The sequence below is a fragment of the Alteromonas sp. BMJM2 genome (assembly GCF_027257845.1).
In the GTDB taxonomy this organism is placed as follows: Bacteria; Pseudomonadota; Gammaproteobacteria; order Enterobacterales; family Alteromonadaceae; genus Alteromonas.
Map to the genome: position 1 here is coordinate 57,672 of NZ_JAPVOT010000014.1, position 57,671 is coordinate 115,342.

56 protein-coding genes and 2 tRNA genes are annotated in these 57,671 nt (G+C 43.4%); 29 read left to right on the top strand and 29 right to left on the bottom strand.

Features of this window, described 5'->3' with window-relative positions; translation table 11 throughout:
• Positions 1-26 precede the first annotated feature (26 nt).
• Positions 27-221 (bottom strand): hypothetical protein, encoded by a 195-nt coding sequence (locus O9X84_RS14310; protein WP_269520390.1) that lies wholly within the window; start codon positions 219-221, stop codon positions 27-29.
• Positions 222-1,230: 1,009 nt separating this feature from the next.
• A complete protein-coding gene (locus O9X84_RS14315; RefSeq protein ID WP_269520391.1) occupies positions 1,231-2,244 on the bottom strand; it encodes a helix-turn-helix transcriptional regulator in 1,014 nt (337 codons plus the stop codon).
• 284 nt (positions 2,245-2,528) lie between these two features.
• On the opposite strand from O9X84_RS14315, the gene O9X84_RS14320 reads away from it, so the two are divergent.
• The 7 genes from O9X84_RS14320 to O9X84_RS14350 all read left to right on the top strand — a co-directional run bounded on the left by O9X84_RS14320 (position 2,529) and on the right by O9X84_RS14350 (position 8,354).
• Positions 2,529-2,747 (top strand): hypothetical protein, encoded by a 219-nt coding sequence (locus tag O9X84_RS14320; RefSeq protein ID WP_269520392.1) that lies wholly within the window; start codon positions 2,529-2,531, stop codon positions 2,745-2,747.
• A gap of 69 nt (positions 2,748-2,816) precedes the next feature.
• Entirely contained in the window at positions 2,817-3,017 is a 201-nt protein-coding gene (locus O9X84_RS14325) for a hypothetical protein (RefSeq protein ID WP_269520393.1), read from the top strand.
• 71 nt (positions 3,018-3,088) lie between these two features.
• On the top strand, positions 3,089-3,985 hold the full coding sequence (locus O9X84_RS14330; protein ID WP_269520394.1) for a DNA-processing protein DprA: 897 nt from the start codon (positions 3,089-3,091) through the stop codon (positions 3,983-3,985).
• 136 nt (positions 3,986-4,121) lie between these two features.
• Positions 4,122-4,376, top strand: coding sequence for a cytoplasmic protein (locus O9X84_RS14335; protein ID WP_269520395.1), 255 nt, complete (start codon positions 4,122-4,124; stop codon positions 4,374-4,376).
• A 171-nt stretch (positions 4,377-4,547) separates the two neighbouring features.
• Positions 4,548-5,255 carry a hypothetical protein gene (locus tag O9X84_RS14340; RefSeq protein ID WP_269520396.1) on the top strand — a complete coding sequence of 236 codons (708 nt, stop codon included), beginning with the start codon at positions 4,548-4,550 and terminating at the stop codon, positions 5,253-5,255.
• Positions 5,256-5,439: 184 nt separating this feature from the next.
• The gene (locus O9X84_RS14345; RefSeq protein WP_269520397.1) at positions 5,440-7,413 is read left to right on the top strand and encodes a DUF2779 domain-containing protein; all 1,974 of its coding nucleotides are present in this window, start codon (positions 5,440-5,442) and stop codon (positions 7,411-7,413) included.
• A 506-nt stretch (positions 7,414-7,919) separates the two neighbouring features.
• On the top strand, positions 7,920-8,354 hold the full coding sequence (locus tag O9X84_RS14350) for a hypothetical protein (protein WP_269520398.1): 435 nt from the start codon (positions 7,920-7,922) through the stop codon (positions 8,352-8,354).
• 251 nt (positions 8,355-8,605) lie between these two features.
• Here O9X84_RS14350 and O9X84_RS14355 read toward each other — a convergent pair.
• The 3 genes from O9X84_RS14355 to O9X84_RS14365 form a co-directional block, all read right to left on the bottom strand.
• A tRNA-Val gene (locus O9X84_RS14355) sits at positions 8,606-8,682 on the bottom strand.
• A 137-nt stretch (positions 8,683-8,819) separates the two neighbouring features.
• A complete protein-coding gene (locus O9X84_RS14360; RefSeq protein WP_269520399.1) occupies positions 8,820-9,896 on the bottom strand; it encodes a patatin-like phospholipase family protein in 1,077 nt (358 codons plus the stop codon).
• Positions 9,897-10,138: 242 nt separating this feature from the next.
• On the bottom strand, positions 10,139-10,555 hold the full coding sequence (locus O9X84_RS14365; RefSeq protein WP_269520400.1) for a MarR family winged helix-turn-helix transcriptional regulator: 417 nt from the start codon (positions 10,553-10,555) through the stop codon (positions 10,139-10,141).
• 283 nt (positions 10,556-10,838) lie between these two features.
• On the opposite strand from O9X84_RS14365, the gene hmgA reads away from it, so the two are divergent.
• On the top strand, positions 10,839-12,149 hold the full coding sequence (gene hmgA, locus O9X84_RS14370; protein WP_269520401.1) for a homogentisate 1,2-dioxygenase: 1,311 nt from the start codon (positions 10,839-10,841) through the stop codon (positions 12,147-12,149).
• Between the two features lie 329 nt (positions 12,150-12,478).
• Entirely contained in the window at positions 12,479-13,552 is a 1,074-nt protein-coding gene (hppD, locus tag O9X84_RS14375) for a 4-hydroxyphenylpyruvate dioxygenase (protein WP_032095033.1), read from the top strand.
• Between the two features lie 151 nt (positions 13,553-13,703).
• Here the strand turns inward: hppD and O9X84_RS14380 are convergent, their stop codons facing one another.
• Entirely contained in the window at positions 13,704-14,063 is a 360-nt protein-coding gene (locus O9X84_RS14380; protein WP_269520402.1) for a VOC family protein, read from the bottom strand.
• Positions 14,064-14,505: 442 nt separating this feature from the next.
• Here O9X84_RS14380 and O9X84_RS14385 point away from each other — a divergent pair, with 442 nt between their 5' ends.
• The 6 genes from O9X84_RS14385 (at position 14,506) to O9X84_RS14410 (ending at position 18,080) form a co-directional block, all read left to right on the top strand.
• Positions 14,506-14,895 (top strand): ACT domain-containing protein, encoded by a 390-nt coding sequence (locus tag O9X84_RS14385; protein ID WP_269520403.1) that lies wholly within the window; start codon positions 14,506-14,508, stop codon positions 14,893-14,895.
• Positions 14,896-14,897: 2 nt separating this feature from the next.
• Entirely contained in the window at positions 14,898-15,401 is a 504-nt protein-coding gene (locus O9X84_RS14390; RefSeq protein ID WP_269520404.1) for a PTS sugar transporter subunit IIA, read from the top strand.
• A gap of 104 nt (positions 15,402-15,505) precedes the next feature.
• Positions 15,506-15,853, top strand: a complete 348-nt coding sequence (locus O9X84_RS14395) for an ArsC family reductase (RefSeq protein ID WP_269520405.1) — start codon at positions 15,506-15,508, stop codon at positions 15,851-15,853.
• Positions 15,847-16,983: a succinyl-diaminopimelate desuccinylase gene (dapE, locus tag O9X84_RS14400; protein ID WP_269520406.1), complete on the top strand. Its 1,137-nt coding sequence runs from the start codon at positions 15,847-15,849 to the stop codon at positions 16,981-16,983. The genes O9X84_RS14395 and dapE overlap by 7 nt, the downstream gene beginning before the upstream one ends.
• A complete protein-coding gene (locus O9X84_RS14405) occupies positions 16,983-17,666 on the top strand; it encodes a M15 family metallopeptidase (RefSeq protein ID WP_269520407.1) in 684 nt (227 codons plus the stop codon). Before dapE ends, O9X84_RS14405 begins: the two co-directional genes overlap by 1 nt.
• A gap of 204 nt (positions 17,667-17,870) precedes the next feature.
• The gene (locus tag O9X84_RS14410) at positions 17,871-18,080 is read left to right on the top strand and encodes a DUF2897 family protein (protein ID WP_269520408.1); all 210 of its coding nucleotides are present in this window, start codon (positions 17,871-17,873) and stop codon (positions 18,078-18,080) included.
• A gap of 56 nt (positions 18,081-18,136) precedes the next feature.
• On the opposite strand, the gene O9X84_RS14415 is transcribed toward O9X84_RS14410, so the two are convergent.
• The 9 genes from O9X84_RS14415 to O9X84_RS14455 all read right to left on the bottom strand — a co-directional run bounded on the left by O9X84_RS14415 (position 18,137) and on the right by O9X84_RS14455 (position 28,631).
• Entirely contained in the window at positions 18,137-18,463 is a 327-nt protein-coding gene (locus O9X84_RS14415; protein WP_269520409.1) for a heavy metal-binding domain-containing protein, read from the bottom strand.
• A gap of 51 nt (positions 18,464-18,514) precedes the next feature.
• Positions 18,515-18,919, bottom strand: coding sequence for an HIT domain-containing protein (locus O9X84_RS14420; protein WP_269520410.1), 405 nt, complete (start codon positions 18,917-18,919; stop codon positions 18,515-18,517).
• Positions 18,912-19,970, bottom strand: coding sequence for a succinylglutamate desuccinylase (gene astE / locus O9X84_RS14425; protein WP_269520411.1), 1,059 nt, complete (start codon positions 19,968-19,970; stop codon positions 18,912-18,914). The genes O9X84_RS14420 and astE overlap by 8 nt, the downstream gene beginning before the upstream one ends.
• Before the next feature lie 201 nt (positions 19,971-20,171).
• Positions 20,172-20,636 carry an NfeD family protein gene (locus tag O9X84_RS14430; protein ID WP_269520412.1) on the bottom strand — a complete coding sequence of 155 codons (465 nt, stop codon included), beginning with the start codon at positions 20,634-20,636 and terminating at the stop codon, positions 20,172-20,174.
• Positions 20,637-20,640: 4 nt separating this feature from the next.
• Positions 20,641-21,582 (bottom strand): slipin family protein, encoded by a 942-nt coding sequence (locus O9X84_RS14435; protein ID WP_269520413.1) that lies wholly within the window; start codon positions 21,580-21,582, stop codon positions 20,641-20,643.
• Positions 21,583-21,783: 201 nt separating this feature from the next.
• Positions 21,784-23,121, bottom strand: coding sequence for a putative bifunctional diguanylate cyclase/phosphodiesterase (locus O9X84_RS14440; protein WP_269520414.1), 1,338 nt, complete (start codon positions 23,119-23,121; stop codon positions 21,784-21,786).
• 301 nt (positions 23,122-23,422) lie between these two features.
• Positions 23,423-25,900: a glycogen/starch/alpha-glucan phosphorylase gene (locus O9X84_RS14445; RefSeq protein ID WP_269520415.1), complete on the bottom strand. Its 2,478-nt coding sequence runs from the start codon at positions 25,898-25,900 to the stop codon at positions 23,423-23,425.
• 222 nt (positions 25,901-26,122) lie between these two features.
• A complete protein-coding gene (pgm, locus tag O9X84_RS14450) occupies positions 26,123-27,775 on the bottom strand; it encodes a phosphoglucomutase (alpha-D-glucose-1,6-bisphosphate-dependent) (protein ID WP_269520416.1) in 1,653 nt (550 codons plus the stop codon).
• A gap of 28 nt (positions 27,776-27,803) precedes the next feature.
• Positions 27,804-28,631: a SeqA protein gene (locus O9X84_RS14455; RefSeq protein WP_269520417.1), complete on the bottom strand. Its 828-nt coding sequence runs from the start codon at positions 28,629-28,631 to the stop codon at positions 27,804-27,806.
• 307 nt (positions 28,632-28,938) lie between these two features.
• On the opposite strand from O9X84_RS14455, the gene O9X84_RS14460 reads away from it, so the two are divergent.
• Genes O9X84_RS14460 through O9X84_RS14470 form a run of 3 tightly spaced genes read left to right on the top strand, consistent with a single transcriptional unit; the run spans position 28,939 to position 33,182 of the window.
• Positions 28,939-29,883, top strand: a complete 945-nt coding sequence (locus O9X84_RS14460; protein WP_269520418.1) for an AAA family ATPase — start codon at positions 28,939-28,941, stop codon at positions 29,881-29,883.
• A 15-nt stretch (positions 29,884-29,898) separates the two neighbouring features.
• Positions 29,899-31,092: a DUF58 domain-containing protein gene (locus O9X84_RS14465; RefSeq protein ID WP_269520419.1), complete on the top strand. Its 1,194-nt coding sequence runs from the start codon at positions 29,899-29,901 to the stop codon at positions 31,090-31,092.
• Entirely contained in the window at positions 31,089-33,182 is a 2,094-nt protein-coding gene (locus O9X84_RS14470; protein ID WP_269520420.1) for a transglutaminase family protein, read from the top strand. Before O9X84_RS14465 ends, O9X84_RS14470 begins: the two co-directional genes overlap by 4 nt.
• Before the next feature lie 165 nt (positions 33,183-33,347).
• Here O9X84_RS14470 and fusA read toward each other — a convergent pair whose 3' ends face one another.
• The 5 genes from fusA to O9X84_RS14495 form a co-directional block, all read right to left on the bottom strand.
• Positions 33,348-35,432 carry an elongation factor G gene (gene fusA, locus O9X84_RS14475; RefSeq protein WP_269520421.1) on the bottom strand — a complete coding sequence of 695 codons (2,085 nt, stop codon included), beginning with the start codon at positions 35,430-35,432 and terminating at the stop codon, positions 33,348-33,350.
• Positions 35,433-35,614: 182 nt separating this feature from the next.
• The gene (gene rlmM, locus O9X84_RS14480) at positions 35,615-36,712 is read right to left on the bottom strand and encodes a 23S rRNA (cytidine(2498)-2'-O)-methyltransferase RlmM (RefSeq protein ID WP_269520422.1); all 1,098 of its coding nucleotides are present in this window, start codon (positions 36,710-36,712) and stop codon (positions 35,615-35,617) included.
• Positions 36,713-36,727: 15 nt separating this feature from the next.
• Positions 36,728-37,144: a DUF423 domain-containing protein gene (locus O9X84_RS14485; RefSeq protein ID WP_269520447.1), complete on the bottom strand. Its 417-nt coding sequence runs from the start codon at positions 37,142-37,144 to the stop codon at positions 36,728-36,730.
• 109 nt (positions 37,145-37,253) lie between these two features.
• A complete protein-coding gene (locus O9X84_RS14490; protein ID WP_269520423.1) occupies positions 37,254-37,958 on the bottom strand; it encodes an alpha/beta family hydrolase in 705 nt (234 codons plus the stop codon).
• Positions 37,951-38,850 (bottom strand): transcriptional regulator GcvA, encoded by a 900-nt coding sequence (locus O9X84_RS14495; RefSeq protein ID WP_269520424.1) that lies wholly within the window; start codon positions 38,848-38,850, stop codon positions 37,951-37,953. Before O9X84_RS14495 ends, O9X84_RS14490 begins: the two co-directional genes overlap by 8 nt.
• A 217-nt stretch (positions 38,851-39,067) precedes the next feature.
• On the opposite strand from O9X84_RS14495, the gene O9X84_RS14500 reads away from it, so the two are divergent.
• Positions 39,068-39,361, top strand: a complete 294-nt coding sequence (locus tag O9X84_RS14500) for a hypothetical protein (RefSeq protein WP_269520425.1) — start codon at positions 39,068-39,070, stop codon at positions 39,359-39,361.
• Positions 39,362-39,463: 102 nt separating this feature from the next.
• Here the strand turns inward: O9X84_RS14500 and kdsA are convergent, their stop codons facing one another.
• From kdsA to hemA, 6 genes are all read right to left on the bottom strand, one after another.
• Positions 39,464-40,318, bottom strand: coding sequence for a 3-deoxy-8-phosphooctulonate synthase (gene kdsA / locus O9X84_RS14505; RefSeq protein ID WP_269520426.1), 855 nt, complete (start codon positions 40,316-40,318; stop codon positions 39,464-39,466).
• Positions 40,319-40,339: 21 nt separating this feature from the next.
• Positions 40,340-40,711 (bottom strand): SirB2 family protein, encoded by a 372-nt coding sequence (locus tag O9X84_RS14510; RefSeq protein ID WP_269520427.1) that lies wholly within the window; start codon positions 40,709-40,711, stop codon positions 40,340-40,342.
• Between the two features lie 14 nt (positions 40,712-40,725).
• Positions 40,726-42,309 (bottom strand): response regulator, encoded by a 1,584-nt coding sequence (locus tag O9X84_RS14515; RefSeq protein ID WP_269520428.1) that lies wholly within the window; start codon positions 42,307-42,309, stop codon positions 40,726-40,728.
• An 88-nt stretch (positions 42,310-42,397) separates the two neighbouring features.
• On the bottom strand, positions 42,398-43,249 hold the full coding sequence (gene prmC, locus O9X84_RS14520) for a peptide chain release factor N(5)-glutamine methyltransferase (RefSeq protein ID WP_269520429.1): 852 nt from the start codon (positions 43,247-43,249) through the stop codon (positions 42,398-42,400).
• 1 nt (position 43,250) lies between these two features.
• A complete protein-coding gene (gene prfA / locus O9X84_RS14525; protein ID WP_269520430.1) occupies positions 43,251-44,336 on the bottom strand; it encodes a peptide chain release factor 1 in 1,086 nt (361 codons plus the stop codon).
• A 15-nt stretch (positions 44,337-44,351) separates the two neighbouring features.
• Complete coding sequence (gene hemA, locus O9X84_RS14530; RefSeq protein WP_269520431.1) at positions 44,352-45,626, bottom strand: glutamyl-tRNA reductase; 1,275 nt, start codon at positions 45,624-45,626, stop codon at positions 44,352-44,354.
• A gap of 130 nt (positions 45,627-45,756) precedes the next feature.
• Between hemA and lolB the strand changes: the two genes are divergently transcribed.
• The 4 genes from lolB (at position 45,757) to O9X84_RS14550 (ending at position 48,495) form a co-directional block, all read left to right on the top strand.
• Positions 45,757-46,401, top strand: a complete 645-nt coding sequence (gene lolB, locus O9X84_RS14535; RefSeq protein WP_269520432.1) for a lipoprotein insertase outer membrane protein LolB — start codon at positions 45,757-45,759, stop codon at positions 46,399-46,401.
• Positions 46,398-47,405 carry a 4-(cytidine 5'-diphospho)-2-C-methyl-D-erythritol kinase gene (ispE, locus tag O9X84_RS14540; RefSeq protein WP_269520433.1) on the top strand — a complete coding sequence of 336 codons (1,008 nt, stop codon included), beginning with the start codon at positions 46,398-46,400 and terminating at the stop codon, positions 47,403-47,405. Before lolB ends, ispE begins: the two co-directional genes overlap by 4 nt.
• Before the next feature lie 32 nt (positions 47,406-47,437).
• Positions 47,438-47,513, top strand: a tRNA-Gln gene (locus O9X84_RS14545).
• A gap of 43 nt (positions 47,514-47,556) precedes the next feature.
• The gene (locus tag O9X84_RS14550) at positions 47,557-48,495 is read left to right on the top strand and encodes a ribose-phosphate pyrophosphokinase (RefSeq protein WP_269520448.1); all 939 of its coding nucleotides are present in this window, start codon (positions 47,557-47,559) and stop codon (positions 48,493-48,495) included.
• 102 nt (positions 48,496-48,597) lie between these two features.
• Here O9X84_RS14550 and O9X84_RS14555 read toward each other — a convergent pair whose 3' ends face one another.
• The 3 genes from O9X84_RS14555 to O9X84_RS14565 all read right to left on the bottom strand — a co-directional run bounded on the left by O9X84_RS14555 (position 48,598) and on the right by O9X84_RS14565 (position 51,863).
• The gene (locus O9X84_RS14555; RefSeq protein WP_269520434.1) at positions 48,598-49,290 is read right to left on the bottom strand and encodes an alpha/beta fold hydrolase; all 693 of its coding nucleotides are present in this window, start codon (positions 49,288-49,290) and stop codon (positions 48,598-48,600) included.
• Between the two features lie 224 nt (positions 49,291-49,514).
• Positions 49,515-50,669 (bottom strand): Na/Pi symporter, encoded by a 1,155-nt coding sequence (locus O9X84_RS14560; protein ID WP_269520435.1) that lies wholly within the window; start codon positions 50,667-50,669, stop codon positions 49,515-49,517.
• Positions 50,670-50,816: 147 nt separating this feature from the next.
• Positions 50,817-51,863, bottom strand: coding sequence for an NAD(P)-dependent alcohol dehydrogenase (locus tag O9X84_RS14565; protein ID WP_269520436.1), 1,047 nt, complete (start codon positions 51,861-51,863; stop codon positions 50,817-50,819).
• A 218-nt stretch (positions 51,864-52,081) separates the two neighbouring features.
• On the opposite strand from O9X84_RS14565, the gene O9X84_RS14570 reads away from it, so the two are divergent.
• The 6 genes from O9X84_RS14570 (at position 52,082) to O9X84_RS14595 (ending at position 57,589) form a co-directional block, all read left to right on the top strand.
• Entirely contained in the window at positions 52,082-52,561 is a 480-nt protein-coding gene (locus O9X84_RS14570) for a ribose-phosphate pyrophosphokinase (RefSeq protein ID WP_269520437.1), read from the top strand.
• Positions 52,562-52,677: 116 nt separating this feature from the next.
• Positions 52,678-53,679, top strand: a complete 1,002-nt coding sequence (ahr, locus tag O9X84_RS14575; RefSeq protein WP_269520438.1) for an NADPH-dependent aldehyde reductase Ahr — start codon at positions 52,678-52,680, stop codon at positions 53,677-53,679.
• 352 nt (positions 53,680-54,031) lie between these two features.
• The gene (locus O9X84_RS14580; protein WP_269520439.1) at positions 54,032-54,664 is read left to right on the top strand and encodes a 50S ribosomal protein L25/general stress protein Ctc; all 633 of its coding nucleotides are present in this window, start codon (positions 54,032-54,034) and stop codon (positions 54,662-54,664) included.
• Positions 54,665-54,669: 5 nt separating this feature from the next.
• Positions 54,670-55,251, top strand: coding sequence for an aminoacyl-tRNA hydrolase (pth, locus tag O9X84_RS14585; protein ID WP_032097038.1), 582 nt, complete (start codon positions 54,670-54,672; stop codon positions 55,249-55,251).
• Positions 55,252-55,292: 41 nt separating this feature from the next.
• The gene (ychF, locus tag O9X84_RS14590; protein ID WP_269520440.1) at positions 55,293-56,384 is read left to right on the top strand and encodes a redox-regulated ATPase YchF; all 1,092 of its coding nucleotides are present in this window, start codon (positions 55,293-55,295) and stop codon (positions 56,382-56,384) included.
• A gap of 335 nt (positions 56,385-56,719) precedes the next feature.
• Positions 56,720-57,589: a peptidylprolyl isomerase gene (locus tag O9X84_RS14595; protein ID WP_269520441.1), complete on the top strand. Its 870-nt coding sequence runs from the start codon at positions 56,720-56,722 to the stop codon at positions 57,587-57,589.
• Positions 57,590-57,671 lie beyond the last annotated feature (82 nt).

Here is a 57,671-nt window from a genome sequence, read left to right on the forward strand (position 1 = left end):
AGTTCGATAACCAAGGCTCCCCTTACCTACTCAACATCCACAATGTCAAAAGTAATGTCGCCTAAATCATTGCCCTCTACTGAAGCAAAAGACCCCAAGGGGCCAGTCACATCAATACACATTGAGATTCCAGAGGGCTCACAATCGGCATTAATTTCTGCTTCTGTTTTGCTTTGTGTAATCTTAAAATACAGCTCAGTTTGCTCAGAAGATAATTCCATAATTATCTTCTGCTTTTTACTTTTTTCTTTTTTCTTTTTGCATAAATATACTCCCGATAACCAGAACGAATTTTTTGAAGTAATTACCAATGTTCGTTCAGATAAGTCGTTTTAGTTTTTTCTACTTATATATTTTTAGACATACGTAAATTGTTTTTCATTGCTTTTTCACACTCTTTTACTGCATTTGCAAACAGCGCCATTTCCAAATCATGCAAATGGTAGTGTGAAAGAGAATTTAGGCACGTGTGTAATAGAGTCAGATAACATTGATAAGTATCGGCGCGCTTTACTCTTTGCCAACCACTGGCCACTAAACTTTTTACTTTGAACAGCTATTGTTGAGTAAAGCCTATTTTCTTAGTAGCGTCGCCAGTAACTTTGTTTCGCCCGCTGATGTAATTAAACGCAACTCTCTTGGTTACCCCTGCGTTCCATTGCACGGCATTAAGACATGCGGCGACTCTCGCATCGTATATTGCATATTTATTCCTATCCGCAATCGAATAGATTTTTGAATAGCTAGCAACGCCTTTTAATGGCGTTGACGGTGTCTCGCGCACTAATTCTTCAACATATTTTTTAAGCGTTGCTGGCCTATTGGCTCTTACCCCTCCCCAGTCCGCTACGATTATTTTTGATAGCGTTAGTCGCTCTTCTTTTTCAGAGTTTAGCCATCGCTTATTAAAATGATTTTTGAGCTCAACATTGGCGGCGTAGCCTTTCTCACCAGACAGCTCAAACCCGCCAATTTTCGGTATTTTCCATTCTTAGCTTGTTTTGAGTTTCGGTATTTCTGCTCTGAAGTACTCGGTTAGAGTAGTGATGCACTCGTCCATAAAAAAATCTCCATATATACTTATAAAACTGGCTAGTTGGCTCCCTTATACTTCTCACTTGAAGTTGAGGTAGGCTAAATTTAAACGAACCCAATGTCCAGGCGTTGTAATAATTAATGTTAGGTTACATTACTATTGCGTCATTTAGTGACGCATACTTTTACTTATTTTTATGCAATGCCATATCGCTGATTAGCTTTACGCAACAGTTCCATTAACTCATCCTTCACCACTGCAGGAGATGTCACCGTTATCAAATCACTTCGCCCAGCTAACCACCAAATCAATTCACTATTTGGAGTGACGTGTGCAGTAACAAGGCAAGTCTTTTCATCAATATTAGTGATTGCCTGATGCTCCCCTATTGTCGTATTTTCGAAAAAGAATACAAATGATTCATCAACCTCGAGCATAAGCTCTACGGCCTTTTGCTGAATGGGGTACGAGAAAGCGGCATCTTTTTCGACATATTCATCAAGGTCAAAGTTTTTGAGACGAACAACATCGGAAGCCAGTATTTCTACTTTTTGAAAACGCGATAAGTGAAATTGTTTTACGTCCTGACCCTCGCCCGACCTAGCTACTAGGTAAAGAACGTTGCCTTTACAAACTATACCTAATGGTGAAAGCACATAATGTTTTGGCTCTGAGTTGCGTGGCTGATACAACACAGATATTTGTTTGTCAGCAAGCACTGCCTCATAGATTAATGCTTCAATGTCGTTGCACAGAACAGGAGCGTGAAATAAATATCCGGCATCAATCTTTTTGAATTTCTTCTTCCATTTTGCAGTGTTTGACGATTTTTTATTAAGAAGCTCTTCTGCGGTATGAAAGTACGGCTCCAATTCATGGATAACTTGCTTCGGGAGTGCCGACAAGAGATTGTCTTTTATCATATACAGTGCAATCGCCATGCTTGTCGACATTAGCGGAAGTGACAATGCCTTTTGCGAAGCTGGCCAAAACCACGACTGACGTCTTCCCTCTACTTCACACGAGATAGGAAATAGCGTAACGCTTGATAAGTAATTTAAATCCCGCTGAACCATCCTAATGTTTACGGAAAACCCTTCGAGTTCCAGATGATGGACAATTTGCCTGACGGTAATGGAGCGTGGATAAACCGGTATTTGGCTCAGAATGTGCCAATAGCGCGTCATGGTTTCTAACGATGAAGACATAAACCGTAATTCCTTTTGGTTTAATCGAAGATGTTATTGAGTTTGCGTATTTGAATACTACGTTGAGAAGTAATTGTTTTGCAAATCCTTCGACTGCGTCATGAGGTGACGCATTGGCTCTCTATAATAAATTCATCGAGACACAAGTTTAGGCCTAAGGCGCCTCTGTCATGACGCTTCAGTAAAAAAAAGAGCTCTTAATACAGCTTTATTGCGATGGTACGCACACATAGCTATTACGATTGTCGATTTTGATGATTCTGCTATCAACAATAGGAAACCCAATGAAATCAATTGTCCTCATTGCTCTGGCAGTCTTATGCATAATAGCAGCCTGTTACTGTCGCATTACATCGGGGATAGCCCCAGCCTTTTTGATAATTGGCTTTATCATTTCTTCATTGTATCTCAGTATGAATATTGTGGGTTTAACTAAAAAACAAAGCATTCAGCGAGATAGTTATCAGCTATTTCAAAGCGTGGTCGAGGATTTTAAGGGATAGTCTTGATGCGTCACAAGATATCGCATTGAAAGGGTAAACTGTATTCAAAATTAAGTTATAGGAGTAACGATGCCAAAGCAACTTACTATCACACTATCAGAGGAAGCTACCTCCCGTTATTTAGCACTTTGTGAGTCATTAAATGAAGAAAGTAATGATATAAAATTGAGTATTGATGTTACTACACCAAACTACATTCCGAATAGAGTGAGTATTGACGGTGAGGCAATTGGCAGCGCATTAGTAGACTTTATTGAGATAGATGTTTGAAAATTTCAATACAGCGAATGAATGCAAGATACAGTGTTCTACTTAGAAAGGCGTTTTAAAGGAGACGGTAAATGCAAATTGAAGAAATAGTTGCGTTGTCTGGGATAAAGGGATTAGGCAATGCGAGTTTGCTAAACATTTTACGCCTTGCTCAATCAGTCGATAGTTTTTCGATAACATGTCAACAGTGCCAAGTGATGATTATCAACGCTGTTCCTGTAAGGTTGACGGGCCCGCTTATTACTTTTTTTGAAAAACCTGAGCTACGCCTTGATTCTGCAAGACAATGCATTGATTCCTACCGAGCAGCCGGTATTACACTTATTTCGCTGTTAGATGCCCATTATCCCGATGCATTACGACGCCTTGCTAAGCCTCCATCATTGCTCTATTGTCGCGGCAATATAGCCTTGCTCGCGCCGGAGCGACAGCGTGTTGCTGTCATCGGCACCCGAACTCCAACCCAACTAGGCAAGGGTGTTACAAAAACAATCACCAAAGCACTGTCTGCGCAAAAAAAGATTATTGTAAGCGGACTCGCCATAGGTATAGATTCGGTTGCGCATGAGGAAACGTTACGGCAACGAGAAAACACCATTGCTGTAGTTGTCGACGTACTTAAAATCTATCCAGCGACTAACAAAAATCTGGCTAAAAACATCATCAATACCGGTGGACTCATTATTAGCGAAAATCCTCCCGGCACTCGTATATCGCAAGGACTCTTAGTTCAACGCGACAGAATACAAGCTGCGCTTTCAGAACGCGTTTACGCCATTGAGTGTCGCGAAAAAGGCGGCACCTTGCATGCAATCAATGTTGCACTTACTCTGAATATCCCTGTTTGTGCTCCACAGTATACAGACTGGGACTACGCAGACCTTAAGGTCGAAGAAATTCAGGGGCTTTTACCGCTACTTGCATCTAATGAGGTCGAAGCGTTTTCGCCAAATGATGAGCTTCATTAGATTGATACCTGTTTTACGCACGGTTAGTCAACTGATTAGCAACCCAATACTCGTAGCACCATAAATTTTGGACTTGAAACGCAGTATGACACTGCCTTGATGAACGTATAAATTTATTAAAATAGGGAATGTTGAAATGAATGATTTAGACCTCGGTCAAGCACAATCCAGTGGACACCGAAAGGTAGTCAATAATAGTGAAAAGTGCGGATGCTTCTGTTGCCTCTCAATTTTTAAACCCAATGAAATAGAAGAATGGGTAGAGGATGAAACAGCGTTATGCCCACATTGCAGTGTTGATGCAGTTATGGGTCAAAGTGAAAATTATGATATTACGCTAGAGTTTCTTACCCGAATGAAGGATCGTTGGTTTGGAGCTAGAACTCTGTAGCCGGCTCTTCGACATAGTAAAAAAAGAGCGAACGGGATGCTTCCAATAAAGTGACTTTTGAGTTCAAGTGCATTAGCGCAAACAATCGAAAGAAATTAAAAATGACGTGTCCCTCTTAATATATTGCATGGCCATTAACAGGCAATAAAAATCTATAAGGAGTTATACATAATGGAAGAGTGTACGGACGCGCTTATTGCCTACTTTGAGGTAGAGTTACCGAAACTTGATATAAGCTATCAATGGACAATCCCTAACATTAAAGGGTTCGCGCATTCAGGTGAAAAAGGTTATGAGCCAAATGTGAAGCTCAAGAAGTACTTTAATCAGCAATGGAAAAAAGCTGCTACAGACGAGGGTGAGCAACTCAGGTTAGCAAAAGTTATTGTTGCAGACTGGGGAGGGGTAAAAGGCAATAAAACCGATACGCTAAAAAGGTATGTCGAAGAATTAAATAATGGAATACCAGCAACCCCATTAAAAGGCGTAGCAAGTTATTCAAAGATATTCTCCATTGTTGACCCCAATGAGTATGCTATCTATGACGCAAGAGTGGCTGCGTGCCTCAATGCGGTGCAATGGAATGCTGGAGTTAAGAGGGGGCTGGCTTTTAATTATATCAGTGGTAGAAACAAAGTGACTGGGGATGCAACCCAAAAAAGAGGATTTGCTCACCAAACTCCTTTCAAAGTAAAAAGCTTAGTGGCCAATGATTGGCAAAGAATAAAAAGAGACGATACTTATCAAGTTTACCTAGACCTCTTAAAACGATGCCTCGTACATTTTACAGAATACGATATGCGCGACCTAGAGATGATACTTTTTGCAAACGCAGAGAAAGAATGTGAAAAAGCATTGAGCATCCATCAACTCCGTTGAATAGTATCCCGCAATGAGAATTATTTGATGGCCCACCACTTATTATCTGAATTCGGGGTCTACATCTTTTACAAAAAAATTAATAAAAGACCTGCATTCAACAGGTATCACGGAACCGAATTCTGCGGGCACGAGTTAGTCGCTGAAAAGCTGAGGGAAAGACTTGATATTAGGATGGATTGAAATGACTAAACCTAGATATTTAACAAAATCACGATTTAAGTTGGCAACTGAGTGCCCAACTAAACTTTTTTATACCGGAAAAAAACAGTATCCAGATAATAAGCTAGGTGACCCATTTTTAGCTTCATTGGCGGATGGCGGCTTTCAGGTTGGTGAATTAGCTAAAAGTTATTATCCTGATGGTCATGATATTACGTCTCTCGATTATGAAGAATCCATTCAGCAAACCAATGAACTATTGAAACAAGAGAATGTAGTAATATTTGAGCCTGCTATTCGCTTTGGTAACTTGTTTGTTCGAGTCGATATCTTGGTTAAGCAAGGTAATGAATACAAACTTATTGAGGTTAAAGCAAAGTCATACTCCTCTAGTAAAGACAAAGATTTTCTCAATCGGACAGGAAAACTGGACTCGAAATGGAAGCCATATATTTATGATGTGGCGTTTCAAAAGTACGTATTAAAACAAGCTATACCCGGTGTGGCAGTAAGTAGCTATTTGATGGTAGTCGATAAAGATACTCTATGTCCTGTTGATGGATTAAATCAGAAGTTCAAATTAACTCGTGACGAGAGAAATAGACGTGGAGTCTCTGTTTCTAATTCCTTAACTGCCTCAGATTTATCAGTCAAAATTCTTAAAACAGTAAATACAGACAAAGCGGTTCAAATTGCCTACGAGACTGAGTTACAAAGTGGAATGCCCGTGGAAGGTTTTATCTCTAATATCGAAGTGCTAGCGGAACAATACGCTAAAGGCGAAAAAATTAGGCCTGTTATTGGTTCTAGATGTAAAAGGTGTGAATTTAAATGCACTGAAGCTGAAGAGGCTAAAGGCTTTAAGAGCGGATTTAAAGAGTGTTGGACGGAGCAACTTCGTTGGAACTCTTCTGACTTTGATGAGCCTACGGTACTAGAGATCTCCAATTTCAGAGGTTCAGATAGATGTATTGAAAATGGCAAATTTAAGCTAAAAGAATTAACGCCTGAAGACATCAAGTATGAAGACTCAAATACGCCAGCATTAACTTTAAAAAAGAGACAGTGGCTCCAAATTAAAAAAGTACAAGAAAATGATTCGAGTGTTTATTTTGATATAGATAGCATGAGAAATGAGATGGAATCATGGACCTACCCATTGCACTTTGTCGATTTTGAAACGTGTGCAGTGGCTATTCCTTTCTATAAGGGAATGTCGCCTTATGAAGGTATTGCTTTCCAGTTTTCTCATCATATCTTACACCACAATGGTCGTGTGGAGCACGCAGGGCAATTCCTAAGCTCACAGGTTGGCGAATTTCCTAACTTTTATTTTATAAGGGAGTTAAAAGCCCAATTACAAAAAGATAAAGGCACCATATTCAGGTACTCAAATCATGAGAATGCTTATCTCAATACGCTTTATCAACAATTGAAACTATCTGGAGAACTAGATAAAGACGAGCTTTGTGACTTCATCAAATCGATAACTAAATCTTCTAATAACAGCAAGAATAATTGGTTAGGCAATAGAAATATGGTTGATCAATGGGAGCTTGTTAAAAAATATTATTATGACCCCGCCACACGTGGCTCAAACTCTATTAAGGCGGTATTACCTGCCATTTTAAATAGCTCTCAATTTCTACAGGAAAAATACGTTAAACCAATTTATGGCGCTAAGGACTTGCCAAGCTTAAATTTTGAAAACAAGGCTTGGATTAAATTTGATGAGAACGGAAAAGTAATAGACCCCTATAAGTCATTGCCAAAGATGTTTTCAGAAGCTTCAGAGCATGACATCGAGCTTTTATCTGAATCCGATGAGCTTAATAATGGCGGTTTAGCACTAACTGCCTATGCCCGCCTACAGTTCACCGAAATGTCAGACTATGAAAGAAAAGAACTTGAACGCGGACTTTTAATGTATTGTGAGCTAGATACATTGGCCATGGTTATGATCCAAGAAGCTTGGCGAGAAATGATAAATGAGTAGCATTAATCTATTAGAATGGATGCTGCCCTATTGGTTGTGTATCATGCAGGTAAGTAAATTAGTTAGCCAACCTAAGTTAGCAGGAATCAAACAGGGACCCTCTGCCAAGTCAAGGCATATATCGCTATGAACACCGCTCTCTCTGCCACCTCTTTTAAAATTCATATCTTATTTATATACAGAGGGTTTGTAAAAAGAACAAACTGAATCGCCACTAAATTCCCATCGAACGTGTTCGCTGTGGATGGAACATCTATGAAGCGCTTGAAATTGTTGAACGAAAATTACCGTCTTTAAACTATCAAGGCCGTATTGAGGAATTCGCTGCCCAAGAAAAAATTAAACCAGGTAGTGTAGGAAAACGCCTTTCTTTAAGACGAAAACGGATTAGATAGTGGCTTAACCTGCCGGGCCACTCCCCTACTCGCCATAGCAATGCCTTAATTGTTACAGATTCAGAAGGGCGCACTTTCAGCAGCTTAAAAGAAGCTACCGCCAAAAAAGGCATGCATCGCTCATCATTAAAAAACGGCGGCTTAAAGCTTGTTAAAGTGAAGAAATACGCCTTTGAATCGGAAATGACTATTTCCGCCGAATCTATCTTACTTTTATGCGCTCATCCAAATTTACGGTTAAAAGATGACTTATTTTCTTCTGATGGCCACTACATACTTTTAGATAATCAAGTTCGCCTGCATTTGTTCTTCCGAAACACTGGGAGTAATGAGTTTATAGGATGTGCATCGATTGATAGTGTCACGTTATTCAGTGTTAACTGCTCGGCAAATGGCTATGGCATACTTTCAAACAGTATTTTATTTCGTAATGCCACTACCTTAAAAGCTAATGAAAAAACAGCATTGCACAATTTAATGCGCGGTTGTGCGAAGCAGAATTGGGAAATGTTCTTGAGTGACTTTGTTAAATACAAAATGCCGTAAGAGGAAATCTTTATGGCTTTTTAACGGCAAATAATGAGGGAGTGAAGTCTAGATTTGGTCACGGATGGTCACGAATTGTGACCACGCGTGACCATCATGACAGTATTCATCTGTTCTCAAAGGAAAAAACGAAAAGAAACAGAAATTCTAAAAAAACTGCTTAAAACCGAATAATTTAATGCTGTCAGTGAGTTAGGAAACTAAAATAATTTTACAATGACACTGAAAAAAAATTTTGGAAGAAAAATAGATGGTGCGTCTACCCTGATTCGAACAGGGGACCTCTACCATGTCAAGGTAGCGCTCTAACCAACTGAGCTATAGACGCATTGTGTATCTGGCCGTTGATAAATAACAAATGGGCATTTGTTTACTCAACGGCGCGTATAATACTGAGGCAAAATGAAAGCTGCAAGAAAAACTTAACAAATCGCGCTTAAGTGTTTATTTTACCAGCAACTTCATCTAACGTTGATTGAAAGGAAGGGGTTTAATACTGTCTACCAATCTTCCATCGTTCACCGCTTCCATAAAGTACTCCCCCAACCTATCGGTTTCGCTTAGTACAGTTTGCCAGTATTTTATGCGCGTGGGCGCATCAAGTACCTCAAAATCTTTTCTATCAGGTATCTTGCCGTAAGGCAGTTTTGCAACAAACGATGGCGAGGGCACTAGCATCACGACATTCTCGTAGCTCGAACGATGAGGTACGCGGCGTTTTAAGCCTTTATCGAACCAGCCAGGAATGGGTTTGTTGTAAAAGTGAGGGTATAACACTAACCCTTCATGGGGGCCAAAAGACACGTCAAAATGATAGTCGATAATACCGCCGTCTCTGTACATGCCTACTGGCGCCCCCTCAATTTCTTTCACCCCTTCAATGACAATGGGGATAGACCCTGAAGCTAAGAGTGCACTGTGAATATTGCCCTCAGTAAGAGAATGGAAATGAGATGGCATACCGTATGGGTCGGTAATGGTTAATTGGCTGTTGGGCGAAGAAAACACATACCGCTCATAAAGCTTTGACAAGTTCTTGCGGCTTACGGTGTTTGCCGCTGCGCTCATGGCAAGGCCCGAAAGCTGCTGAAATTTACTCTCAAACCGAGTGGCCCCCAAGCATTTAGCCACAATTAAGTGCGCTTTGAATCGCTCATTGGCCAGCACTTCTTGCTTGCCCTTGTCGCTGACCATTTCTTTTAAAAGATCTTCTGCTTTCGCCGTAATCTCTCGCGCCGTTGGCTTATTGCTGCTGTAGGTAGTGGTAGAGTACGACTGTGCCAGCCTGTTTATGGCGGCAAGTGGATCGTTTTGTACTGCGCAGATTGCGCGAAACGCACCTGCCGACGAACCTATAACATGAATTTGATGCTGAACATTGGCAAACCATTCAGGAAATAAAACTCTGTCTAAACCCGCTAGCGAAAACCATTTTGGGCCGCCTGAAGCGCCTAAAAAGTAACTAAACAATTCGGGGCGGAAACCATTTTTTAAAATTGTTTCGTGTGCTTTTTTACCTGCATATACTTCTAATGGTGCCACTGGTTTTCCTGTTCTGATTTTACAGCTACCGCGTTGTGTTTTTGTTTTGTGTTTTGTGCTGCGCTTTTTAATGTGTTCCGTGCTGCACTTTTTACTGTGTTTTTGTTGTCTTTAGTGAACGCTGTGCTGTATTTTGTGCTTTATTGTATTTTGAACACAAATTACCAGTTAACCTGTTAAAAGTAACCGTTTTACCTCACAGAATATCACTTGTCCTACCACGCTATTTAGGCACCAAGCCTTTACTTTTGTTGGCTTAAGCTATTTATCACTTTTAAAAATATGTGGTACTCATCGTTAGTGATATTTTCTAATCTGTCTATTTGCCACTTCGCGACTAATGGCGTAAGCGCGTTGTAAGTACGCACTCCTTCTGCAGACAACGATATGTTGATAGCTCGCTTATCAATTTCATTCGTTTCGCGAACAATCAGCTGCTTACTCTCTAATTGCTGAAGCGCTCTACTGGTTTTGACTTTATCTAAACGAGTGGCAACTGCAATATGCTTTGATGTTAACGACGTCGCATTACCAAGCGTGGCGAGCACGCGCCATTCTGGCATGGTTAACCCATAGGGCTTATATACCGCGGCGAGTGAATCACTTAAATCACTGGATAACATAGCGACCTTATAGGCCAGCATATCGTTTAACTGCACGGGTAACTTCCTTACATTTATCGCTTCTTATAAAAGCTGTCTGGGTACATAAATAGCACATCTAACATGTAAACTAATCGGCACAATTTGCGGTTAAGTTCAGGCGCTAATCTGCATTCACATTTGATTTACATCGTTGTACGTTCTAGCCTAAACAAATTAGTTTCATTTGTAACTACTTTCGTAAACAGTTTCTTTAGCAAGTGTTAAGCGCAAAAAATTAACGGCAAAGCCTTTTTTGAGAGTGCTTTTAATAAGAGAGAAAGGGCAAGGAGTTTTATTGATGCAAGAGTTGATTCACAATCTAGAATACATGAGTGGGTTTAATAACGAGCACGAAACCGAAGCGCTCGCTGATGCGCTGCCAAAAGGTCAATTTAGCCCGCAAAAGGTTAATTATAATCTGTATACAGAGCAATTTAGCAGTACGGCGTTTACTGCGCCTCGTCATTCTAATAGACGCAGTTGGACCTATAGAATTCGCCCTTCTATTGCGATGGGCGACTTCCTGCCCTACTCTCAATCATTAATTAAAACGGGGCCCGAAACAGATATTCCCTGCCCCCCGAACGTATTGCGATGGGATCCACTTCCGCTGCCAGAAACACAGACGGACTTTATCGACGGACTTATTACCGTAGGCACTAATGGCGATGCAAAGGTGCAAACCGGCATGGGTATACACTGCTATTGTGCCAATGCATCTATGGGTAATCGCGTCTTCTACTCTTCAGACGGCGAAATGTTGTTTGTTCCTCAACAGGGCACTCTGTATGTAAAGACTGAGTTTGGTAGGCTAACCGCGGCTCCGGGTGAAATAATGGTCATTCCTCGTGGTGTGCGCTTTTCGGTTGAAGTAGCCGAAAACGACCCTATTCGAGGCTACATTTGCGAAAATTACGGGCACCCGTTTGTGTTGCCTGAGCGTGGACCGGTGGGCGCAAATGGGTACTCAAACCAAAGAGACTTCTTATATCCAACCGCATGGTTTGAAGACAAAGATACGCCACACACGGTAATTAATAAGTTTTGCGGTAACTTATTTGCTGCCGAGCTCGACCATTCTCCCTTTGATGTGGTTGCTTGGGTTGGCAACTCGGCCCCCTATAAGTACGACCTTGCTAATTTCAACGTAATGAACACGGTAAGTTTCGATCACCCAGACCCGTCTATTTTTACCGTGCTTACCTCACCTTCTGAATTAGAGGGCACGGCAAATGTGGACTTCGTTATCTTTCCTCCACGCTGGATGGTGGCAGAGCACACTTTTAGACCGCCTTATTACCACAGAAACGTGATGAGTGAATTTATGGGATTAATTGAGGGCACCTACGACGCCAAAGAGCACGGCTTTGTACCGGGAGGAATGAGTCTTCACAACAGTATGACGCCTCATGGGCCAGAAGCAGAAGTCTTCGAAAAAGCGTCTAATGCCGAGTTGTCACCCCAGCAGTATAAAGACACTTTGGCATTTATGTTCGAGTCTCGTTTCCCCATAGCGCCTTCCGCCTATGCGATGCAAACTCCCCTACGTCAAAAAGACTACATAGGGTGTTGGAAGGGGTTAAAGAAATACTTTGATGGCACACGCTAAAAACCATTTAGTTTGAAACATCGACGTAAAACCATTTGGTTGCAAAGAGTTCGGCAACAGTGTGGTGTGACTTTCTTGAACTTGATACGCTGTATCAAAAAGTGAACACCACCAGCCTATATTCTTAGTTTAACTTATCCAATAAAATCAGGCTATTAATTACTATTTTCTGCCGCTAAGCGTTTGTTTAGACACAACTGAAAACTTATCGTTACATCCATGCTTTCCAATTGGAATAGGCGTGTATCTCCTCACTATTGCTTGTCTTTTAACGTGGCGCTTACAATCGAGTCACAATTACAAAAACACTTTGCTTAAGGAAAATACCCATGGCAGATTTATTTGAAAACCCAATTGGTTTAGACGGGTTCGAATTTTTAGAATTTACCGCGCCAGAGAAAGGGATTCTGGAACCAATGTTTGAAGCAATGGGCTTCACCCTTGTCGCTCGCCACAAGTCAAAAGACGTTGAGTTGTGGCGCCAGGGCGACATTAACCTTTTAAGCAACTACGAAAAAGACTGCCACGCGGCTTATTATGCTGAAGAGCATGGCCCATCAGCATGCGGTATGGCCTTTAGAGTGAAAGACTCACAAGTAGCATATAACGAAGTGCTAGAGCGCGGTGCGCAGCCTATGAATACATACACAGGCCCCATGGAATTGAAGCTTCCAGCCATTAAAGGCATCGGCGGCGCGATGTTGTACCTCATAGACCGCTATAAAGGCGAGAACACAATCTACGACATCGACTTCAACTGGATTGAAGGCGTCGATCGCCACCCAGTAGGTTGCGGTTTTCATACGCTAGATCACCTTACTCACAATGTGTATCGCGGCCGTATGGACTTTTGGGCAAACTTCTACGAGAAGTTATTTAACTTCCGTGAAATTCGTTACTTCGACATTAAAGGTGAATATACAGGGCTGTTATCTAAGGCCATGACGGCTCCAGACGGTAAAATTCGTATTCCGTTAAACGAAGAAGCCGTTGGCGGCGGCGGTCAAATTGAAGAATTCTTGATGAAGTACAACGGCGAAGGCATTCAGCATATTGCTTTTGCGTGCGACGATCTTGAAGTGTGTCTTGATAGACTAAAAGCCCGAGGCATGAAATTTATGACGCCTCCGCCCAACACGTACTACGATATGCTAGAAGAGCGTCTACCCGGCCACGGTGAAAACGTAGAAGAACTGCAAAAGCGCGGGATCTTACTCGACGGTACCACAAAAGATGGCGAACCTCGCCTGCTGCTACAAATATTTTCAGAGACCGTTTTTGGGCCTGTGTTCTTTGAGTTTATTCAACGAAAAGAAGACGACGGCTTTGGCGAAGGTAACTTCAAAGCACTCTTTGAGTCTATTGAGCGCGACCAAGTTAGTCGCGGTGCGCTAAGTAAATAAGAGCGGTTAAACAGCAAGAAAGAAGTGTAAAAGAACAACAATAAATAAGTGGGCGAGCGACATATAATCAAATAAAGGCTCAATGCTCACATTAAAAAGCATGTGTTAAACACATGCCTTAGGTGACTTTAAAACGGCGACTGAAGAAATTTCATTCGCCGTTTTTTTCATAAAGTGCACAAGCTGCACCTGAAGGGTCTAGAATTGTGCAAAACCGATCCTCTCCGTGATGCTTTATCTCTCCTACTTGCTTGCCACCTTTTATTTTAACTTCTGCTAATGATTCGGTTAAATCGTTTACCGTGAAGTAGTTTATCCAGCCTCCTGGTAAGTCGCTATTCACCCCTTTCTTGTGGCAAATTCCGCCAATGGGCGTACCGTCAGCACTCATCATAACGTAGTCATTGTACCCGCCCATATCTATAGGCTCTTTTTTCCACCCCATTACTGCTTCGTAAAATGCCACTAAATTTTCAGCGTTTTCCGTTGTGATATCACACCAACTAGACATAACCTCTCCTTCACATCATCGCCGCCATTTATTAGGCTGTCTCAGCCTAGGCAAGGTCTTCATAGTTATAAAGTAGTGTAGCCTATTTATGCAAAATACTGAGGGCCTTTTCTCCCTTGATCGCGCTTAAGGCAATGAGCTAATGCAGAGCAAAACACATAATGAAGAGAGCCAATGTCAAGCTAAGAAATTGCAAAATATATAAACATTTTTGATTTTGGTTGTAGACACAGCCTGTGGAAAATGCTTGCAAAACCCATAATGTTATCCACTGCGCATTGTTTGTACAGTTTATTTTAAACTTTAAAATCAATAACTTAAACAAAGACCCCAAACTACTCAACAAACTTATCCACAGATTAAGTGGATAACACGTGACACTTAATCACAGTTAATGGTTTAATGTGGATATGTTTGAAGTATTCACGTTTATTGATTATTCATGCCTAAACAAACACTTTTAGTTCACGATTCGTTATTCACTATTCACAGCTTAGATCCCGACACGAGCATTCCGTCTTCCGTGCTAAATAGCCCCCTATTCTTTCTTGGAAAGACCGAAGATGAACTGTCTATTGTTGTTCCTGAATCGGTGGAAGTCGACTCTGTTGACAGCGATGAAAATTGGCGAGCATTAGAACTACTCGGCCCACTTCACCTTTCAATGGTAGGTATTATGGCTGAGTTGGGACAGGTGTTGGCGGCGGTAAAAGTCGCTATATTTGTTGTTTCCACTTTCGACACCGACTTCTTTTTAGTGAAAGACAACAAACTTGATGATGCTGTGAAAGCATTGAAGAAGGCAGGCTATACCGTTAACGGAATTCAATAGCCGTGAAGAAAGGCCAGCTACTTTCTGCTCCCCCAGACCAATTTAAAAAGTCTTTCGACATCGCCTCTCCTGTAAGCGGGCAAGTACGGCACCTTAATTCAATTGATGGCACGTTTTACACTCAGGGTTACTTTGGCCCTGGCGCCGTAATAAGCGCTTCTTCCTCTAGCATTAAAGCGCCTTTTAATGGTATCTGCACCCGCGTTACGCCCCTAGATTACGCCATTGAAATTAAATCAAGCGTAGGGTTGAAGTGCTTGATAAAGTTCGGAGAAAGCACCCAGCATCTTCACGGTGCTCAATTTAATTGCCATGTAAAGCGCGGTTCAACATTTAAAGCAGGTGCGGTATTATTTACCGTAAATACGGGCTGGCTTAAGCAGCAGGGAGTAGAGAATGTGTGCATCATGACATTACTTAACGCTCATGCTTTGCTGGGTGTTATGCCTACCAACAGAAAATACGTAGAAGCTGTTGAAGACCCATTGCTCACCTTATTTGTGTAATGAATTAACGATTTTCATCAATATTACGCAACAGCGTTAAGATTTCTCGAGCTTATTTACGGTCTTAGTCTATCCATTATATTCAGAAGTACGGAATTAATATTATGAGCACAGTTATGTATGGTATCCCTAATTGCGACACCATTAAAAAAGCAAAAAAGTGGTTAGCGGAGAAGGAGATTAACTTTACCTTTCACGATTATCGAAAAGACGGCGTTAGTGCTGAATTTTTAGCACGTGCTGAAACTCATCTAGGTTGGGAAGCCATGCTGAATAAGCGAGGCACTACTTACAGACAGTTAGATGAGGCAGAAAAAGCGACTATCGACAAAGATAAAGCGCTGGCGCTTCTAGAGCTTCATCCCGCAATGATAAAGCGCCCTATTTTAATTACTAACGATACTTTTCATATTGGTTTTAAACCTGCTCAGTACGAGGAAATATTTTGCTAAACGACTCTGTTATTGATATTGCTAAAAACCTGATTAATCGGCGCTCGGTTACACCAGACGATGCTGACTGTCAGGACGCAATGAAAGCATTTCTTGGTGAACTTGGTTTTGATAATGAAACTATGGTGTTCGACGATACCACTAATTTATGGTCGAGACGCAACACAGAGGAGCCACTTTTTTGCTTTGCAGGACATACCGATGTAGTGCCAAGTGGCCCTGAAAGCGCATGGAAAACATCGCCCTTCGTCGCCACTGAAATAGATGGTTATTTACACGGGCGCGGCGCAGCAGACATGAAGGGAAGCCTTGCGGCTATGCTCGTAGCCACTAGGGAGTTTGTTAACAAATACCCTGAGCACAAGGGAAGTATCGCGTTTTTAATTACCAGTGATGAAGAAGGCCCTTTTATAAACGGTACAACCCGCGTCATTGATACCCTTGAAGCCCGTAATGAAAAAATTGACTGGTGTTTAGTCGGCGAGCCATCATCTACCGATAATGTGGGTGATATTGTCAAAAACGGACGCCGAGGCTCTCTCACTGGCGATCTTATCGTAAAAGGTATTCAAGGCCACGTAGCCTACCCACATCTTGCGAAAAACCCCGTGCACCTAGCGGCTGCTGCACTTGATGAGCTGGCCAAGTCTCATTGGGATAACGGCAATGCATTTTTTCCGCCTACTAGTTTTCAAATCTCAAACATTCACGGCGGTACAGGTGCCGGTAATGTGATCCCTGGCGAGCTTCACGTTTGTTTTAACTTCCGTTTTTCTACTGAAGTGACAAACGACATACTTATTGAGCGCACAAGAGCGATTTTAGACAAACACGAGCTCGACTACGATATAAAGTGGACCTTTAACGGACAGCCATTTCTCACTGACTCTGGCGCCCTGCTTGAAGCAACTCAAGGTGCTATTGAGTCAGTGAAGGGGACGCCTACCGTGCTATCAACCGCAGGCGGTACATCAGACGGTCGATTTATTGCACCAACAGGCGCACAAGTGATTGAACTAGGCCCTGTCAACGCCACCATCCATAAAATAGATGAGTGCGTAAAAATGTCTGACCTAGAGCAACTCGCCGATATGTACTTCGGTATACTCGAACGCTTGCTTGCTAACTAATGACTCGCAAAGTACCTAATGAACAATGGCTAGGTCAGCACAACCAGCACCTAGTGGATGCTGGCCACGGCCATTTGCTTCACCCTACCGTGCAATTGGCTTTTACCGCTATGCAGCAAAAAGCCCATAGAGACGGTATCGACCTACAAATAGTCAGCAGCTTTCGCAGCTTTGAGCGCCAGCTTGCTATATTTAATAAAAAGTGGCGTGGTGAGGCAATACTGCGCGATGCAAACGGCAAAGTACTTGATAACACCGCGCTATTAGATACCGATAAACTGCACGCTATTTTAACATGGTCTGCATTACCCGGCGCCAGTCGTCATCATTGGGGCACCGATTTAGACGTTTTTGATAGAGCATCGGTGCATCAGTGGAGCGGTACTTTCGAGTTGATAGAACAAGAATACCAGCCGGATGGCCCGTGTTATTTACTTGCCTGCTGGCTTGAGGATAATATGGCTGAGTTTGGTTTTTTTAGACCTTTTAGCGAGCATAAAGGCGGTGTTGCTTGTGAGCCTTGGCATTTAAGTCACAACGCTACTGCTAACGACTTTGAGCAGTCTCGAAACTTGAAGGCGTTTACCAGTGCCCTAACGCATAGCGATATGCTGGGTAAAGACACGGTACTACCTGATTTGCCTTATTTATATAATCGCTACGTGCTTAATAACGGCTCATAACGATGTGAAACATTGCATTGCTGATACAAGCGCTCATGTAAGTGCTCGTGTAAGTGCTCATGATAGTAATCATGTAAGTGCTCATGTAAGTGCTTGTAAATGTGCCTATATAACTGCTTATCAAGTCGATTTTAAAACGACGCCTAGCCAGGTTAATTTAAAGCGCTTTTCATTTTCACATTCACTACGCAACTGAGAATTAGCATGGACACAATTTGGGTAATCGTAATCGTTGTATTGGTATTAGGGGTGGTTGTTGGCAACATAACCTTATTAAAATACAGCGCTAAATTTAAGTTTCCCACGCCGTCTAAGCCTGTTGATGATAGCAAAAGCAGTGATAGATCCGCTGGCAACTCAGAGGGAAAGAAGCGCTCAAATGGATTTGATGATGATGAAGACGACGATTGGTAAGAAAAACGCTGCGTAACCCGCAGCGTTTCAGTTCAAATAAAACATTTATTTGCAGTTTACCGTGGGGTTGTCTTTACCGCAGTACCACTGATACTCACCATCAGCATACTGCCTTTGTCCCCAATCACCTGATAATCTAAATCTATCCCCACTACCGCGTTTGCGCCCATCGCGCGAGCTTCGTGCTCAAGTTCACTAAAAGCAAGTTTTCTCGCGGTAGTAAGCTCTTCTTCGTACGAACCAGAGCGCCCACCCACAATGTCTCTGATAGAAGCAAATAGGTCTTTAAAAACGTTGGCTCCCATAACGGCTTCGCCAACAACAATGCCGCAGTAGCTATCTATTTTGTGGCCTTCAAGTGTCGGCGTAGTTGAGATGATCATAATAACTCCATTTAAAAGTAGTGAATTGTAATTGACGCGTTTTGCTTCTTTTTATTCGCTTAGCGCCTGTTTTAATGTTGCTAACAACGCACTCGCTTCAGCATCAGCGTACGTAATGGGTGGTTGATTGCCCCAAACCGGCTTCGGCCATGCTACGTCAGTCTCAAAACGCGCAACATGATGCACATGAAGTTGCCTAACCACATTACCTAACGCCCCTACATTGAGCTTGTAGGGTGAAAATAGCTGAAGCATAACTTTCGACACCGTGGCTGATTCTTTAAGAAGCGTCTGCTGCTCGTGCTCAGACAAGTCAATAATTTCAGCAATGTTATCGCGCATAGGCACTAAAATAAGCCACGGAAACTGCTTGTCATTCATCAACAATACACGACAAAGGGTTAAGTCACAGACAAAAAATGTATCATTGTGTAAACGGCTGTCTAACTTAAACATCTTGCTTTTCCAGTTCATCAAAGCTTTCCAATTTGGTTGGTACAACAGTAAGCAGTGCTCGTTGTCCAATAGCCACCTGGGCATTAGGAAATACGATGGCTTCACCATCTTCTTGTGCGATGTACTGCGTACTGGGCTCAGACGCTAATACCGTGCCTTTTGCATAATCGGTAAAATTAGGCGTGTCGTCATCAAAGTGCAGACTAAACTGCGCTTCCTGTCGATTGATCACCTGATTAACACGATAAATATCAAGCTCTTCAATCTCAACGGTTGGTGCAAAATCGTCTTCAGTAATTAGGCTTATAAACGCGGCTTTAGCGTCAGCAAAGCGAGCCATATCGTTGTGCCCAAACGGCTGAACCTTTCCAAGTTCAACGGTGAAAGCGTGAGCATTATGGTAATACGAAGAGTAATAGCTAAATGTCGTCGTAGCACTTTCAGATAGCAGTATGGTTTTCACCCCACAGGCGGCTAAAAAGGCAAGCTGCTCTTTACTGTGCTTACGTTCATGTAAATAAGGATATACTGCAAACTTTTCGTTTTTCGAGGCTCGTATAGCAGTATGCAGGTCGTAATGAAGGCGCTCGCCACTGTTCTCATTAAAGAAATTGGCAACGGCATCTTCTAGCGCTTTAGCTCTCTTGCGCTCGCTGTTTACTAATCCTTCTCCTTTAGAGTGTGCACCGCTGAACAAGCGGTTCATGTTTTCTTCAACAAAGCGCTCTGCAATATCCATAGCGGGTAGGTTGCCGAACAAGAACAATACATTGTGCGAGAGCGTGAGCTTACCCGTTAGAATATGCTGAACTATCTCATCGCAAATTTCGATAGGCGCCGTTTCGTTACCGTGTACGCCACAGGACAACACAACGTTTTTCTTATTCGGCGTGCTCTTTTCAGGATAGAAGCTAATGATCCCCGGCGCTGTAATAACTACGCGTACAACACCGCTGGTGTTTGGTAATTCAAATGTGATTGGCGCTGAGAATAACGAAGGAGAGCGTCTGGATAACGCAAGAAAGTGTCCACTATCGATGAGTTGTTGCATAGTTCAACCGTGTTGAAAAAGAATAGTGATAGTTTAACTATCCGTTAATTCAAAAGCACGTTTTCAACGATAAAAGCCCACATTTACTGTATATCGAGCGTAAAGCACACCACTTGCTAACGACTGACAAGCGCACGGTGTGCTAAATAACCTGAACCCTCTTTAATGGATGATGCAAGTATTTGCTCTATTTTAGGGTGTTTACCCAGTAATATTCGACTTAACGGTAATGCTACCCACTTCCACATCCTCTATAACCACTTTCGTTCCAGCGGGTAGCGATTCGTTACACTTTACCTTCCAAGTCACACCAGAATAGTGCACCGTAGATGCTTGGGTAGGCCCTGTGTCTTGAGTAAGCTCAATAACGTTGCCCACAAGATCGCTTTTTACAGCCCGAGGAGTTTTATCCCGCTGAAGATATTTCATTGGCTTCCATAGCAACACCATCAACACGGTATCTAACACAGATACTGCGATAAATAAGTTTAGTAGGCTGGGCTCAAATACGTCTAAATACACTAGCCCTGAGGTTATCAATAAAGACAATCCCAACGTAAAAAGTAATATAACTGAAAAGCCAAGTAACAACTCACCAATCATTAAGACCAAGCCTAACGCAAGCAGATAACTTTCAATATTTTCGATATTTTCTAAGCTCGCCATAATGCTAATCGACCTTTTGACCAATCTTATTTGCTATGGCCATCGCTTGGGCAACCACGTTACCAATTTCAGTAGCACCATCTGGTAGCAATATAAGTGAGCTTTCTTTAGCAATTTGCTCTTTCGCTTTAATAGCACCTTTGGCTAAGTCTAGCTGCACCGCCTTTTGACCATCTTCGGTAGCCGCCGCTCTACCTACAGTTTCAATGGCCTCAGCATCAGCCCTCGCCACTTGAATAATTGCTTCAGCCTCACCTTGCGCTTTAAGAATTTGTTCTTCTTTTTCAGCCTGAGCGGCCAGTACAATTGACTGCTTTTCACCTTCTGCTCGGTTGATTGCAGCTTGTCTGTCACCTTCCGACTCTAGAATTTGCGCACGCTTTAATCGCTCCGCTTTCATCTGCTGCTCCATGGCATCAAGCACAGAGTTTGGCGGGTTAATGTCTTTAAGCTCGTAACGTAATACCTGAACACCCCAAGGCGCTGCGGCGTCATTTAGTGCCGACACTATGTTAGTGTTCAACAAGTCACGCTCTTCGAAAGTTTTATCCAGCTCCATTTTCCCCAGCTCAGAACGCATGGTGGTTTGAGCTAACTGCTTTACCGCAAAGGTGTAATTTTCAACGCCGTAAGTGGCTTTATAAGGGTCTACTACTCGAAAATACAATACGCCATCAACGCTTAGAGTAATGTTGTCTTTTGTAATTGCAGATTGCTCTGGTACGTCTTCAGCCTGCTCTTTTAAAGAACGGTCAGCGGCTACAGTATCGATGAAGGGAAAGATAAAATTAAGACCGGCTTCCAGGGTAGTATTGTACTTCCCAAACCGAGAAATAATGTATGCCCTATTTTGCGGCACAAATTTAACAGACGTTTTAAGTAATACAACAACCAGTATTAACAAGAACGCTTGGTACGAAAACAAGTAATTTAAAGCAATATCCATATTTTTATCCCTTCAGTGATTCAAATGAACAACACAACGTCAAACCAGCTTTTATATAAGCCATATTATTTTTATCGGAAATAAAGGTTATATCACAGAACGTCGCTGTGTTACTGAATTGCTGAGAAGAGATCTAAAAAAAATAGTTACAAAAAATGTACGCCAATGTGATCTGGCAATATTTTTAGGCACACTTAACAATTAGGCCTTTTTGCGAGTGGGTGAACTACCAATAATGATTTCTTGTTGTGCAAGAGATACAAAGTGTTTAAACGGCACGGCTTTAGAAAACAAGTAACCCTGACCTTCTCCAATGCCAATTTCTCGTAAAATATGCAGCTGCTCTACGGTTTCTACACCTTCTGCCACTACCCTACAGCCCTTAGCCTCGCCAATAATCTTAACCGCTTCAATAATGGCTCTATTAACATCGCCGTTTTCTAACTCCATCACAAACGCCTTATCTATTTTAAGCGCGTCTAAATGCAAGTCTCTTATGTAAGCAAGGTTAGAATAGCCTTTACCAAAATCATCCACAGAAATTGAAATGCCAAGGCTTCGGAGTTCGTCAAGCTGCTTTTTCACCATCAATGAATTAGACAGCGCAATATCTTCTGTCAGTTCAAGTTCAAGGCGTGTCATGGAAATACTATATGACCTACTAAGCATATGTAGTGTAGGAATAAGCTGATTATCGTAAAGCTGTGTAGGCGAGATATTCACCGAGAGTGATAAAGAAAGGCGCTGCGCATCAAACTCAGCGAGCGTTCTAAACGCCTGCTCTAGGGTCCAGTAGCCCAACTCGTTCATCATATTGTAAGACTCAGCGGCTTCAATCAGCGGCCCTGGGAATAGTAGGCCGTCGAGTGGATGATTCCATCGTAGTAAGCACTCTGCTCCCACAACGCTCAAGTTTTCCAAATCAACTTTAGGTTGATAGTAAAGCTCTAGCTCGTTTTGCGCCAGCGCACGCTTCAGATCGGCTTTTAGTGCCAAACTTCTTCCCGTATCGGTTTTATCTTTTAGCGCTAACGAGAAAAAGTTCTCATATTTATTTTCTTTGGCTTGTTTTAACGCAGCCTCGGCTCGAGAGACAAACGCAGTGATATCAAAACTGGGTTTGTGAGTAGTGCTGTTTACCCAGTGAGTTTCGTTACTACACACAACGCCTACATTGAAATCTGCCATAAAGGCAGTGTCTTCATGATACATCGGTACTTTAAAGTGCTCCACTAAGTGCTCAAAAGAGCCGCGTAGCGTTGCTTCGTTACTCACATTGGGAAAGACAATACCAAATACATCACCACTAATCCGACCTATGGATACGTTGCTACCGAACAGCTTTTGAATTCTATTAGCGATTTTTAAGAGGAACTGATCACCTACGTGGATCCCTAAACTAGTGGTGACATCAGAAAATCTTACAACATCAACGAGCATTAGCGAGAGCTCAGAACACTGAGACGCCACTTTTGAAACGCTATCGATAAATGCGAATCTGTTAGGAATAGTGGCAAGTGAAGTGTGAATTGGACTCATGAAGTTTCCTTGCGCTCTATAGCTACGAGGTACTAAAACAACTACTAGGTCTATAGGAACACTCAAAACCTAATGTAGCAACTGCACAGGCGTATTAAAAAGCATACCTGATTATATAAATGCATAGCATTCACATGCTGCAAGCGCTTTTACTACCGTAAAAACCCATCAGCGAGTACTTTACATTGTAACCTACATTATCGATTTTAGTGCAACTGACAGCATGTTAATGTTTCAATTGATGAATAAAAAAGCCCGAAAACGATACCATTTTCGGGCTTTTTTACGAGTTGTGTTGCGATTAGCTCTCGATCTTACACGGTGAAAGTTTCCATACGCGCTCAACATAGTCTTTTATTGAACGGTCTGAAGTAAACTTACCCATTTTGGCTGTATTAGTAATAGCCATTTCAGCCCAGCGTTCCTTATCTCTGTACGCGGCATCAACTTTAATTTGCGCATCAGAATAGGCTCTAAAGTCTGCAAGCACCATGTACGGGTCGCCATGGTCAAGTAAGCTTTGTTTAATTGAAACAAGCGCACCTGGCTTACCTGGCGTGAAGTAATCTGTTTCTAACCAGTCAAGAACCGCTTTAATCTCTGCATCTTTGTAGTAGTAGTCGTGTGGATTATAGCCCGCCGCTTTACGCTCGTTAACTTCTTCTACTGTAAGGCCAAAGATAAAGATGTTGTCATCGCCTACTTCTTCAGCAATTTCAACGTTCGCGCCATCCAGTGTACCAATGGTCACCGCGCCGTTTAGCGCTAGCTTCATGTTACCTGTGCCTGAAGCTTCTTTACCAGCAGTACTTATTTGCTCTGACACATCTGCCGCAGGGATCATCTTCTCTGCTAGCGACACTCGGTAGTTTGGTAAAAACGCAATCTTAAGCTTTTCGTTGACGCGAGGGTCGTTGTTGATTTTATCTGCAACCTTGTTAATGGCAAAGATAATATCTTTCGCAAGCTTATAACCCGGCGCAGCTTTAGCACCAAAGATAAACACACGAGGGTGCATATCATAATCAGGGTTTTCAAGAATTCTGCGATACAGCGCCATAATATAAATCAGTGCAAGGTGCTGACGCTTATATTCGTGAAGACGCTTTATTTGTACGTCAAAAATAGCGTTTACATCTACTTCGATATCAAGTGATTTGCGGATTTCTTCAGCTAGCAACTCTTTGTTTTCCAATTTCACTTTCATGAATTGTTTTTGGAAAGTTTTGTTTTTTGCAAACTTTGTTAGGCCCTGTAGTTTATCGAGATCTTTTGGCCAATCTTCACCAATTTTTTTATCGATAAGCTTAGAAAGCCCAGGGTTACACGCTTTAAGCCAGCGGCGCGGCGTAATGCCGTTGGTCACGTTAGTTAGCTTACCAGGGTATAACTCATCAAATTCTGGAAACAATGAGGTTTTAACCAGGCGTGAATGCATTTCTGCTACACCATTTACCGCGAATGAGCCGATAACTGATAAGTTACCCATACGCACCATTTTCTCGCTGCCCTCTTCAATGATAGAAAGCTTTGCTTTCATGGCATTGTCGCCAGGCCACTGCTTATCAACTTCAGCCATAAAGCGATGATTGATTTCATAAATGATTTCTAAGTGACGAGGAAGGATTTTTTCAATCATTCTTGCAGGCCACTTTTCTAGCGCTTCAGGTAACAATGTGTGGTTGGTGTAAGCAAATACTTTTGTACAAATAGCCCATGCGTCATCCCAGTTAAGCTCTGCGCGGTCTACAAGAATACGCATCAATTCAGGAATAGAGATAGCTGGGTGCGTATCGTTTAGCTGAATAACCACCTGGTCTGCAAAACGGCTCCAATCGTCACCGTGAGCACGCTTATAACGACGAATAATGTCTTTTAACGAGCACGACGAGAAGAAGTACTGCTGGATAAGTCGAAGCTCTTTACCCGCCTCAGTTTCATCGTTCGGGTACAATACTTTAGATATGGTTTCTGCTTGCACGTTTTCACGTTGAGCGTCGACATAACCACCAGCGTTAAATACGTCCCAGTTAAAATAACCAGATGCTTCCGACTGCCACAAGCGCAATACGTTTACTGTTTTACCTTCGTATCCAACAACAGGAATATCCCAAGGCACACCTTTAACAATTGAGCCAGGATGCCACTCTTTTACAACACGTCCATTTTCACCGTATTTGGTTTCTACATAACCGTAAAGTGATATTTCTTGGGTAGATTCTGGGCGACAAATCTCCCATGGATTGCCGTAATCGCGCCAGCTGTCTGGACGCTCAATTTGTGCACCACTTTTTATTTCTTGACGGAAAAGACCGTGCTCGTAATGAATACCGTAACCTATTGCCGGCATTTCTAGAGTCGCCAATGAATCAATGAAACAGGCAGCTAGACGACCTAAACCGCCATTGCCTAATGCCATATCCGGTTCTTCTTCAAGCACATCTGAAATATCGACGCCAAGCTCTTTCAATGCATCACTGGCAACTTCAAATAAACCAAAATTTTGCAGGTTATTTGATAGTAGACGACCCATAAGGAACTCTGCCGAAAAATAATGTACAGCACGAGTATCGTTTAAATAGTGGGTCTTTTGCGTCTTGCGCAGCCCTTCTAGTACTTGTTGCTGCATAGCTGCACAAGTCGCTTTCCACCATGCGTGGCTATTTGCTTTGTTTTCGTCGGTACCCAACGAACAATGAAGATGGTTGATAACAGCAGCTTTGAATTCTGCCTTATCAATCTTTGGAGAGGTTGGCGTTTTTGCCGCTTTTGCGTTCATGTAGCGTCTCACTCTAAGGTTAAACAGTGCGGATGCACCCTCTAAAACGTAATTTTATTACAACATACGTCAACAATATGAGATTAATATAACAACACTTAAACGATTATGTTGTTATTGTTTTGTTAAAAAAACAAAAAAGCGCATGAATTCGTATGCATTCATGCGCTTTTTAACATTTAAATTACAAACAGAGTGAAAAACTGTTTGTTTTTTAACCTTTTACCCGATAATTTTACCTACTAATGCTTCAGCTTCCTCTATCAAATTTTGTAAGTGAGTTTCACCCTTGAAGCTTTCAGCATATATTTTATAAATTTGCTCTGTACCAGAAGGGCGTGCTGCAAACCACCCATTTTCAGTAGATACCTTTACGCCACCTATCGCTGCATTGTTGCCAGGTGCATGGGTTTGAATAGCTGTGATCGGCTCACCAGCTAATGTGTCGCTCGACACTACAGAAGCATCCATCGCTGATAACTTCTGTTTTTGCTCTAATGTTGCCGCTACATCAACGCGATTATATACGGGTGCTGCGAACTGTTCTGTTAATGCAATATAGTGTTCGCCAGGATCTTTGCCCGTTACTGCTAAAATTTCAGCGGCAAGTAAACATAATATAAAGCCATCTTTATCAGTCGCCCATGTATCGCCATTTCTTTCAAGAAAAATACCACCGGCGCTCTCTTCTCCCGCAAACCCTATTTCGCTATTTGCCAGTCCGTCTACAAACCATTTAAAACCAACGGGCATTTCAGCCAACGGCTTTTCAAGGCTCTTTGCTACGCGATCTATCATGCTGCTTGAAACAAGGGTTTTGCCAATTTTCAGTGTCTCTGGCCACTCGGTGCGATAGGTGTATAGATAATTGATGGCTACCGCTAGGTAGTGATTAGGATTCATCAAGCCAACGCTTTTGCAAACAATGCCGTGCCTGTCAAAATCTGGGTCGTTGCCCCAAGCTAGGTCAAAATTATCTTTAAGCTCTATAAGGCCAGCCATTGCATAGGCCGAAGAGCAATCCATACGCAACTTGCCGTCTTTGTCTCGGCGCATAAACCCAAATTGAGGGTCCACGCTGTCATTGACTACTTTGATGGTAATGCCGTATTTTTCACTGATACGTGACCAATAGCCTACCCCAGCGCCACCAAGGGGATCGGTACCCAGTGTTAAATTAGCTTTGGCAATCGCTTCCATATCGATAACCTTGGCTAAGTCGTCGATGTAGGGTTCCATAAAATCTTCTTCACGCACCAGTTTACGCTCGCGTGCTTGAAGAATATCAATTCTTTTAACGGCTTTATTACCGTCGGCAATAAAGGTATTCGCTTTGTCTTGAATTTGCTTTGTTACATCACTATCTGCGGGCCCGCCGTGCGGAGGATTATATTTAAACCCACCGTCTGCTGGAGGGTTGTGAGACGGAGTAATAACAATACCGTCTGCTTTTTGCTCCGCATTCTCTCTGTTGTAGCGAATAATGGTTCGCGAAATAACCGGCGTAGGTGTATAGCCTAAGCTTTCGTTGTCGCTACGCTGAACAACCACATCGACGCCGTTAGCACAAAGCACTTCTATTGCGGTAACCATGGCGGGTTCGGATAGCGCATGGGTATCTTTACCTATATATAGAGGTCCAGTTATTCCTTCACTTTCCCTGTATTCCACTAGCGCTTGGCATATCGCACTTATATGAGTGTCTGTAAACGTGCAGTTAGACGCTGTACCTCTATGACCCGACGTGCCAAACGACACAGCGTGTGCCTCGTCACGAATATCGGGTTTGTAGCTGTAGTATTGACTAACAAGTTGAGCAACGTTTATTAGCTGCTCTTTTGCCGCGGGTTGTCCAGCTTGTGGATGTAGTGCCATGAATTAGTCCTTTATGAAATAGAGTCGATTATTTGCCTTCAGAAGAGAATCGCGCAACAACGCTAGCGATAATTTCTGGTGTATAGCCCAACTGACGCAAAACCTGTTCCAACATACTGACTTTCTTTGCAGTATTATTGTTAGTTACCACCCAATACGCGCTATCCGGTATCGCTTTAGGGTTTGTGCTACTTCCATTTTCTAGCAGCGCTTCTTTACTCGTTGCAAAGTACGTTCGGTTTTTGCCTTTAATTGATTCTACACGCTCGAAGCTGTCTGCATTAAGTTTGTGCGCTGCACTTAAAACGAACAAAAACTGATCCACACGTTTTGTAAATGTAGATAATGCATTGTTTGATACTAGCTCTAAAATATCGTTTTTATCATGAGATAACACTTCGCTATTTGTGCTAGCAGTACTTTGCGGTTCACTCGCTGCATCGGGTTGCTTTGCTACCGCTGTTTTTGCATTCGCTGCATTTTGCGCTGATGCTTTTGAAACCGAAGCCTTTATCGCCGCAGGCTTTGATTTAGCTGAACTGCGGCCTGTTGCTACACTAGACGATGGAGTAACTGAAGATACTTTTTTTTCTAAACTTTTGGCATTAACCTGCTGCGCGTCATCACTGCTAGACTTAGCGCTTGGGACCTTACCATTATTATTGTCAGAAGATTTATCACCCTCAGATACAACGGTTAACTCTAAAGCGTCTGAAGCGGCCGTAGCACCATGAAGTACCTCGCCGTCTTCAGGCAACAGTAACCGTCTTAAAATTTGAGATGCACTTTCACCAATATGCTTTGTTTGACTGGCGATAAAGGCATATAAATCATCATCTATTTCAATGCTTTTCATAACTACTTCCTTTTTTAGATGCACCATTATAGACAACCCAGATTGACTACGCAGCACAAAATGACACTTGTTTCGTTCTTATTAATAAGTGATTAGGTAATTTAGGAATATACCTGCGTATTAAAACACAACAGAACGAACATAGATGTGGTTGCTACTCTATTTACTATTATAATTGCTACCATAATGAGTCAATTTAACCAGTGCGCTTAAATAACGAAAACAACGTACTTAAAGTATAAAAGGCTTACGGTATGACAAACGCGAGCGTTTTTCTCAATAATAAACAATTTACAGTGGCGAAGTTATGCGTTCAGATATTGAAAAAAGTTTACATGCTTTAGGGAATAAAATTCTTGGCAAAGAGCACCAGCTTAAACTGGCATTAACTTGCTTACTTGCTAACGGGCATCTGCTTATAGAAGATTTGCCAGGTATGGGAAAAACGACACTCTCACACGCCCTTTCACAGGTGTTTGGCTTACAGTACTCACGCATCCAATTTACCTCAGACCTTCTCCCCTCGGATATGCTAGGCGTCAATATTTTCCACAGCTCAGAAACCGACACAAACAAACAGTTCTCTTTCCGCCATGGTCCCATTTTTAGTCAGGTTGTTCTCGCTGATGAGCTCAATAGGGCGAGTCCAAAAACTCAAAGCGCACTGCTTGAGGCAATGGAGGAGCGCCAAGTCAGCATTGATGGTACAACGCACTCTCTGCCCTCGCCTTTTTTTGTCATTGCCACGCAGAACCCTAGCTCACAATCGGGAACTTATCCCCTTCCAGAGTCCCAACTCGATAGATTTTTTATGCGGATCTCTCTTGGCTATCCTCAGTGGGATGCAGAAAAGGCAATGCTGAAACAGACAAATTCAACAGCCCCCCTTGAACAAATCATTGACGAAGCAAGCCTAAAGGCTATGCAGCAAGAGGTAAGTAACATACACGCCAGCGATGCACTTATTCACTATATTCTTATGTTAGTCAATGAGAGTCGCAACAACGGGGACTACCCTAACCCGCTTTCACCGCGCGCTAGCCGTGCATTATTACAAGGCGCTAAGGCGTGGGCATTTATCTCTAACAAAGCCTTTGCTACACCAGAAGATGTGCAGGCTGTATTTACCGCCATAACCGCTCACCGCCTTTCAGCAACACCACATAGCGAAAGCGCGACCTATAAAGGACACTCTCCATCAGATGAATTGAGTAGACGACTTCTTGAAAGTGTTGATCCACTTGCTGCCTAATAGAGCATGACTACTGTGATATCTTTGTTTGGTCGCGCGCTAATAGAGCGTTTGTCAAATCGATGGCTTTCTTTAGTCCATAGATGGTTGGATAAACGAATTCCGCCCGCCTCTCAGCACAGTTTAACAATGAACACTATTTTTGTTTTGCCCACCGGCTTTGGTTGGGCGTTTATCATCATGTCTCTGTGTTTGTTTCTACTCGGTACCAACTACCAAAACAATTTAATGGTTCTGCTTAGCTATATATTGCTCAGTGTTATGCTGCTTACTCTATTTTACACTCACCAAAACTTTGCCCGGTTAATGGTAAAGTCAAAGCCGCTGGCTCCCTTTCACTGCCATCAAACTGGCTTCTTTCATTTAGCCGTTGTCCCGCAAGATGAATCAGATTATAGCGATAGTCTCAGTCAGGTTATCCGGAGCTCAAATACTCAGAGCGACTTCCCAAGTAGTAAGCGATGCAAAGGCAATATTGTCGCCAGCTGGTTTGGACACAAAGCGCAATTTCCGTTTATTTTGGACGCAGCAGAGAGCAACGGGGCCGAAAACACAACTCAAATTCTTACTATTCCTATCCCTCAAACAAGGCGAGGCCTGTTTTCATTACCACGGCTCACTTTAGCCTGTGACTATCCACTTGGTCTTTATAAATGTTGGACTCATCTCGATTTTAGCGCCGAAACTGTAGTGTATGCCAAGCCACTAAAAGGTGACGTTAACACCGTGTCTGCTTTAAACGATGAATCGGAACAAAGTACCCATAGTACAAGCATGACGAATCAAAACGGTTCAGATTTTCATAGCTTAAGCGACTATAAAGCAGGAGAACCGCTAAATAGGGTGGTATGGAAGCAGGTAGCAAAGAGTGGAGACTGGGTAGTAAAAGCATTTGAAGAACCGGAGCAGCGCAACCACGTACTTTCTGTTGATACAAATGTAGAAACAGAAACCGCGATTAGCCTGCTGACGTTTCACGTAATAGAGCAAAGTAAGCAAGGAAACCTATTTGGCATACAGTACCAGTCTATCGATATTAAACCCTCTAGCGGTGAGACTCACACGCATCAATGCTTAAAAGCCTTGGCGTGTTTGCACAATGGTGGCTCACCGTTTGAAAAAAAAGCGAATACCTTTAACGCTGTCCATTCTAGGAAGGTTAATAAAACCAAGAAGCGTAGTAAAGTTAACAAGAGTGCATCGTCATGAAGGCCTTTTTAACACGACAAAACGCAGTAGTTAACTCGTTAGATATGGCAATTACCCCCTCCACTTCCCATAAATCCACGTCGTATCTGATGCTCGCCGTAGCCTATGGCGTATTATTGTTGACGTTAACTGACGAATTAATGGTGTGGGTAATCGTGCTTGGTATGTGTGCCCTTGTTGTGCGAGTACTGGTTTATTTAAAAAGCAGCCAACTGCCACACCCTCGCACCATAAACCTTTTAGCGGTGCTATCACTTTTTGCCCTAACTTGGTTTGGCTTTTCAATAGGGCTTCTCAATAGCATGATAAATTTACTTGCTGTGGCCTTTGCTCTCAAACTGATCTTGCTTAACAGCAAGCGAGATTTTCATCTTCTGTTTTGTACCAGCCTCTTTCTTATTGGGTGTGGATTTATCTCTGCATTAAGTATGATTGCGTGGTTAGGCTATATTGGTGTACTACTTTTTTTACTGCTTGCATTGGCTTACTACCATGGTCCTGTTACGCCACTGAGAAGTAGTGCGAAATTCGTTGCAACGTTGGTGTTACAAGCTATCCCCATCGCGGCATTACTTTTTTTGGTCATGCCTCAGTTACCCCCGCTATGGCAAATGCCTACGTCAAAATCCCAACAAACCGGTCTCTCTGATACCGTTACGCCAGGCGACATCGCATCGTTAGCCAAATCTTCCGACCTTGCCTTTACTGCAACATTTCCTTCGAATGATGATATCCCTTTACCTCAACAGCGCTATTGGCGAGCGTTAGTTATGGAAGACTTTGATGGCAAAACATGGTCGATTAGCGACAGGCGTAAACAAGCTGAACGTCAACTGTCCTTACTGCAAAAAACACCTCCATTAACACAGCTTTTATCAGCCGATATAAACGATGTCACTGATTATGAAATGATTGTAGAGCCCACCAAACAAAACTGGTTATTTGCCCTAGAACTGTCTGTGCCGAACAACGAAAAAAATAATATTCTCGCGAACGCTCAGTTTGACTACACGCTGCGCGCATCCACACCGCTGATGAGTAAAAAGTCGTTTTACTTTACTTACGTACCCAATGCGTCTATTGACAATGCGGCGGGGGATTTTGAGCGCCAGTTAAATAGCTTAATACCCACTACAACCAACGATGAAACCCGACAATGGGCTCTAGCACTAAAAAGGCAACATGCTACCCCTGAATTGCTAGCTAATGCCATTATGAATTATTTTAGACAACAGGGCTTTTCGTACACGCTTGAACCTAACGCCATGCCTGTGGATCCTATCGATACATTCTTGTTCGAAGAAAAAGCAGGATTTTGTGCCCATTACGCCAGTGCTATGACCTTTGCCCTTCGCGCAGCAGGTGTTCCTGCGCGCATGGTTACCGGCTACCAAGGCGGTGAGCAACTCGATGACAACGTACTACAAGTTAGGCAATACGATGCCCATGCGTGGGTTGAAGCACTGATTAATGGTCAGTGGCAACGCTATGATCCAACAAGCATGGTAGCGCCGTCTCGCTTGAACTTTGGATTAGAGCAAGCTTTAGCAGAGTTTGGTGAAAAAAGAACAAGCGGTCTATTGGGCGACATCAGTGAAGGTGCGTTGTTTATGACGCTTCAAAATTGGATGAGGCAAATGGATTACCAGTGGAGCAAATGGATTTTAGGCTTTGATGCGAATAAGCAAAAAGACTTGCTAGAAGATCTATTGGGTCAAATTACGACGAAAAAAATCACCGCCGTCTTTCTTGCTAGTTTAAGCGTGGTCGGCGTCATTCTGTTGGTGTACTTTTTTCCAATAAAACGACAGCCTAACAGACCTAAATACCAACGAATTTATAGAAACGCACTCGGTTTAGTTGAAAAACATACTGGCGTTAAGCGACATCACTTATCACCTCATCAATACCTTAAACACGTAGATAACTATTTAGAAGGAAGCACAAAAGCTTCGCTTCACGCCATGACGGTACTGTTTAACGAGAGCGTGTATGGCGGCGATGACAACCTCGATAAGCCCCTTGTAACGTCCAAGATGAAACAGCACTTTAATAGCGTGAAGCAATCACTTCGCAAGCAAAATGCGTAAACTGAGCTCAATACCACTTCGCGAACCAAAAACGCTCCCGCGACGCTCAGCATTCGTAAATCGAAGATGGACACGCACTAAACTTAAGATACAAAAAAACCAGTCATAAAGACTGGCTTTTAATGTTATTGAAGCCACCGTTAACCGGTGGCTGTAAAGCGCTAATTACTTAGCAGCTTTACGAGCTTTCGCTTCTTCAATAACTTTGTCAGATACGTTACCTGGACATGGAGCGTAGTGGCTGAATTCCATAGAGAACTGACCACGACCTGAAGTCATTGTACGTAGTGAACCGATGTAACCAAACATTTCTGATAACGGTACGTCTGCTTTAATGCGAACGCCAGTTAAACCAGCTTCTTGGTCACTTAGCATACCACGACGACGGTTAAGGTCACCGATTACGTCACCAACGTGATCTTCCGGAGTAAATACGTCAACTTTCATGATTGGCTCAAGAAGTTGTGCACCTGCCTTTGGAATAGACTGACGGAATGCGCCTTTCGCTGCAATTTCAAATGCGATAGCAGATGAATCAACCGCGTGGAATCCACCGTCGTAAAGTTCAACTTCAACGTCTAGTACTGGGAAGCCGGCAAGAACACCTTCACCCATCATTGACTTGAAGCCTTTCTCTACTGCAGGCCAGAATTCTTTAGGTACGTTACCACCAACAACTGTTGAGTTGAACGTAAAGCCAGAACCTTGCTCACCAGGCTTAATGCGGTAGTCGATTTTACCAAACTGACCAGAACCACCAGACTGCTTCTTGTGCGTGTAGCTATCTTCAACGGCTTGCGTGATAGTTTCACGGTAAGCAACCTGTGGCTGACCAACGATAAGGTCAACGCCGTAAGTACGCTTAAGAATGTCTACTTTGATGTCTAAGTGAAGCTCACCCATACCTTTAAGGATGGTTTCGCCTGAATCTTCATCAGTTTCAACTTGGAAAGACGGATCTTCTGCAATCATCTTACCGATAGCAATACCCATCTTCTCGTTTCCGCCTTTATCTTTAGGCTGAACAGCAATCGAGATTACTGGAGTTGGGAAAACCATTGGTTCAAGAGTTACTGGATCTTTAGGGTCGCACAACGTGTGACCAGTTTGAACGTTCTTCATACCAACGATAGCGATGATGTCACCCGCTTGTGCGCTAGATAGTTCAATACGTTCGTCAGCTTGCATTTCAACCATGCGGCCAACACGTTCAGTTTTACCTGTAAACGAGTTAAGGATGGTGTCACCCTTGTTCAGTTTACCAGAGTAAATACGTACGAATGTTAGTGCACCGAAACGGTCATCCATAATTTTGAATGCTAACGCTTTAAATGTTTCTTCTGGAGAAACAATCGCGTGCTTACCGTTTTCATTACCTTCTTCGTCCATTAGAGGCTGAGGGTCAACTTCTGTTGGAGATGGTAGGTAGTCAACAACAGCGTCAAGTACTAATTGAACACCTTTGTTTTTGAATGCTGAACCACAGTATGTTGGGAAGAAAGCAAGGTCACGAGTACCTTTACGGATACAACGCTTGATATCTTCTACAGAAGGAGTTTCACCTTCCATGTACGCTTCCATTAGATCATCGTCTTGCTCTACAGCAGTTTCGATAAGTTGCTCATGGTACTCTTCAAGGAGGTCTACCATGTCTTCTGGAACGTCTTTAATTTCGTAGTTTTCTGGAAGACCAGTGTCATCCCAAACGTATGCTTTCTTCTCAAGAACGTCTACAACACCAACGAAGTCATCTTCGATACCGATAGGTAACGTCATAACTAGTGGCACCGCACCAAGTACTTTACGTACTTGCTCTTTAACGCGGAAGAAATCAGCGCCCATACGGTCTAGTTTGTTAACGAAAATGATACGTGCAACTTCTGATTCGTTAGCATAACGCCAGTTAGTTTCTGATTGTGGTTCAACACCACCAGAACCACAGAATACACCGATACCGCCGTCGAGTACTTTAAGTGAACGGTAAACTTCAACTGTGAAGTCAACGTGTCCAGGAGTATCGATAACGTTGAAACGGTGATCCTTCCAGAAACAGCTTACTGCTGCAGACTGGATAGTAATACCACGCTCGGCTTCTTGTTCCATGAAGTCGGTAGTAGATTCACCATCGTGAACCTCACCGGTTTTATGGATCTTACCAGTTAGCTTCAAAATACGTTCTGTTGTGGTAGTTTTACCCGCGTCTACGTGGGCGAAAATACCAATGTTTCTGTAATGAGATAATTCTGACATTAGTTCACTTTCAATTGGTTCAGAGTAAAAAATCGGCTGGATTATAAGGATTTCTGTACCAAATTTATACCTTTTTTAGTACAAACCGATAAATCGGCTGCACGAAATCAAGCCACCATTAATTCTTTTGCTTTAAAATCAGCAACTTAAAAACCACTGACTTTTATTTAAAAATAACAAAATCACACCTCGTCTTTTGAAGTGCGCACTATTGTTACTGTAACCTCATCTCTATCGTGGTAGAGATGCCTCACCTTGACCGAGAACACATCTTCCAATGCATTCAATCGCGTCTTAATCAACGCTACAGCCTCTTCGACTGTCTCAAAGCGGCGTTTCATCGGAAGCTTTAAGTTAAAAATTGCGTGTGTTGCCCAGTGCTTAACTAGCCAATCACCCATTAACTTTGCTACCCGATCGGGTTGCTCTATCATATCACACACTAGTAAATCGACGCGACCAAATTGTGGTTTATATGCAAAGCCATCAACCGCATGATGCTCAACAAGCCCAGTTTGCATTAATGTGTCAGCCACTAAACCGTTATCAATAGCCTCGACATACATGCCCCGCTTAACAAGCTGATAAGTCCAGCCGCCTGGGCAAGCGCCAAGATCAACCGCTCTACCGCCACTGCGCAACACTTTTTGTTGCTGCTCAACACTCAACATGTTCACTAACGCGTCTTCTAGTTTCAGAGTAGAGCGACTAGGCGCATCGCTTGGAAACTTCAGGCGGCATATACCCAAATGGTCTTTGCTAGCATGAGTTGGCAAAGAATACCCTATATAACAGGTTTCAAAAGACTCAAAGAATAGATGTAGCTTCGCTTTACCTGTGTTTTCTTTAGCGGTAAGCCAACCCGCCTTACGCAAGCTCTGACGCAGCGGCACAGTAAATTTTTTACAAAATTTTGCCAGCGTTTTACCCTCTTCTGTATCTGGGTATTCAACATCGATGGCACCAAAATGAGAGAATGGCTTTTCGATGTCTTTCAGGCATGCTAATACCTGACCTACTCGGTCTTCTTTCTCTATATCTTCAAGTGAAGCAAACACCGCTACCAGCTGACGGGGAAATACCGTTTCTTTTACCGCGAATTGGCTAGCTGCTTGACCTAACTGCCCTTCATCATAAAGATGATACAGCACAAAGCCGCTGTTCTTTTGCGATACAGGATAACCGTAAAGGCCAACCTCACCATAACGAGTAGTCATCTCGTTAGCGGTATCATTTTCATATCCGGGCCGACAGTACGCCAGTACGCTTTTATTGCTCATTGATAAATACCTAACTTACTTTTTAACTTTTTTGGGCGTGTTTGATGGTGCTACCGTATGCGAGGCAGTTGATGCACCTTTGACAAGAGCAACAACAAATAAAGTCCAGCCAGCGATAAAAAACACGCCGCCTAGGGGGGTAATTGGTCCAAACCATCTAACACCAGTAGTTGCTAATACATAAAGGCTACCACTAAACAAAACACAACCGGTGATAAAACATAGGGCAATGCGGTTTGCCCATTTAGCAGATAACAATGATGCAAGGCCGGGTAAGCACAACAGCGCTAAGCCGTGATACATTTGATAGCGTACGCCAGTTTCAAAGGTGGCTAGCTCGCTGGGCGATAATATCGTTTTAAGGCCATGTGCCGCAAAGGCGCCCAATACTACTGCCAGCCCAGCCATTATCGCACCGGTAATGATGTACATCTTAGCTAAGGATGCAGCTGCTGTTGGTAAAGATGATAAGCCAGTTGGTGAAACAAATGCTGAGGTAGAGACTACGTTTGGTTCATGGTGCTTTTTTTTTCGCTCTAGTTTAGCCATTCACAGGTCCCTCATGTGCTTCCAGTGTTTTGGCAATAAAATCACACGCCATATCAACCGCTGTCTTTAAATGAGCTTCTTGGGTAAACCCACTGGCTTTTCGAGGTTTAAAACTATGATCGCCGTCAACTAAAAAAGCGAGTTCGATAGTTGGACACAGGCCGTACGCTGTCACTTCGTCTTTTGTGCCAAAAGTATCTCTTTCACCCTGCACTATAAGCAGTGGTTTTGTCACAGTCTTTAAATGATCAGTCCGGGTTTTCTCCGGTTTCCCCGGCGGATGAAAAGGATAACCAAAGGCAACGGCCCCTTTTATTGATGGCATGTCTTCAATGCTCATTGTTGCCATGCGACCTCCCATAGACTTGCCTCCTATGAAAATAGGGAGCGGAGCGTGCTTATTCTCAGTATCGATGTGTTTTAGCGTGCTAGTTTCAACACAGCTGGTGTCAATATGCGCCACTACGTCATGAAAGTGCTGAAGCAATTTATCCGCTTTATCTGGAGGCCGGCGCTTTCCTGTTTCTTTGATGGTCTGCATGTAGGGAAAATTAAACAAAACCACATCAATATGTCGCTCAACGAAAAGCGCAGACATTGTCTGCATAAACTCGTGTTCTTTTCCTGCCCCTGCACCGTGGGCTAATATCAGTTGCGCTTTGGCAGAGTCAGCGCGTTTTATTTCAATATCAAACATTGTCCATTTCTTCTTCAACTAAGGCGAGGATCCACTCTCTGAAGGCCGCAATTTTACCTAGCTCAGCCTGAGACTCTTCACACACGAGATAAAATGCATCTTTACTCTCAACGCGCTCTTCAAAAGGCATCACTAATCGACCTGCTTCAATTTCTGGGCGTGCCAGAATGGTGTTACCAAGTGCAATCCCCTGCCCTAGCGCAGCCGCTTGTAGCACCAGCATTGAGTGACTAAAAACCGGCCCGTGATTGACATTCACCCCCAACACATCAACGTGCTTCAACCAGTTTTTCCAGGCAGCTCGGCTCATATCGTGAAGCAACACGTGATGACGTAAGTCGGATAGCGTTGAAAGCGGCTTTGGCCCTTGAAATAACATGGGTGAGCAAAGTGGCGTTAAAAACTCTCGATGTAGCTGGTCGGCTTGCAATCCTGTCCAACGCCCCTTTCCGTAATAAATTGCTACGTCAACGTCGTCAGCCAAAAATCCCTCGTCAAAATCTACCGCTTTTATGCGAACGTCAATATCTGGGTGCGCAATACTAAATTTATTAATACGAGGCACTAACCATTGGCTGGCAAAACTAGGGGGCATAGCCACCGTAATAGCACCTTTGCTGCCTTTGGCAAGCAAACGTTCAGTAGCATCTTGTAAATGCTTAAAAATATCTTTCAACTCAAGAAAATAGGCCTGCCCCTCTTCGGTAAGAAGCAATGTTCTATTGCGCCTGAGAAATAGCTTCATCGATAAGTATTCTTCAAGGGCCTTTATTTGATGGCTCACCGCTGCTTGCGTAACAAATAGTTCATCCGCAGCGTTGGTAAAACTCAGGTGACGAGCTGCAGCCTCGAAGGCTTTTAGCGCATTTAATGGTGGGAGACGTCGATGCATATCGTGTTCATGGTCCAATGTTACCTGAAAATGACAATAGCATTAGATAAACTAATGGCAAGCCATACTTTTAATCGTTTTCACTCTTTACTAAAACTGACTACAATTTACCCGAAATTTGAAAAGAACTTTTAATTTCAGTCTTTTATGATGTTTATTTGTTAACCGCGTTAACAAATAAACACATTTTATTAAATTATTTTTATTAGGTGTGAAAATGAAAAAACTACTTCTTGCAAGTGTATCAGTTATGGCGTTTGTAAGCGCTGCTGCAAATGCTAACGTACAACCAGAAAAGATCAATCTTTCCTCGCTTATCAATACTGCTATGACCAATGTGAAAATGGCAGATGTATTGCCAGCGAATGACGCGCACATTGTTGTTAAAAGACAATCTAAGGCAATACTAACGGAAGAAACGCAAATTTCGCTGCACAACAGCTTGTTAGCACTTTCTAAAGTTGAAGACGCTAAAGGTAAAGAGATAACCGACGTCGCTGACGGCGAATAATACCTCTTCACACCTGATCCGGATGCCGGTGTAACTCACCGGCATACGCTATCAGTATCGCCTCAACTGCTTGTCAGATTAACTTCGCTAACAAGTTACCCATTACGAATTACTTGTATCTAAGGCTTCAAAGCCCTTCACTAGTTCGTCTAGTGCCTGCATTTGCTGCAAGTACGGCTCCAATTTAGACAGCGGCAACGCACATGGGCCATCGCATTTTGCTTCATCAGGGTTAGGATGCGCTTCAATAAATAAGCCGCCCAAACCTAATGCCATTCCACTTCTTGCCAACTGCGCTGCCTGCGCTCGACGGCCATCTGCAGAGGTAGCACGCCCCCCTGGCATTTGAAGTGCATGAGTCGCATCAAATATGACCGGCGCGTAAGCTTTCATTGCATCCATACCCAGCATATCAACCACTAAATTGTTATAGCCAAAACTGCTGCCTCGTTCGCACAGAATAACCTTATCGTTACCCGCTTCACTGAGCTTACCGATAATATGGCGCATTTCATGAGGTGCCAAAAACTGAGGCTTTTTAACGTTAATTACGTTACCCGTTTTCGCCATCGCCACAACCAAGTCGGTTTGTCGTGCTAGAAAAGCGGGAAGCTGAATAACATCTACCACTTCCGCCACTGGCGCTGCTTGATGAGGTTCATGTACATCAGTGATAAGCGGCACATTGAAGGTCGATTTTATCTCTTCAAAAATACGCAAGCCCTCTTCCATTCCAGGGCCTCGATATGAAGTCACTGAAGAGCGGTTGGCTTTATCAAAAGACGCTTTGAATACATACGGAATATTGAGTTTTTGCGTTACTTCAACATAATGCTCCGCTATTCGCATTGCCAAGTCTCTCGACTCTAATACATTCATTCCGCCAAAAAGCACGAAGGGAAGATGATTGGCAACGTCAACGTCACCAACACGGATTACTTGTTTTGATTCAGACATGTTTACTTCCGATAACGAATTCTAGAAAAGTGGTTGCTTGGTTACCGCAACCATTGCCGTAGCCATAAGCACGGCTAGTGCCGCAATAAAAAAGCCCCAGCGACCCGCTGCAGTCTTCGCTTTTTTAAGCGCAAACAAACCAAACACGATGTATAGCACAACGCCAAATAGTTTGAAGGTAAGCCATGCATTAGCAAAGGGGTATTGAGATAAAATAACGCATAGCCACAGTGCACTACCGAGCAATATAGTATCGATGATATGAGGTAAGATTTTTATCCATTTTTTCGCCAACACGGTGGCGTCAAATTGTGCCCACACAAATCGAAAAATAAAGAAGAGAATGCTTAACGCTACTGCGGTCAAGTGAAGGTGTTTCGCCATCATGTACATATTGAATATTCCTGTTATAAGTTTTTATTTGGATACTGCGACTGAATAGCCAGAAACGCAGGTAAATGATTAAGTAAGCAAGTCACCAGCGCTGGCTCAAAATGCCGACCACTTTCTGCTTTTATGGTATTAACTACCTTGTCAATGTTCCAAGCCGGTTTGTAAAGTCGTTCATTCAGCAAGGCGTCGAACACATCTAGCAGTGTTGCGATCCGGCTTTTCTGGTCGATTTCCTCGCCCTTTAGACCCTCTGGATATCCTTCCCCATCCCATCGCTCGTGATGCTGACGGGCTAAGGTAGCTGCTAGCTGGATTGTAGGGCGAGAAGAGTCTTTTAAAATTTGATAGCCAAACTCGGCATGCTGACGGATAGCAAAAATATCATCGTCGGTTAACTCTGTCGTTTTATGCAATATAGCTTTAGGTACGCGTGAAGTGCCTACATCGTGCAGCGATACCGCAAGTTTAAACGTATCAATTTCTTGCTCAGGCATAGACAGTTTGTTCGCCATCAGCCCTGCCATTTCAGCCATGCGCTTAATATGGTTTGCATCGCTAGACTCATGCTCTAGTGCGTGGCCTAAACGCTCGATAATTTCTCTTTGCGTGCCTTCTAAATCTACGGTTTTAAGCACATTATCAAACGCAAGCTGAACGCTGTTAGAGAAACGCTTGATAAGGTGCTTATCACTTTCACATAACCGCCGAGGCAGCCCAGAAAGATAGAGTAACGCGCCCTTGTGCGACTTGCTGTTGCAATACGCCACAACGTGATCTTCTGCGTAGACTATCTGTTTGTCCTGCATCGCCTGCACGCACAACGCATATTCTTTATCGTTGATTGCGTTTTTAAGCAGTAACCCTTCCTTTGACGAATATTCACCATTACCGGCAAACACATACAGCTCATCATCGTCTACTTTATTATTGTCTACTTTATTATTGTCTACATCGAGAGTGCGAGACGTTGTGGCGACAGCGGTAGTAATATAAGCCGCATCTTTAGAACACCCAAGGATAGACGCTAGCTGTTGAATTATCCCCTGCATAAATTTTTCTAAAGACTGGGAAGAAAACAAATCCACCGACGCATCAATAATCTTCTCAAGGCCCGCTCTGTTTTCCTCAATCACCATAATATCGCGATAAGAACGCAAGGCCGCAATAATAACAGTGAAGAGCTTTTGGGCGGTTAATTCGGTTTTAGACTTATAGTCGTTAATATCGTAGTTAATGATAACGTCTTTTTCTGGCGCTTGACCAGGCTGTCCGGTGCGCAAAATAATGCGGGTAAAGTGATTATCTAATTCATTGCGAACGTAATTTGCTACTTGAAGACCAGCGTCATCGGTTTCCATCACCACATCAAGTAACACTACCGCTATATTTCTGTGCTCGCGAAACATAGCTTTAGCTTCTTCACCGCTATTAGCACTAATGAACTCTATGGTTTTTCCGTCTAAACTGAAGTCATTAAGCACAAGCTTTGTCACGGTATGAACTTCTGGTTCGTCGTCGACAATCAGTATTTTCCAACTGCCAAGACTTTCAGTATTGGTATCTTTCTCATCTTCTGCAAAAAGAAAGTCATCGTTCATCGGGCATATATCCTTTATATTTTTATTATTGCTACCGAAAGAGAGTAGTCGTTAATGTACATTCTTTCATCGGCCCGTGTAAAAAATTTTAACCGCAGCGACCAAGAGTCACTCTGTCGTTTCCACCGTAGTCTTTAATTGTTTCGACATCAATAAAGCCAGCTTCACCGAGCAACTCGGCCACCGCGGCACCCTGGTTGAAGCCATGTTCAAATGCCAGAAGTCCATCCGATAATAAATATTCTTGAGACACGCTAATAATGTGTCGAATATCACGAAGGCCGTCTTCGCCCGATGTAAGCGCCGATTTAGGCTCAAACTTTACATCACCCTGTGAAAGATAATCGCTGGTATCTTCAATGTACGGTGGGTTAGACACAATAATATTAAACTGCTTATCGCCAAGTTCAGTAAACCAGTCGCTGTGTAAAAATGTAACATTCTTTATACCGTTGTTTACGGCATTTTGTTTGGCAAGCTCCACAGCCTGTGCCTTAAAATCGACACCGGTTACGTGAACATGAGGAAGCTCCGATGCCAGCGCTAAGGCTATCGCCCCCGTTCCGGAACCCAGGTCACATATAGAAAAAGACGACTGGGTTTGACGAGTAATGTCACTAGGAATGCGCTTAAGCACTTGCTCTACCAATACTTCTGTATCGGGCCTGGGGATGAGTGTATGAGGGGATGTGGCTAACTTGAGCGTCCAAAAATCTCGCTCGCCGATAATATAGGCTACGGGCTCACCAAGACGTCTGCGCTCTACCGCTTTTTGAAACCTGTGAAGCGATTGACTATCTAGCACCTTATCGGGCCAGGTAAACAAATAGGTTTGATTAACGTTAAGGGTATTTGCTAGCAGTACTTTGGCGTCGACAGAGGGTGATTCGCCACCCTCTAACAACGCCACAGCCCATGTTAAGGCTTCGTCGATACGCATATTATTCGTCAGATAAAGACGCAAGTAGGTCTGCTTGATGTTCCTGCAAAATAGGATTGATAAGTTGACTCAAATCACCAGCAATAACTTCATCTAAACGATAGATGGTAAGGTTGATTCGATGATCAGTCACTCGTCCTTGTGGGAAATTGTAGGTTCTGATGCGCTCTGAACGATCGCCACTTCCTACCAAACTTTTACGCGTAGACGCTTCTTCTGCCGCACGTTTTTCTTCTTCAATTTGATTCAATCGAGCCTGCAATACTGACATGGCCTTAGCACGGTTTTTATGCTGCGAACGCTCGTCTTGACACTCAACCACAAGCCCTGAAGGCAAGTGGGTAATTCGAATAGCAGAATCGGTTTTGTTAACGTGCTGACCACCGGCTCCTGATGCACGGAATGTGTCTATTCGCAGCTCAGCAGGGTTAATTTCGATGGCCTCAGATTCTGGAATTTCTGGCAATATCGCCACTGTACACGCAGAGGTGTGAATGCGGCCTTGAGATTCGGTTTCTGGTACCCGCTGAACACGGTGTCCGCCAGACTCAAACTTCAAGTTTCCGTAAACGCCTTCGCCGCTAATATTGGCAACCACTTCTTTATATCCGCCGTGCTCGCCTTCATTAGCGCTAATTAATTCTACGCGCCAGCCTTTACTCTCAGCATATCGGCTATACATGCGGAACAGATCGCCGGCAAAAATTCCTGCCTCGTCACCGCCAGCACCCGCTCGTACCTCTAAGAAACAGTTATTGTCGTCGTTAGGATCTTTTGGCAGCAGTAACAATTGAAGATCGGTTTCAAGGCGCTCTATTTCAGCTTTAGCCTCTTTATACTCTTCTTGCGCCATCTCGCGCATTTCGGCATCATCTTCATTCATCATCTCTTGTGCTGAGGCAAGGTCTTCCTGTGCCTTTTGATAAGCATTAAAGCCATCAACAACGCCTTCAAGCTGACTGAACTCTTTTGATAAGTTGCGAAACTTGTCCTGATTGCCGATTACGTGAGGGTCTCCAAGTAAAGCCTGAACTTCTTCGAAACGCTCAACGAGGTGTTCGAGTTTTCTAACGACCGACTCTTTCATATTCTTTTTATTACCTTATTTATGTTCATCTGATGAGTTATCAGATAAATCTAATGCCTGTCCCATCCAACGGCTCAACGACGGGTCGTCATGCTTAGCCGCTTCACGAAGTGCTAACGTTGTTGGATGCAGCAATGTATTGGTTAGCTTATACGCCATTTCCTCTAATACAAGGTCTGCGCTTTTGCCTTCTTCTAACTGTGCTTTTGCTTTTTCAACAATATCGTCGCGTTGCAATAGCCCTTTTTGGCGGTATTGCTTGACTAAATCTATAGACTGTTGAGACTGTTTCCAAGCCATGTAATCAGTCGCTTGCTTATCGATAAGCTTTTGCGCCTCTAATGCAGCTTGCTCTCTGTTTTCTAGGTTTTTCTGAACAATATGCTGAAGGTCGTCAACCGTATAAAGATAAGCATCGCCTAGCTCGTTAACTTCAGACTCAATATCTCTTGGCACCGCAAGATCAACCAGAAACATTGGCATATTCTTGCGCTGTTTGAGTGCTTTTTCCACCATTCCCTTTCCAATTAATGGAAGTTGACTGGCGGTTGAACTGATAACAATATCGAATTCTTTTAAATGTTCGGGCACTTGAGACAGTGTATACACGCTAGCATCGAGCTTTTGTGCTAACGCTTCTGCTCTTGCCACGGTGCGATTAGCCACAGCCAAATGCTTTACGCCCTGTTCTTTTAAATGCTGGGCCACCAACTCGATGGTTTCACCAGCTCCCACCAATAACACCGAGCGTTTTGGCAATTCGGCAAAAATATGCTTGGCCAACTGCACCGCGGCATAAGCCACGCTTACGGCATTGGCGCCAATATCGGTTTCACTTCGAACCCGTTTGGCCACGTTAAAGGTATGCTGAAATAGCTTATCGAACTCGCTGCTAATCATACCCGAATGCTTAGCATCGCCGAATGCTTGCTTAATTTGACCAAGAATTTGCGGTTCGCCGAGAATAAGCGAGTCCAAGCCACTGGCTACCCGCATGATATGCTTAACGGCGTCATCTTTTGTGAGCAGATAACTGTTGCTCTCAATCTCTTTTACATCTAGATGATGAAAGTCGCTGAGCCACTGCAAGATTTTTTCGCCGCTCTCATCCTGCGTGTTGACGTAAAGTTCGGTTCGGTTGCACGTTGATACAATAACAGTTTCATCAACCCCATCTACAGCTTTCAAACTCGCAAGCGCATCCACCAGAGAATCTGGTGTAAAAGCCACTTTTTCGCGAAGTGCTACTGGTGCTGTCTTGTGGTTTATGCCAAGGGCAAGTAAAGTCATAAAATCTATGCTGGCAACGTCGGACGCGCATTGTACGAAAAAGCCAAAATGATTGAAAGTGCTCGTGAAACTGTGTTCACATAATATATGCGATGTTTTCGCTTTAACTCTCAGGGAAATTTTTCATACCATGTGGCGTGCAATTACTTTAATCATCTTAACGGGCGCGTTTTTAAGTGCCTGCACAACTGTTCCAACAGGCCCAGAGCACGCAGTAAACCTCACTTCGCAGCTAGAAAAAGTGGCAGAGATTCGCCACTGGCAAATGCGTGGAAAAATCGCATTCAGACAAGGCAACGAGGCCGCGAGCTTAAATTTAGTCTGGAAAAACGATTCAGGCGATTTTGATTTTAGATTAAGTAATTTTCTTGGCGTAAGTATGGTTGATTTAAATGTAACCAGTAAACAGTCCTCATTAACCGCTGATGGCGAAACGTATTACGACGCAGATCCAGAATTACTCATCTACAGAACCACCGGTATTGTCATTCCTGTTGCGCCATTACTCTCTTGGGTAAAGGGGCTTCCTCTTAGAGACGATACGTTTACCCTTACCGACAAAGGCCTTGTTGACACGCTTGAAAGCGGCTGCACTGGCTGTAGCAACTGGTCGGTAAAATACGGGCAGTACGGCAAAGTGTTTACCGATAACCTTGAAAATAGTGAAGAAAACGGAGTATGGCTTCCCCACAGTATTACGCTCACTCAAGCAGAAACGCCCTTAGCCCCACAAACACAGTTAAAGATAAAAATTTATGAATGGACCGCGCTATGACGACTGATTCTTTAACCGACTCTTTAACGACTGGCTCTTTAACTGCTGGCTCTTTAATGACCAGCTCGAAAACGGCTAAGTCTTTCGTTGCTAATTCCTCAAAAAATAACGCTGGGGTTGAAAACGTTGAAACAAAAAAAACATCGCAGGGCAATGGTCAAAAACAACAATGGTGGCCCTCTCCGGCAAAGCTCAATATTTTTTTACATATATTAGGTCGTTTTGATAATGGGTATCATCAGCTGCAAAGTCTGTTTCAAATGCTTGATTACGGTGACGAGCTAGCCTTCGACATTACTGATGATGAAAAAATAACCATGGCGACGCCCCTTGAAGGTGTGCCCGACGAAGACAACCTCATTATCAGAGCGGCCAAATTACTCGCAGACAAAACCCAAACGATGCACGGCGTAAGCATCTCTTTAAATAAGCGTTTGCCTATGGGGGGCGGTATTGGCGGGGGCTCATCAAATGCAGCAACCACATTAGTTGCCCTTAATCAGCTGTGGAAAACCGAACTCAATGAAGACGAATTGGCGCACCTTGGCTTAACCCTTGGGGCAGATGTACCTATATTTGTACGCGGCAAAACGGCATTTGCTGGCGGTATAGGTGAAGACATCACACCCGCCTCTCAAGAAGAGAAGTGGTATTTGGTGGCAAACCCTAATGTACACGTTAGCACTGGTGCGGTGTTTACCCACCCTGACCTGCCTAGAAATACGCCGCCAATTCAGTGGAAAGACTATAAATTTGAAGAAACTCGCAATGATTGTCAGCAATTAGTCGCGAATTGCCATCCGGAAGTTGCAAATTTATTACAGTGGTTGTTACACTACGCACCGTCGAGAATGACGGGCACAGGTGCATGCGTATTTGCTACTTTTTCCGATAAAACCTCAGCAGAGCACGTTTTGGCTAAATTGCCTAACGCTTGGCAGGGGTTTGTTGCAAAGGGCGTAAATAGCTCACCACTATTGAATAAATTAGAACAATATAAATAGCGTGAACGCCACATCGGACAGAACTTAAAAATTGGGGTATAGCCAAGTTGGTAAGGCAGCGGGTTTTGATCCCGCCATTCGTAGGTTCGAGTCCTGCTACCCCAGCCAAATCTCTTTTATCAACGCACTGAGGAAACCACTTGTGCCAGATATGAAGCTCTTTGCAGGTAATGCCGTACCAGAACTTGCCCAGAAAGTCGCCGACCGTCTCTACACCAAGCTTGGAAATGCCAAAGTTGGCCGTTTCAGCGACGGTGAGATTAGCGTAGAAATTCATGAAAACGTCCGTGGTTCGGACGTTTTTATTATTCAGTCTACGTGTGCCCCTACCAACGATAACCTGATGGAACTTATTGTGATGATCGACGCACTGCGCCGCGCATCAGCAGGCCGTATAACAGCGGTAATTCCATACTTTGGTTACGCTCGTCAAGACCGTCGAGTTCGCTCAGCAAGAGTACCTATCACTGCAAAAGTTGTGGCAGATTTCTTGTCAAACGTGGGTGTTGATCGTGTTCTTACTATCGATCTTCATGCCGAGCAAATTCAAGGGTTCTTTGATGTACCAGTAGATAATGCGTTTGGTACCCCTATCCTACTTGCAGACATGGTAAGACGTGACTTTGCTGACCCCGTAGTGGTATCGCCAGATATCGGCGGTGTAGTAAGAGCCCGTGCAACAGCAAAACTGCTTAACGATACTGACTTAGCCATTATCGATAAACGTCGCCCTAAAGCGAACGTTGCTCAGGTAATGAATATTATCGGTGATGTTAAAGATCGCGACTGTATTATTGTGGATGACATGATTGATACTGGCGGTACGCTTGCTAAAGCGGCAGAAGCGCTAAAAGCACATGGTGCTCGTAAAGTGTATGCTTACGCTACCCACGCTATTTTCTCGGGTAACGCGGTAACGAACTTACGCGATTCAGTAATTGATGAGATTGTGGTTACCGACTCTATCCCGTTAAGCCCAGAAATGCGTAAAATGGGTAAAGTGAAGCAGCTTACTCTTTCTGAAATGCTGGCCGAAACTATTCGCCGTATTAGCAATGAAGAGTCAATTTCTGCGATGTTCGAGTACTAAATTCGGGCTAGCTGAGACTACACAGCGAATAAGCAATAACATAGAGAAAGCGAGCGCAAGCTCGCTTTTTTATTGCTAGCAGAAATGAGGCCGCACCCTCGTTTATTCACAAATACTATTGATAAACCGCTGTATGCACTGATTGACTCGCTCAGGCTGCTCGGCAAATACCATATGTGTGCCGCCATCAATGATCTCAAGGCTCGCGTTTTGCAGTTTCTCGCTTAAGAATTGAGAATATTTAACGGGCGTCATCACATCTTCACTCCCCACTATTAATTGCACCGGTATTGTAATGCGACTTAACGTATCCATCACATCGAAATCGTTGCAGGCTAGAAAATCCGTCAGCATTACAGCAGCACCGTTTTCCACCATGGCAGTGTTTATTTGCGTTCTGAGCGGCTCATCTATTGCTTGGTTAGGTGCAATTAAAAACTCTGGCAGCGGGCCATTCTTATCCACTATTTCAGTAAGCGCATTTAAAAACTGAGGCAATACCTTTAACCTTGCACCACTTCCAATTAAAACCAACGCCTTTACTCTGCTTGAATGTGCCAGCGCAGCTTGTAATACCACAGCACTTCCTAAAGAATGCCCCACAAGCACCACATTATCTACACTCTGCTTTTCTAAGGTAGATAACAGCCATTGCGACATGGCAGCAACACTTAGTAGTGCATCGCCCTCTGGGTGACCGGGAAGATCTACAGCAACACCATGTTGAAAAAAAGAAACCTGATGGGACCAAACGTGATGACTACAGCCGGAGCCATGGACAAAAACTAAATTCATATCGTGATTCATAAAAACCAGTTTTACCGTGAAATTCACATCACCATATAATGAAAGCTGTGGTTTTTCTACATGTTAGGTAACGCTAGGTAGCCCCGCCTCTTCATCTTAGCACTTCCTGTTAGCACTTCTTGATAGCGCTCCATGATAGCGTTCCTTGTGGGCGGCGCATGTGTTGGAAGCTTTAATTCATGGCTTGTACTCAGGAATCAATACCTATCACCTCACATGGTAGTGAATATGGCGCCTAAGGGTAGAATAAAGAATAAACCGCCAATATAAGCAGCGCCGTAGAGCTTTTGCTCCGAAGCCACCACAGACAAGCGGTAAGACAGGGTAAGAGGGATTTCCCGTAATAGCGGTATACCATAAATAACGGTTACGCCCAGCACGTTATAAATTAAATGAACGAGTGCAATTTGAAGGGCAAACCCGCTATTCACACCTACTACACCCAACGCGGCAATAAGCGCAGTAATGCACGTGCCGATATTCGCGCCAAGGGTAAATGGGTAAATGTCTCGCGCTTTTAATATACCGCTGCCTACTAATGGTACCATCAGAGAGGTAGTGGTGGATGATGACTGCACTAGCACCGTCATCACAGCACCGGAAGTAATGCCTGAAATAGGCCCCTTTCCAATACTTTTATGTAGCATCTCTTTTGCTTTACCTACCATGAGTGACTTCATTATTTTACCCATATAGGTTATCGACAGCATTATTAGGCCGATCCCAATAATTATTTTTGCCACACCTGGATAAACCGAAGGTAAAAATTGAAGTAGGTTAGTTACCACATTAGTCACGGGTTGAGTGGCTGCTTTTAGAGGATTTATCCCTTCAATAGACAGTGACTGTGAAGTATTAAACAGCAGTACAATTTCACCACTAATAAATTCTAAAATGCCAAAAGCCATTTCTAGTGGCAAAAATATAAGGACGCACATAACGTTGAAAAAGTCGTGAATAGTAGCGGCATTAAACGCTCGCTGAAATTCCTCTTTGCGAGCTACATGACCCAAGCTTACCAATGTATTGGTAATGCTAGTACCGATATTAGCACCCATCATCATAGGTATCGCTATGGTAATGGGAAGACCACCGGCCACCATGCCTACAATAATAGAGGTTACTGTACTTGATGATTGAATAAGCGCAGTAGACACCATGCCAATGATAAGCCCCATAATAGGGTTGGACGCAAAGCTAAACAATTCTTTAGCATGGTCGCCCGTGGCATATTTAAAACCACTGCCTATCATGCTTACCGCAAGCAGCATGACATAGACTAAGAAAGCTAGCAGTAACCAGCGTTGCCAATTGTCCTGCTTTGATAACACATTGCGACCTACCGCTTGAGAGTCATTAATTGCCATATTTCATACAGATAAAAGAGTTATACCTAATACTATGGCGCTCGTATGACAAAAAAATGACGCATACAAAAACACCGGCGCTAATGGCCGGTGTTTTTACGTAGAGGATTTTTATAAAAAGATAACGAAACCGTTATAGCGAAAGTGCTACACAGATAAGCTTGCCATATCAATAACAAAGCGATGTGCTACATCACCGGCTCTCAAATGATCGAAAGCTTCATTTACCTGCTCTGCTTTTATCACTTTGCATTCTGGGTGAATGCCGTGTTCAGCACAAAAATCTAATACTTCTTGAGTTTCTTTTATACCGCCAATAAGCGAGCCGGCAACGCGGCGTCGGCCCAGTACTAGCGGCGCTGTCATAGACTCTTCCATAGGCCCTATTTGACCCACGATGACGAGCGTACCGTCAATATCGAGCAGCGGCGTGTACTGATCTAAAGAATGTTTTACTGGAACAGTATCAATAATTAAATCGAACGTTGACGCAGCTTCTTTCATCGCCTTTTTATCTGTCGATACCAAAATGCCGTTTGCACCACTTGATTTCGCGTCGTTCGCTTTTGAGTCTGAACGTGAGATAACAGTCACTTTGGCGCCCATGGCTACAGCCAGTTTTACCGCCATATGACCTAAACCACCCATACCGATAACGCCTACACGGCTACCAGCTTTTACATTCCATGTTTTAAGCGGTGAATACGTAGTTATACCTGCACAAAGAATAGGTGCTGTCTTAGCAATATCTAGCGCCTCAGGCACACGCAATACAAATTCTTGGCGAACTACAATATGTTTGGAATAGCCGCCTTGTGTGGTTTCACCAGAAATTCTGTCTGGCGCACCGTAGGTAGGCGTCATGCCGTTACGACAGTATTGCTCTTCGCTGTGCTCACATTGGTCACACGTTTGACAACTATCAACCATACAACCTACTGCAACGTGATCGCCAACACTGTAGTCGGTTACGTCTGAGCCAATATCAATTACTTTACCCACTATTTCGTGCCCGGGTACTAATGGATAGGGCTGTGGACCCCAATCCCCATTGACCGTGTGTAAGTCAGAGTGGCACACTCCGCTGTACAAGATCTCAATAGCCACGTCATTATCGCGCAGTGCTCTGCGTTCAAAGTGATACGGTTCCATGTGGGCATCGGAAGAATGTGCTGCGTAGCCAATTGTTTTCATATAGACCTCGATAGTTATTAGAATAAAGTCGAACGATCAGCATATACCCTTAATCCGCTACCGTCATGTTTTGTAAGATGAAAAGAAGCCGCAGTGCTACGAAAAACGCGAGCACGCCTGTAGCATTGCCTCCATAAATAGTTTGCAGATGTTTTGACTGGCGCACTTTCAATCTACATCAGAAGCGTTTATGTTTAATAAAAATAGAGGACGTACCAATGAAAACGAAAATGATCAGTACCAAAGCCCCCCATGCCCTGCTTGTCTTAACCGCATTACTCAGTTTGTCTGCTTGTACAGAAGAAGATAAAAACGTGGAGTCGACTATGTACGAAAAACAAGAGCCTAAAACAGACAAAATGAAGGCGCAGGAAAACCTACCCACTGAATTAAAAGCCGAGCCAGTGACGCAAGCTGAAGCTAAAGAAGTGAGTTTAAACGATAGTGTTACGTTGAAAGGCAGCATCATTTATAAAGAGTTAGAGGGCGGCTTTTTTGCGTTTATTACTGAAGACGGCGACCGTTTTACGTTACACGGTTTGGATAAGGAATATCATCAAAACGGTCTTATTGTTGAAATTGAGGGCGTAACCAAACCAGAGATGATGACCATTACACAATTTGGCACCGTGCTGGAAGTACTCAACGTTAAAGTACTCGACACTAGTAAAGTCATTAATCGAGTAGAAACGCAGTAATAATATTGACCGAGTGAGCATCCAATAGTGAATACATGCTGATCGTAACTCCAATTTAAGCGTAATCACCCTTACTAAATAAAGTTATTAAACAAATTTAATTAAGGATGAACGCTATGATAAACGCATATGCAGCAAAAGAGCCCGGTGGAAAGTTAGAGAAATTTGAGTACGATCCTGGGGAATTAGCCAGTCATGACGTTGAAATTGATGTAGAGAGTTGCGGCATTTGCCATAGCGATTTAAGCATGCTCGACAACGAATGGGGATTTACCGAATACCCGTTTGTGCCAGGTCATGAAGTAGTTGGTACTATTAGCAAAGTAGGCGCTCACGTCACCTCTTTGCAGATTGGACAACGTGTAGGTCTTGGCTGGCATGCAGGATACTGCAACAACTGTCGTACCTGCGAAGAAGGCGATCACAATTTATGTCAACAAGCGACCATGACCATTGGTGGTCGTCACGGTGGGTTTGCTGAAAAAGTGCGTGCACAAGCCCGCGCTGTAGTGCCACTGCCTGAAAAGCTAGACGGCACAAAAGCCGGCCCGTTGTTTTGCGGTGGTATCACTGTATTTAACCCTCTTGTTCAATTTGATATCAAACCTACCTCTGAGGTTGGCGTTGTAGGTATTGGTGGTTTAGGCCACTTGGCATTGCAATTCTTGAATGCATGGGGATGTAAGGTAGTTGCATTTACCTCAAGTGAGTCTAAGAAGAAAGAAGCCCACGAATTAGGCGCTCACGATACTATTAATAGCCGTGATGAAGATGAACTAAAGAAAGCCGAAGGCCGTTTCGACCTTATTATTTCTACCGTCAATGTAAAACTTGATTGGAACTTGTACTTATCAACACTTGCACCAAAAGGTCGTTTACATTTTGTAGGCGCAACCCTAGAGCCACTAGATATTGGCGCATTCAACCTTATTGGTGGTCAAAAGAGCGTTTCTGGCTCACCTGTGGGCAGCCCAGCAACCATCAAAACTATGCTAGATTTTGCTGAGCAGCATGGTATTGAACCGGTAACTGAAACCTTCAAGTTCGACCAAATCAACGAAGCGGTTGAACGCTTGCGCGAGGGTAAAGCGCACTATCGTGTAGTGTTAACTCGATAAAGTGTTAACCCGATAGAGCAACTGCTCGATAAACTGCTAGAGCACTAGCGCGATACAGAAATAGCCCAATAGCTGCGCGTTGGATAGATTCAATAGCTTGAGCCTAGCATTGACAGTATTGCCATTTATATCAGCAAAAACAAAAGCGCCCTACGAGGCGCTTTTTTACTGCCTCTACAATTGTAAGTTAGGGTGTGCGGTGGTAGAATTCGCCGCCCTTGAAAATCGGGGTCGTGAACTATTGGCCATATACGAGTAATGCTCTTAGGATAATTACTTTAGCCAACAGCGCGTTAACAGTGGGTTTTGGTCGCAAAAACCCACATCATTAACTTATTATTGGAGACATATAATGTCTAATTCAATTTTTAACCTAGACGCTTCTGTTCGTACAGACCTAGGGAAAGGTGCGAGCCGCCGCCTACGTCGCGAAGATAAAGTGCCTGGTATCATTTACGGTGGTGAAGAAGCACCTGTATCTATTACTCTTGATCACAACAAAGTGAACAAATCTGCTGACTTTGAAGCATTTTACTCTCACGTTCTTACACTAAACGTAGACGGTAAAGCGACTGAAGTACTAGTAAAAGATATGCAACGTCACCCGTACAAGCCAAAAATTACACACATCGATTTCCAACGTGTAATTGCTGGTCAAGACGTTCACACTAACGTTCCAATTCACTTCATAAACGAAGACAAGTCTGCTGCTATCAAAGCAGGCGGTATTGCTGAGCACCACGTAAACGAAATCGAAGTTACGTGTCAGCCTAAAGATCTTCCAGAGTTCATCGAAGTAGACATTGCTAACGTTGAAATGGACCAAACACTTCATTTGTCTGACGTTACTTTACCAGCAGGTGTTAAATCTGTTGAGCTTGGTAAAGACGACGAAACACACGACCTTGCTGTTGTGACTGTTAAGCCAGCTCCTAAAGCTGCTGAAACAGATGAAGACGGTGAAGAAGAAGCTACAGAGGAATAATCCTCTTGGCAGATATTCGCCTTATCGTGGGTCTGGGTAATCCAGGCCCCGAATATGAAAATACCCGACACAATGCCGGCGAATGGTTTCTAAACCAGCTTGCTGACACCTACAATACCCCGCTAAAACCCGAATCCAAGTTTTTTGGAAAAACAGCTCGAATTACTATTGCTGGTAAAGACATTAGATTGCTCTACCCTACAACTTTTATGAATAAAAGTGGTCAAGCAGTAGCAGCACTTGCGAATTTTTACCGAATTGAGCCAGAACAAATTTTAGTGGCGTTTGACGAGTTAGACCTTCCTCCGGGAGTCGCCAAGTATAAAGTTGGCGGTAGCTCTAGTCAGAATGGTGTTCGCGATATTGTGGCAAGAATGGGTAACAATAAAGATTTTCTTCGCTTGCGAATTGGTATCGGTCACCCGGGACATAAAAGCCGAGTGACGGGACATGTTCTTGGTAAGCCTTCAGCAGAAGAAAAAACGGCCATAGAAAGCGCCGTTGATGAAGCGGTACGCTGTACCGAAATCTTACTGAAAGACGACCTAAAACAAGCGCAAAATCGACTTCATGCTCACAAAGCGTGAGTTCGAGCCAGATATAACTTTTCCAGACAAGGATCCATACCATGGGTTTTAAATGCGGTATTGTTGGCCTACCCAACGTAGGTAAATCAACTCTTTTTAATGCATTAACAAAAGCAGGTATTGAAGCGGCAAACTTCCCGTTTTGTACTATCGAGCCAAACACTGGCGTTGTTCCTGTGCCAGACCTTCGCTTGGATAAGTTGGCAAAAATTGTAAATCCTCAGCGTGTTATTCCAACCACAATGGAATTTGTTGATATCGCTGGGTTAGTTGAAGGTGCTTCGAAAGGTGAAGGCCTTGGTAACAAATTTCTAGCTAACATTCGTGAGACAGATGCTATTGGCCATGTTGTTCGCTGTTTCGACGATGAAAATATTGTTCATGTTGCTGGTCGCGTAAGCCCGCAAGACGATATTGACGTTATCAACACAGAGCTTGCGCTTTCTGATTTAGAAACAACAGAAAAAGCCCTGCATCGTGTGGCTAAACGCGCTAAAGGCGGCGATGCCGACGCGAAGTTTGAACTGAAAGTGCTTGAAAAAATTAAGCCCCATTTGGACGAAGGTTTATTACTGCGCTCTTTAGAACTGACTAAAGAAGAGCATGCAGCCATTAGCTACATGAATATGCTTACCCTTAAGCCTACCATGTACATTGCTAACGTGAATGAAGAAGGGTTCGAAAACAATCCTTACCTTGATAAAGTGCGTGAAATTGCACAGGGCGAAAACGCCACGGTTGTTGCGGTTTGTGCCGCTATCGAATCAGACATTGCTGAGCTTGAAGACGACGAGCGCGAAGAATTCATGCAAGACATGGGGCTGGAAGAGCCTGGTCTGAATCGCGTTATTCGTTCTGGTTACGAGCTACTTACACTGCAAACCTATTTCACTGCAGGTGTAAAGGAGGTGCGTGCATGGACATTCCCAGAAGGGTCTACTGCACCGCAAGCTGCAGGTAAAATTCATACCGACTTTGAGAAAGGCTTTATTCGCGCCGAAATCGTAAGTTACGACCACTTTGTGGAGTATAACGGTGAGCAAGGCGCTAAAGACGCTGGTAAATGGCGTTTAGAAGGCAAAGAGTACATCGTTAAAGATGGCGACGTTATCCACTTCAGATTTAACGTATAAGCCTTTAACGTAAGCCTACTTATTATGGGCTGCGTATAGATAACGTTTTGAAAGCCACTCGTAAGAGTGGCTTTTTTATTTGGATTTTTGATTGTTGGCGCTTTGCGCTACTGATATAACAAGTATATCGAACACAAATAGGTATACCGATGTACTCTAGCAATAAATCAAGCTGTTCCTATAGAAAACAGCATACAGGCGCTTCTTTAAGTCACTCTTGGCAACATTCTTTGCATAACTGTTGGCAATACGCTTCGAAATATACTGTTAATAACGCTATAACAAATAACGCTAAAGCCCCCTCTCCATCGAAGCACCTCGGCTTACTTGGCTTAATGATCGTTTCTGTAGTCGCCTTTGCCTTAGCATATAGTGCCAAAGCCCACAGTGCGGACAACCCGGTAGCGCTCATGAGCGGCAGCAGTAACCATTGGTACCAAGTGCCATCAGAAGATACGGTGACGTTTACCACAGAATACGGCGATGTTGTCATTGCACTTAACCCTAGCCTTGCGCCAAAACACGTAGAGCGCTTTAAAGCCCTTATTAAGTCAGGCTTTTACGATAAGCAGTATTTTTATCGGGTAGTAGATGGCTTTGTGGCGCAGGCCGGCAGTAACGATACCCACGATAAAGAGAAAATAGCACCCGCGCTTTTAGCCGATATTCCTGCTGAATTTACACGCCCTTTATCCCACGCTGCTTCTGTTGTTGAAACGCGCGACATGTTTGCCCCTAAAACCGGTTTTTTAGATGGCTTTGCGGTTGGCATAGATGAAGAGCGCGGTGAGATGTGGGGGCTGCACTGCCCCGGCACAGTAGCATTTGCTCGTAACAGTGAAAAAGACACTGCCTCGACGGAATTTTATATAGTAATAGGCCAAGCACCTCGTCATTTAGACCGAAACATGTCAGTGGTGGGAAGAGTGGTAAGCGGAATGCCTGCCCTACAAAAGCTACCAAGGGGAGATGCTAAGTACGGTGGAGTTATACAAGAGGTTACCGATAGCAGCAAAATTGGACGGGCCTTGGTGCATAACGATAATCACCCTAGTTACTATATTCAAAAACCAGAGCACGACGAATATCTATCGCGAACCAATACTGGCAAAACCCTAGATAACCCGTTTTTTCATGACAAAGTGTATGCACCGCGGCCTATTGATATTTGTTACTACAAAACAAAGGCCACGCTTACCCCGTAACAAAATAGTAAATGCGAAAATATAAAGATAATTGCCTCTTTTCCTGGTTAGGTTGCTCAAATTCGCTGCGTTTTGCATGTTA

Excerpts from the sequence above, each read along its gene's own strand:
- O9X84_RS14565 (WP_269520436.1), bottom strand. The coding sequence starts at position 51,863 with ATGAAAACAATTGGCTACGCAGCACATTCTTCCGATGCCCACATGGAA.
- O9X84_RS14325 (WP_269520393.1), top strand. The coding sequence starts at position 2,817 with ATGCCAAAGCAACTTACTATCACACTATCAGAGGAAGCTACCTCCCGT.
- O9X84_RS14455 (WP_269520417.1), bottom strand. The coding sequence starts at position 28,631 with ATGAAAAGCATTGAAATAGATGATGATTTATATGCCTTTATCGCCAGT.
- O9X84_RS14335 (WP_269520395.1), top strand. The coding sequence starts at position 4,122 with ATGAATGATTTAGACCTCGGTCAAGCACAATCCAGTGGACACCGAAAG.
- O9X84_RS14485 (WP_269520447.1), bottom strand. The coding sequence starts at position 37,144 with ATGTACATCATTACCGGTGCGATAATGGCTGGGCTGGCAGTAGTATTG.
- pgm (WP_269520416.1), bottom strand. The coding sequence starts at position 27,775 with ATGGCACTACATCCACAAGCTGGACAACCCGCGGCAAAAGAGCAGCTA.
- O9X84_RS14415 (WP_269520409.1), bottom strand. The coding sequence starts at position 18,463 with ATGATCATCTCAACTACGCCGACACTTGAAGGCCACAAAATAGATAGC.
- rlmM (WP_269520422.1), bottom strand. The coding sequence starts at position 36,712 with ATGAGCAATAAAAGCGTACTGGCGTACTGTCGGCCCGGATATGAAAAT.
- hemA (WP_269520431.1), bottom strand. The coding sequence starts at position 45,626 with ATGACTTTACTTGCCCTTGGCATAAACCACAAGACAGCACCAGTAGCA.
- O9X84_RS14515 (WP_269520428.1), bottom strand. The coding sequence starts at position 42,309 with ATGAACGATGACTTTCTTTTTGCAGAAGATGAGAAAGATACCAATACT.
- O9X84_RS14345 (WP_269520397.1), top strand. The coding sequence starts at position 5,440 with ATGACTAAACCTAGATATTTAACAAAATCACGATTTAAGTTGGCAACT.
- O9X84_RS14340 (WP_269520396.1), top strand. The coding sequence starts at position 4,548 with ATGGAAGAGTGTACGGACGCGCTTATTGCCTACTTTGAGGTAGAGTTA.
- O9X84_RS14380 (WP_269520402.1), bottom strand. The coding sequence starts at position 14,063 with ATGTCTAGTTGGTGTGATATCACAACGGAAAACGCTGAAAATTTAGTG.
- ychF (WP_269520440.1), top strand. The coding sequence starts at position 55,293 with ATGGGTTTTAAATGCGGTATTGTTGGCCTACCCAACGTAGGTAAATCA.
- O9X84_RS14570 (WP_269520437.1), top strand. The coding sequence starts at position 52,082 with ATGAAAACGAAAATGATCAGTACCAAAGCCCCCCATGCCCTGCTTGTC.
- O9X84_RS14460 (WP_269520418.1), top strand. The coding sequence starts at position 28,939 with ATGCGTTCAGATATTGAAAAAAGTTTACATGCTTTAGGGAATAAAATT.
- O9X84_RS14330 (WP_269520394.1), top strand. The coding sequence starts at position 3,089 with ATGCAAATTGAAGAAATAGTTGCGTTGTCTGGGATAAAGGGATTAGGC.
- O9X84_RS14550 (WP_269520448.1), top strand. The coding sequence starts at position 47,557 with ATGAAGCTCTTTGCAGGTAATGCCGTACCAGAACTTGCCCAGAAAGTC.
- O9X84_RS14310 (WP_269520390.1), bottom strand. The coding sequence starts at position 221 with ATGGAATTATCTTCTGAGCAAACTGAGCTGTATTTTAAGATTACACAA.
- O9X84_RS14435 (WP_269520413.1), bottom strand. The coding sequence starts at position 21,582 with ATGGATATTGCTTTAAATTACTTGTTTTCGTACCAAGCGTTCTTGTTA.
- prfA (WP_269520430.1), bottom strand. The coding sequence starts at position 44,336 with ATGAAAGAGTCGGTCGTTAGAAAACTCGAACACCTCGTTGAGCGTTTC.
- O9X84_RS14595 (WP_269520441.1), top strand. The coding sequence starts at position 56,720 with ATGATCGTTTCTGTAGTCGCCTTTGCCTTAGCATATAGTGCCAAAGCC.
- ahr (WP_269520438.1), top strand. The coding sequence starts at position 52,678 with ATGATAAACGCATATGCAGCAAAAGAGCCCGGTGGAAAGTTAGAGAAA.
- O9X84_RS14445 (WP_269520415.1), bottom strand. The coding sequence starts at position 25,900 with ATGAACGCAAAAGCGGCAAAAACGCCAACCTCTCCAAAGATTGATAAG.
- O9X84_RS14510 (WP_269520427.1), bottom strand. The coding sequence starts at position 40,711 with ATGTACATGATGGCGAAACACCTTCACTTGACCGCAGTAGCGTTAAGC.
- fusA (WP_269520421.1), bottom strand. The coding sequence starts at position 35,432 with ATGTCAGAATTATCTCATTACAGAAACATTGGTATTTTCGCCCACGTA.
- lolB (WP_269520432.1), top strand. The coding sequence starts at position 45,757 with ATGTGGCGTGCAATTACTTTAATCATCTTAACGGGCGCGTTTTTAAGT.
- O9X84_RS14405 (WP_269520407.1), top strand. The coding sequence starts at position 16,983 with ATGACTCGCAAAGTACCTAATGAACAATGGCTAGGTCAGCACAACCAG.
- prmC (WP_269520429.1), bottom strand. The coding sequence starts at position 43,249 with ATGCGTATCGACGAAGCCTTAACATGGGCTGTGGCGTTGTTAGAGGGT.
- O9X84_RS14560 (WP_269520435.1), bottom strand. The coding sequence starts at position 50,669 with ATGGCAATTAATGACTCTCAAGCGGTAGGTCGCAATGTGTTATCAAAG.
- O9X84_RS14500 (WP_269520425.1), top strand. The coding sequence starts at position 39,068 with ATGAAAAAACTACTTCTTGCAAGTGTATCAGTTATGGCGTTTGTAAGC.
- O9X84_RS14385 (WP_269520403.1), top strand. The coding sequence starts at position 14,506 with ATGCCTAAACAAACACTTTTAGTTCACGATTCGTTATTCACTATTCAC.
- O9X84_RS14490 (WP_269520423.1), bottom strand. The coding sequence starts at position 37,958 with ATGTTTGATATTGAAATAAAACGCGCTGACTCTGCCAAAGCGCAACTG.
- hppD (WP_032095033.1), top strand. The coding sequence starts at position 12,479 with ATGGCAGATTTATTTGAAAACCCAATTGGTTTAGACGGGTTCGAATTT.
- O9X84_RS14555 (WP_269520434.1), bottom strand. The coding sequence starts at position 49,290 with ATGAATTTAGTTTTTGTCCATGGCTCCGGCTGTAGTCATCACGTTTGG.
- O9X84_RS14315 (WP_269520391.1), bottom strand. The coding sequence starts at position 2,244 with ATGTCTTCATCGTTAGAAACCATGACGCGCTATTGGCACATTCTGAGC.
- O9X84_RS14580 (WP_269520439.1), top strand. The coding sequence starts at position 54,032 with ATGTCTAATTCAATTTTTAACCTAGACGCTTCTGTTCGTACAGACCTA.
- O9X84_RS14420 (WP_269520410.1), bottom strand. The coding sequence starts at position 18,919 with ATGTTTAAGTTAGACAGCCGTTTACACAATGATACATTTTTTGTCTGT.
- O9X84_RS14470 (WP_269520420.1), top strand. The coding sequence starts at position 31,089 with ATGAAGGCCTTTTTAACACGACAAAACGCAGTAGTTAACTCGTTAGAT.
- O9X84_RS14410 (WP_269520408.1), top strand. The coding sequence starts at position 17,871 with ATGGACACAATTTGGGTAATCGTAATCGTTGTATTGGTATTAGGGGTG.
- O9X84_RS14495 (WP_269520424.1), bottom strand. The coding sequence starts at position 38,850 with ATGCATCGACGTCTCCCACCATTAAATGCGCTAAAAGCCTTCGAGGCT.
- O9X84_RS14440 (WP_269520414.1), bottom strand. The coding sequence starts at position 23,121 with ATGAGTCCAATTCACACTTCACTTGCCACTATTCCTAACAGATTCGCA.
- kdsA (WP_269520426.1), bottom strand. The coding sequence starts at position 40,318 with ATGTCTGAATCAAAACAAGTAATCCGTGTTGGTGACGTTGACGTTGCC.
- astE (WP_269520411.1), bottom strand. The coding sequence starts at position 19,970 with ATGCAACAACTCATCGATAGTGGACACTTTCTTGCGTTATCCAGACGC.
- ispE (WP_269520433.1), top strand. The coding sequence starts at position 46,398 with ATGACGACTGATTCTTTAACCGACTCTTTAACGACTGGCTCTTTAACT.
- O9X84_RS14430 (WP_269520412.1), bottom strand. The coding sequence starts at position 20,636 with ATGGCGAGCTTAGAAAATATCGAAAATATTGAAAGTTATCTGCTTGCG.
- O9X84_RS14320 (WP_269520392.1), top strand. The coding sequence starts at position 2,529 with ATGAAATCAATTGTCCTCATTGCTCTGGCAGTCTTATGCATAATAGCA.
- O9X84_RS14395 (WP_269520405.1), top strand. The coding sequence starts at position 15,506 with ATGAGCACAGTTATGTATGGTATCCCTAATTGCGACACCATTAAAAAA.
- hmgA (WP_269520401.1), top strand. The coding sequence starts at position 10,839 with ATGCAAGAGTTGATTCACAATCTAGAATACATGAGTGGGTTTAATAAC.
- O9X84_RS14350 (WP_269520398.1), top strand. The coding sequence starts at position 7,920 with ATGCATCGCTCATCATTAAAAAACGGCGGCTTAAAGCTTGTTAAAGTG.